The following is a 57,671-nucleotide window of genomic DNA, read 5'->3' on the forward strand; positions in this document are numbered from 1 at the left end:
CAGCCACGCGCGAGACAGGGCGCGACGACCTCAGACCGGTCCGTGCGATCCGGGCGGGACCATATAGAGTGTCATGGCGAATATGACATAGATGAATATCAGCAGAGCACCAATGAACCATGCTGAGCGGCCGCTGTTCGTAACAAAGGTCGCCGTCACGGTAGCGATCATTACCATCGTCACTGCACCCGGCCAAAACTGCAGATCCATTGGTTTGGGCCCGACGACGTAGCTCAGGAGCACAAGCACTGGCGCAACAAACAGCGCGATCTGGGACGCGCTTCCGAGCGCGATGCTGACGCTCATATCCAGGCGGTTCTTGCGGGCTGCGGAAAATGCTACGGCCATTTCAGCCGCCGCACCGACCAGGGCTACGATGATGAACCCGACGAACGCCGGGCTCATCCCCAGCGTCGTCGCCGCGTGCTGCACCGACTCAACGAAGATTTCGCTTACCAGCGCCACCAACACGGTAACAACGAGGAGTGTTCCGACAGCCAAATTGATCGGCCACTTTGCTTCTCCCGCCTCGCCGTGATCCATGCTCGCAAAGAGTTCCTTGTGCGTCTTTAAGGAGAACAGCAGACTCAATCCGTATGCCACGATGAGCAGGATGGCCAAAGCAGCGCTGAAATTCTGGGCCATCACCTCTCCTCGGGCCAGATCAAGTTCGGAGACCGCCGCCGGCGCGAGTAGCGCAATCGTCGCCATCAACAGCAAGGCGGAGTACATCCTGCCTCCGGCGCGGTTGTATTCCTGAATGTGGTACCGGAAGCCACCCAACAGAAAAGACGCTCCGAGCATGAAAAGCGAATTGGTAACGATAGCGCCGGCAATCGATGCCTTCACCAGCATGTACTCTCCGGCGCGGAGCGCCGTCACCGCGATGATCAACTCCGTGAGATTTCCAAGCGTCGCATTCAGCAACCCGCCCACGGCATCGCCCGTTTTTTCGGAGACGGCTTCGGTTGCATGACTAAGTAGGGCAGCAAGCGGAACGATTGCGAGAACTGCGAGGACAAACAGGAGCGTATGGGAGGTAGGCACAACCCTTGCTGCGATCAGCACGGCCGGCACAAATATCAGCATCCAGAGCAACGGGGTATGGCGGATTTCCCTTAGCATAGGGTTCATGATGTTGGCTGCCTCCATGCCTGATCGTCGCCAAGGCGCATTGATGCGTGACGCGGCCAATGTCGGCTTGAGCCAAAATGAAGCGACAGCCAGTCGTCCATGATCCCTGCGGACATAGAGCGTAGAGCAAATCGCCGCCGCACCACTCTTGTTGATCTAGATCAACGGATGCCTGCGTCGGATCTGGACCAGTAAGCCTCGCGCTCGGCGGCGAGGAGTTCGCGGCCGTCGCGCAATCTTTTTGGACTGGCGAGGTTGCTATTGTCCGAGCGCTTCCTGGACATGAGGTTTGCCATGGCTGAAACACCCAAGCTCTCGGTCGAAAAGGCGCTGAAAAAACTGCGCGCTGCCGATGCGCCAAAATCCAAGAACGCAGGACTGAGCGAGAAAACTGAAGCGCTCGAAGACGAGATAATGCGCCTGAGAGCGCAAAGACTTCGCCTAGACCGGCACCAACGACGATCGGCCAAGAGTGATTGATATTATCGTTGATTTGCGCTGATGGGATGGTCTGGTCGTGCTCCAGCCCCGAAGCAAGCGATGCGGCAGCCCGTCTTCTGGATGGATCTGCGCTGCACGCAGCCGGACCTTTTATTGCTCGCCTCCGCGTTCCCCGGGAAAGCCAGATCCGTCCCGGCGGTTAGACCGGGACGGTGAGCGAGTTATAACAAAAGTGGTTGCGGGGACACGCAACCATCTCAAATTGCTTTTTGAGGCAGTAGCCTAAAGCGCAACGTCAGACGAACAATTTGGGAAGCGGGCGCTCCCCTAGGGAAGTCCGCGAATCCAACGCTTTCGACGTGTTACTGAGAAGTTTGAGGGAAAATGTGCCTCATTGATCTTCATGATGCTTCAGCATCATTCCCCAAACTACCTTGCCGAAGACAACGCGGTCAGCGGACCAGGCGGGAGAAGAGTCGGGGATCACTCTCGTTAGCATTTTTCGCGTGCTGTTCAGGGCGTCAAGGAGGCCCAACCGACCCATTGCGCGGTGCGCGCGTAGATCGGGCGGAGAATGCGCCGCCGCCATGACGAGGTGCTGATGCGAGACCACGATCTCGCGCACGCCGACCGGTTTGCCGTTCTCGTACTGGACGGTGACCTGGCTCTTGGAGTCCGGACCCAGCACCTTCTCGCGGCCCGAATGGCGGGCTTCCGAGATCAGCCGCAAAATCTTGTGAGCAGAAGATCGGCGCCGGCATCAGATCCGGCGTCTCGTTGGTGGCGTAACCGAACATGATGCCCTGGTCGCCGGCACTCTCTTCCTTCTTCTCGCCCGGCTGCAGCGCATCGACGCCCTGCGCAATGTCGGCCGACTGCGGATGCAACAGGATTTCGATGTCGGCTTTCTCCCAGTGGAAGCCTTCCTGCTCGTAGCCAATGTCCTTGATCGCCCCGCGTACCACGCTTTCGATCTGGTCGTTGGTGACCGACGCCGGGCCGCGGGTTTCGCCGGCGACACCACCTTGTTGGTGGTGGCGAGCGTTTCGCACGCTGCGCGGATCTGCCAGGGCCGGACCTCGGTCCTCGTGATGTGCCTTAGATGTCCCCAGCGCTTTATCCCAGGATGCCGGGCATGGCCTTGCCGGCTCGATTCCCCTCGCCTGCGGATTGAAACGACAATGTCGAGTCTGTGTCAGTAATCTTGATCATGCCGGAACGCCGAGCTTTAGCTGTCGTTCCCAGCTCAGTGCGTGCTGCACGATCTGCTCGAGATGATCGTGACACGATCTCCACCGCAGGATGGACTTCGCCTTTGCGTTGGATGCCACAAGGATAGCCGGATCGCCGGGCCTGCGTTCGCGCATCCTCACGTCGAAATCGACGCGGCAAACGCGCTTGACGACATCAATCACATCCAGGACCGAGTAGCCGCGGCCATATCCCACATTGCAGGTCACGGATTCTCCCCCGCCTCGCAGATACGTCAGCGCATCGACGTGCGCCTGCGCGAGATCGGCGACGTGCACATAGTCGCGAATGCAGGATCCATCCGCGGTAGGATAATCGCTGCCAAATACGTCCATGCCCCGCCGCCGACCCAGCGCTGCCTGCACCGCGACGTGTATGAGATGAAATGCCTCTCGCGTGGACTGCCCCGAACGCCCCGCCGGATCGGCACCTGCGACATTGAAGTAGCGCAGCGCACAATACCTGAGCGGGGTCGATGCTGCTGCATCCCGTAGCATCCATTCGATGGCGAGTTTCGAGCGGCCGTATGGGTTGATTGGGACCGTCTCGTTTTCCTCCTCAATCGGGATCGTTCGCGGCTCTCCGTAAACAGCGGCAGTTGACGAAAATATGAAGTGCGAAACGCCAGCGCGCTCGGCTTGTGAGATCAGCGCATGTGTGTTCACGGTATTGTTCAAATAGTATTTTCCGGGATCACGAACGGACTCGGCGACTGATATGCTGCCGGCAAAGTGCATGATTGTATCAACAGCGTGGTCCTGCAGGATCTTGGCGACCATCGCAGCGTCGCCGCAGCTTGCACGATAGAATGGCACGCCTTCCGGAACGGCGACCCGCAGACCCGTGGATAGATCGTCGACTACGACGGCTCGCTCGCCCGCATCCAGCAGGGCTAGGACCGCGTGGCTTCCAATGTAGCCGGCTCCACCGGTGACTAGCACGCTACCGCCATTCATCAATCGCGTCGTCCGGAAGTCCTGCATCGTCATTCACCTTCTGTCGGTCCTGGCCCAGTCGCGACCGTAAAACAGGCGGTCACACACGCCCGCTCCGCCCTTCCTGAGCAGAACTGGTCTTCAATCTTCCCAACAAGTAGGGCCAATGGCGATTTCGCCTGCATCGTCGACGCCAAGGAGCCTGTAGACTTTCCAGGTCATCAGAACTTTCTTGCAGTGCTGGCACCTGACCTCGTCGCTATCGCCCAGCCTTGGCGGAGGCGCGATAGAGGCAGAGCCGCACGCGTCGCATGCAAAGTCTCTTGCGATCTTCATTACGACCTCTTCGTTTCCCGGTGGAACCGGCAATCGTTCTGCTCCTGCGCCGGCTCCCATTCTGCTCCTCGAGCTGTCGAAGGTGGCTTCCTGCCCATTTTTTAGGCGCGACTTATTGATTTGTTCATGCATCTTGACGCTAATATTCGTCGGATAGAACGCCAGCTTATCGACAGAGATCGGCGCGCGTTCCGATTGGATCGCCGACGCGACCGACCGCAAAGGTAGCTCAGAATGCTCGCGGGCATGTTGTTCATGGCCGCAGGCTTTGCCTGCGGCGTCATTTTTCGACTCGGCGCTTTTACAATCGGCGTCGCGGCTCTCATTGCCGGATACGGACTGTTGCTCGGCTTAGCCAATACCTCCTGGAAGGTGCTGGCCATCGAGTTGCTGTTGGCGCTGCTTTTTCTGCAGGTCGGATACGTGGGAGCCGTCGTCGCGCGAATATTTCTCATAAAGCTGAAGGCTCGTTCGCCCGGATTCGCCCGGCTGCATGCGATTCTGCATGTCGCACGCGCGAGCAAGACTGACCATTCCACAAGCTGAAGCCCGGTTGGTTGCATGCTCCGCTCTACTTCTCACCCGATTGCGAAACGATGGTGGCGTAGTTCCCCGCGTTGAATGCCGTTGTCGCGACACCCTTGCGCGAGACTGACGCTGCGGCACCCGGCGCGCGATTGACCTCGACGCGAACAACGTCGCCAGGTTCCACAAGCGCTCCGTCGTCAGCCGGGAATGTCGCCATCGCGCCATCCTTGCGCCGCTGTATCCAGTAGGAAAGCGACTTCCCGCCGCTCTCATTTTGAGCCGTCCGCGGCGACGTCGTTGTTTCGGCGACAAGCGTTTCAGACGTATTTATCCGATTGATCAGTTGCTCGATGCTGGCCTTGGCCTCCCGCAGTTCGGACGAGGCTTTCGCCTTTCCGTCCTTGACCAGATCGGTCGCATCCCGCTCCGTCTTCCGCACTTCCTGCTGAGCCCGCACTAACGCTGTTTGCACGTCAAGCATTCCGCTTTGAATATCTGCGGTCGTGCGCTCCAGCGCGAACTGCCGAGACGTGACTGCAAGCCCCTTATCGACAAGCGCGCCGACGGTATTCAGCTCGCGCTGGGCCAGGGCGACCTGCTTCTCCTGTGTCGCCAGCTTGCTCCGCAGTGAGGTAATCTCCTTCTCATACAGCGATCGCAGTTCCGACAAGGCCGCGAGCTGCGATTGCAGCGCGTCGCGCCGGGTTATCAGGATCGTTGCCTCCTCTGCCAGGAGACTTCCGATGTCCTTCTTGTTGGCGAGCTCGGGCGGGAGAGTGATTGTGTTCTGCTCGGCAAGTTCAGCTTCGAGCCGAGCGCGGCGGATGTAGGTCCGCCACAGTTCCAGACGTGCAGCCTCGACGTTTCCTGCGGCGTTGATCTGCTCCCGCATCCCGGCTTCGCTTGGCCGATGCAAGCCGCCGGCTACGCCGACTGCCTGCAAGACGCTTAAGCCGGGACGAAAGCTGAATTCACCGGGGCGCTCCACATCGCCGAGCACGTAGAACGGGCGATACTGGACTATCTCGACCGCCGCTTCCTGGGCACCCATAAAGCCGGTGCGCTTGTACAGTTCTGCCGTGATCGCACGAGCGAGTTGATCGCTGGTCCGCCCTTCCGCGGCGATTTCGCCGATCATCGGCAAGGACACGCGACCCGCGGGATTTACGGTGTATTCCGCGCCAAGCGGCGTCCACTCGTAGTATTCGGCCTTGCCGGCACGCCATTCGACGACTTTCAGGCGCAGTTTGTCCTGAGGACCGAGAAGATATTCAGCGCTGAAAGCCGGTGTGGCGAGAAGTTGAAGCACGCAAAGGGCCGCAAGCCATGCGCCTACGCCCGGTGGTGTGACGCGATGGCTCCAAATCGAAGCCGTAATCCATGTCTCCATTGAGTTACGCGGCATGCGGTGATCCTCTGATTTCATGGCGGCAGCATTCCTTCATTCCGCTTCGTTGCGCTGACGAAAGCTGCAAGACGAGCAGCGATCTCCGCGAGGACCGGCGGCAGCGATCGCGTAAGACTAGTCAGGAAAGCGACATCACCGGGCTCGACCGCGTTCACTACGCGCAGCCCAACCACGTAGACCGCCGCCCCTGCGGCAATCGCCAACGGTATGCTTGAAGGATGGCCGATAATCTTGATGCAAACGGATGCCGCCGCAGCGCTGGCGAGTGCAGCAGCGCAGAGCTTCAGAACCGCGACCACCGGAACGGTGAATCCGAGCCGCTGCACGACGAACCAGCAACCCAGACCGATCATCAACATCTGAATTGCCACCCGCGCGGAAGCGGCGCCCATCACGCCGAACTCGGGAATCAGCAGGAAGCCGGCGGCCAGCGCACATGCGGCGCCACAGAGGGAGCTCACAAATACGAAATCACTTCGCTCAAGCGCCTGCACCAGACTGGTGGCGACTGTCGACAACACGCTTAGCGCTGCAACGGAAACAAGGATCATTGCCGCCGGCACGGCGGCGACGAACTTGTCACCATAGAGAGCCGGCAGCAGTTCTGGGATAATGGCAGCGGTGCCAAAACATATCGGAAATACGAGTGCCGCCAGAAGCCGAACCGCGGCAGCGAACTGCCCTCTCATGCCATCGAGATCGTCACGCCCGCGCTTCTCGGCGAGCGATGCCAGCACTGCGCTTGTCAGCAACATGGGGCCCTGAATGGCGAGCTGGGTCAGCGCCAGCGCAACTGCGAACATCGCCACCGAATCCATTCCCCAGTAGCGCTCGAGGAAGAACAGCTCGATCCGCGACCAGACAATGGCGCTGGTGACGTTGGCTCCCCAGCAGAAGAGGGCAAACGAGGTCACGCGCCGGCTCAGCGTTCGATCGATCGACGCCGACCCGAACATCGTTGACAGACACACGGCTGACGGAACCAGCATGCCGGCAGCGTAACCAGCCAATGCGCCCGTGATCCCGAACAACAGTGAACCGCCGATCACGGCGGAGACCTGAAGCAACAGCGAAACGCCTGCGATGCGCGCGGCCAAGGAAAATTCCTGCCGTCCCCTCAAACGAGCATAGGTGTAAGTGGTCAGCGCCTGGCCAACGACAAGCAGGATCATGAGGACCGCTAACGGCATTGATGCGCCCCTCGCCGCACCGCCGCTAAGAAACTCTGCAAGGGATTGGTGACCATACAGCCACACCATCATGCCGGCACAGATGGCCGCGATAAGCGCCGCAATCGCGAGCCGTCGCGAAAGGTTCCTGTCCAGATGGGCTGCCACGCTGTACTGTCCGCTCCCGTGCAAGAACGGCAGGAATCGTCCAACGGCAGACGATAGACCCAGATCGACGAACGGCGCGGCCATCCAGACAAGCCAGATGACATAGGCGACCGATCCCGTCTCGTTCACGCCAAGCGTACGAGCCACGGCAATGCTGCTGAAGAAGCTCGCAAGCGCAATCGCAGCTCCAGCCAGCGCGCCAAGCGTCGAGTTCTTCACGAACCTGGACATGCCGTGCGCCCTTTTCGATTTCCAGCTTGCATGTCGACGGCCCACTGCATCATAGGTCCCGACCTGTCGGGCCTCGGATTTTTGCCATGCATGACATCGCCATCATGCATCGCTATGGTTCTTTCGGGTCGGAGGCCTTCTCCTTCAGGGTATGAGGCGTTGACATGGTTACGCGAGTTCTTTTGCTGCTTCTTGTACTGGCTGGACTTCCAACGCTCGGGCGCGCCGATACCGGCGACGAACTCGATCTTTCGGATCTCATACAAACCTTCAGCGAGGATTTTGACGCGTTGGACGTGTCCGCGTGGGGACCGGGAACGCGCTGGATCGCCCACACGCCGTGGAACGGCGACTTTGGGAGCGCGGCCTTCGCCGATCCGAAGCCGGGCTTTCCATTCACTACGCAGGACGGCCAGCTCCGCATCGAAGCCGCCAAGGGCGTGGATGGTAAGTGGCGCGGCGGGCTTCTGGCGTCTGTCGATCGGGAGGGAAAAGGCTTTGCGCAGCAGTTCGGATACTTCGAAATGCGGGCCAGGTTTCCAGCGGGCAAGGGCCTTTGGCCCGCCTTCTGGCTGATCGGCCTCGATCGCTCTACTCATACGTCCGAGGTCGACGTGGTCGAGCACTACGGCCATATGCCCGCGCGTTACACCGCTTCGGTTCATGTGTGGGATCGCAAGGTGCCGAAAAACTCCCGCACGACGCACAAGTTCGTCGCGGTGCCGCCGAATTCCCTTTACGCAGACTTCCACACCTATGGTGTAAAGATCGACGGCGAGTGGACGCGTTTCTATTTCGATCGTCGTGAGGTGGGGAGCGTGCCGACGCCTGCCGAACATCATCAGCCGATGTACATGCTGATCGATCTTGGGCTTGGCGCCGGATGGCCCATCGACGAGGCACCAAGCCCGTCCTACATGTACGTCGACTATGTCCGAGCGTGGCAGAAGCGTTGAGGCAGTCATGCCGCAATCCTCGTGGCAACTGCCAGAAAGGCATCAATCTGCTGCTTGAAGTCGAGTTCCGGGCGGCGCGAATGCGCCAGCGCTGCCTGCTGTAGCTGCTGGTAGTACAGATCGTCGCACCACATCCGTCTCAACTCGGTGGCCCAGGTGCAGGCAGGCGCGTCATACTTGATGATGGCCCCGCCTGCACCGACCGTCTCCGGCAATGCGCCGCGATCGCTCGCCAGCACGGGAATTCCGCTGAACTGTGCCTCTGAAACGACGCGGCCCCAGGTCTCCGCCTCCCATTGGCTCGGCACAAGCAACACACGTGTCGAGGCGTAGATCGGCGACATGTCGTCGTTGCGCTCGACAAGTTCGACGTTGGCCAGCCTGCGGATACGCCCCTTGAGCAGCGCGGCCTGCCGCATTCTCAGGGGCCACCCCTTGACGAAGCGGAATCGAATGTCCGGACACTGCTCGGCAATCGCGAGGGCGACATCGACGCCCTTCTCGGCCACCGGATTGATGAAAGTGACGTAGCGACGATCACCAGCCAAGCGATAGCGCTCGGCCCGAAACACGGGCGGAATCACGCAGGCATGAATCCCGAACCGTTCGCGGAACCGTCCCGCAGTAAATTCCGAGTTGGCAATATAGGCGCAGAAAGGAAGACCTCCGCTGGTGCCGGTCCAACGCCGGCGGCCCATTTCAAATTCGAGCCCGTGCAGATAGGCGATCGCCGGCACGCCGCGGCGGACGAACGCCTCGGCGATCTCAACCATCTTCCCGTTCTGAACCACGACCAGACGAGGGAGAGGCAGCCCATCAAGACTGTCCCAAGGCTTGCGCGATCGGTAGACATCGTAGCCAAGCTGCCGGTCCACGCACACGTCGGTCCCACGAAGAAAGTTGGCGGCGGCTCGCAATGCGCCATCTACGCGCCGTAACGGCAACCGCGACAAGACGGACGTCTTGACTCCGCGACGGTTCAGTTCGAGCGCGAGCTCATGCGTATTGACTTCCAGACCACCGACGACGTGGGGAAGGTATGATGTGCCGCTGGCCAGCAGAATGCTCACGAGCCGCCTCTGTCCGAATTCGATCTCTCTACAACTCCAACAGCCTCGACTTCCGGCTGCCGTTTAGCGGTGAGATAGAGCCACATCTGCGTTCCAGTGCGCCGCTCGTTCATGAGTTCGACAGCGGTGCGCGGCATGAACTTCGAAAGCTCGGGGATGATCGCAGCGGGCAGGTCTGCAAGGGAACGTGGCCGCGCGACAATCTGCTCAACATTGTGCGTTTCCGAAAATCGCGCCTTCAACTTTTCGGTGCAGTTGGGCACGAACGCATCATGCGTCTCCACCAGGATGTCGGCATAGGACAAGCGTGGGACCTTGATGAGGTCCAGCATGTCAAGCTCTCCGCCTTCGATATCGGCAAGCACTAGGGTCGGACCGGAGAGTTCGGCGAGTTCGGCCCCGAGGTCATCCGGACGGCAGAAGCCCCTGAGCGTCAACCGGGAGCAAACGTCGTTCAGAACAGCCGCCCGCAGCAGGCCGGCATGATGCTCCAGGGCACCTTCGAAGGCTGTAACGCTCGTCCTTGGCATCTGCCGCAAGAATCCGATGGCGTAGTATCCATCAGCCGCACCGACGTTGATGATGCGCGGATAGCCGCGCGCAATCACCTGGCGCACAACGTCATGCAGCTCCAGCTCCTGCGTGCCGAGAAGATAACCGAGCAGATTCCGGCTTGAGACCGGGGTCAAGCTCAGGTGCATTCCCGTAAACGGGCCGGACAGCACCGTGTTAGCCGCGCGATGACGGACCAGGGCTGCGGCCGCATTCCAGCGGGGCATGGCAAGCCAGCGCAGCAGAGCCCGGGCTGACGACGGAAGCAGCCTCCGATAGGAGCGGTAAACGCTCATCGCGACAGAAGAGGATTCGATGGCATTCCACGTTGCGTGCTGCATGACTAGCGTCTCCTTCTGTGGACCATGTCGGCGTGGAAGGGCGTGCCGGATGACAACTCTGGACGCGACGGCTTCAATGGTAATGCAGCTCCATTCCAGGCTGCAGTCACCTCACTAGGCCTCCCGCCCATCGAAACGGCTTTCGATCGAACAAATCGACGCTTATTGAACAATGCACTGACGCGTCGCAATCGCCTGCCGATCGGCTGCTCGACGAAATAATGGATCGCGATAGCTGCCAGGATAGCCGCGACGGCAGACACGGGGACGAACATCCATGATTCGCTTTTCCCGAAGAACCACCACCAAAGCTTCTCCGCGGCAATGATCGCAAAGAAATGGAACAGATAGAGGCTGTACGATGCATCTCCCACCTGCACGAGTCTTTGGGTGAGCCATCGCGTGTCGTCTATCCGCACCGTGACACAAAGGACGACACAACTCGCACTGATAACCCAGAAAGCAGCGATCCACTCAATGTCAGCGGGATAAGTGCCAACAAAGACTGCAAACAACGTGACATCAACAGCGAGAAACGCGGCCAGCGCGATCAAGAGGGCCGCGTGACTGCGAGCGGTATCCGCGATCTTGAGCCAGCGAGCGGCCACTCCGATCAAGACGCCGACACCGAACAGCAGGATGATAGGATCGGAATAGAACGTGATCAGGCTCGTGGGGGAGCGCGTATCGGCAATCGGCTTGAAGAGCGTTCCGGTCAAAACAACTCCTGCCATCAGAGCAATCAACGCCGCCAATCCCTTCCTGCGCGACAGCAACAGCACCGAGGCGAAAGCCGCGTAGAACATCATCTCGTAATTCAATGTCCAGCCTACGCCGAGCGTCGGACGCATCGCCGCCATCGGACCTGGCTCGACCGCAACCGGAATGAAAAACAGCGAGCAGATCAGCTTGTGGGCGTCGAGCCCGGCGCCGTGATGAAGGCGCAGCGCAACTTCAAGCGCGGTGGCCAGCCAATAGATCGGAACGATCCGGATGATGCGGCTGGCGATGAACTGCCTCGCGGCGCCGGGACGAGCAAAGTTGTCGTAGTACGTGTACGACATGATGAAGCCGCTGATGATGAAGAAGATCCAGACGCCAAGGATGCCGATGTGAATCGCGATCTGACTGGTCAACGGATCGGTCGGGGCCCATTGGGCTTGCCGCAAGATTGCATGAGAAACAAGGACCAGGAGCGCCGCAACGGCACGCAGGATCTGGATCGCAGCAAGCTTGTTCATCGCGCTGCGGCCTCCTGCAGGGCGTCGCTATAGTGCGAAACAAGTCGTTGCGCCCACTCGCTCGGGCTTAGCGAGAAGCGCGCGGCGTTGGCGTACGCCAGACCGCTCATCGAAGCAGTCAGCTCGTCGTTGGATGCCAGGATCGACAGTACCTTGCTGAAAGCACCCCGATCGTAAGGATCGCAGGATATGCCTGCTCCGACCTCCGATAGCTCGTCGGCGATCATCGCAAAACTGGAGACGACGACCGGAAGACCACTCGCGAGCGCCTCGAATGCCACCAGGCCGAACGGCTCACGGTAGCGGCTCGGCATGACCAGGGCCCTGGCATCGCGGGCGAGTGCGTGCATGTCATTTGCGCTCTTCCACCCGGTGAACTCCACGTCCGGATAGATCCCGGCAAGCTTGCCCTCGAGCGGACCGCTACCTATCACACGAACGGGCACGTTCGCGTCGCGGGCTGCCGCGAGAAGAAGGTCGACACCCTTGTCCTCCTCGAGCCTGCCAACGAACAGGAACACCTTGTTTCGCTCGGCTTCGATGCGTCGCGGGTGCCACGGCGTAACCGGGTTGCGCAGCGTCGCAAGCTTCGCCCGCGGAATTCCACCGCGTTCGAGATGCGGCAGCATGCCTTCATGAACCGCTAGAACTTTGGCACCCGACGCTAAGTCGAAGACTGCGCGACGAATTTCCTGTCGGACAGATCGCCAGAGCTTGTGGGTATAGTTGCGTCGATCGCACGAGCTGAGCAGGCACGACGCGCTCATCGGCCGCAGCGCGCAGGGACTTTCGTTGCGGAAGTTGAAATAGCCGCCGTTCGGACAAACCAAGAAGAAGTCATGAGCATTGACGATCAGGCGCTTTGCAACTGGACGCAGCGCATGGAAAACCGAAGGTGATAGTACCTTCGACCAGCCATGCAGATGATAGATCGTGCCCAGCGTATCGTTGGTGGCAATCCAGGCGGCCATTTTTTGTTCGGCCGAGACGTTGTACAGCCCGTCCAGTGCCGCGCGCGGCAATGCCTTTCGGAGGATATGCTCACCGCCAACAGCCACGACATCTGCATTGCGCAGCCGGGGCTCGGAGTGCAAGCCATCGTCGCCAGTGAAGTAAGTAACCGGAATGCCACTGCCATCCAGCAATTCCGCGGAATGCAACGCCACATTCGTGGCGCCTCCACGCACTTGGGATACATCGTTGATGATGACGACACGATCCGGCACTGGCCGCGCTTTTAGCGACCCGGATGCCGGACGAAAGTGGTCAACCACCTGCAACATACATGTATCTCACAAACTCAAAACGCGTTTCGGTGACAGGCGGCCGGCCAGCAGGTCGAGCAGCGCACGAATGTTCCCTTTCAGTCGACCCGCGCGATCGATGTAGGGCTCCGGGCGAAACGTCTTGGCGACGTTGGCCACGATGTTGCGGCTCATGAGCTTCAGCGCCTTGCTGCTCGAGCAGGTGCCCTTGCGAACCAGATAGAGCGGGTTGGAGACCTGCGAGTAGCCAAGCCGGCGACCCGATTGACGGCTGGACTTCACGCCGAGGTGTACGCCGCGCGCAGCACTGATCTTCACAATCCGGCCATATGCCGCCATGCGACGGCTGAAGTCGACATCCTCCAGCCAGCCGTAGAGTGGCAGGATCTCGTCAAACTCTAGCCCCCTCGCGCGCACCACGTCGATGCGTATCGCCATGTTGCAGCCGTAGGCGTTATAGACGTCCTCAATCTCCAGCGTTGGCTCCGCCTCACCGTCTCGCTGCAGCGTCTTGAGCGCATCCTCGAAGGCGAGCCCGGGACCACGAATGCCGTCGGCGACAACATGTCCGGTGCCAACGACAACATCGGGCCTGCTCTTAAAGATCCGTTCGACAGTCTGAAGATAACCGGGACAAGGCACGAAATCGTCGTCGAGGAAGACCACGACGTCAAAGGCCGCGCACGCCCTGAGGATCGCATTACGCTGTATCGTCAGGCCCCGATCACTGGTGATGCAGCGAAGTCCCGGATGCCCTGATTCGATCCCTGATATGTCGGCTGGAGACGGGCCGCAAACAATGACAGCATCGGCACTACGCGTCTGCACGCGCAAGCGCTCCAGCAGCCGCGCAAGAATGAGCGGGCGACCCGACGTTGCAATACCCACGACAATCCTGAGCGGCGGATGCTGCGCGCGTTCTTCCGACCAATTGGCGCTTGTGCCATTCATCCAGCCGCCTCCGCAGGTCCGAGCGGCTTCCTGGCGTATGCCCACACCATGATGGGAACATCCGGCTCGTTGCGCAGTGAGCCGAAGAAACCGCGCTTGCGCCATGCGGACAGGTTCGCCTTGAGGCACGAACGATTGCCCCAGGCGAAGGTCTGGATCCCAGCTTCGGGAAACCCTGCCTCCTGCAAGAGGCAGGAAAGCCCCTCGGACGTCCACCGGTTACAATCGATCGGCGATGGGTGATAGCGAACCAGAAACGGCGTGGCGATGAGGAAGTGGCCGCCTGGCCGCACCATCGCATGTACATTGCGAGCAGCACGGGCCGGCCACTTCAAATGCTCAAAGACCTGATCGGCGATCACCAGATCAAACTGATCCGGCAGGGCGTCCTTGCAGATATCAAACGCCGGATAGCTCGTGCCCGTAAACGACTCGAAGGCAAACCTGCTTTTCCATTGCGAGCCGGCCGACACCTCCAAAACACGAAGTCGCTCCGGTCCCAGCCGTGCGATAAACTCGAACGCATGTCGATACATTGCCACACGCACCCAGTCAGTCGTGTCATAGCCAATCGCTTCGAGGTACCTTTTCATCACCGCCTTGAGCCGGGGACGACTTCGAATGGGCGACAACACAGGAGTTGCTGAAGGTTCGACAAATGCGCTAGCGGTCATCACTACCTCTCTCTCTGCCCGGCGATCGTCATGACCAGGTCTTCCGAGCAATTGCGGGCACGCGGTTGAGAACGGCACCGAGCACCTTGCCGCCTGCAAGATTGAGTTCGATCAGGCCGTCTCTTGTCTGGTCGACCGTCGTTTTCCCGAAGTCGACTACGATGATCACCTGGTCGACGTAGGGAATGAGCAGCTTCCAATGATCCGACGACAGCAGCGCTGGCAGATCGACGATGATCCGTTCGAACTCCAGCCGGGATTCCGTGAGTACTTCCGCCGTCCGTTCTGTCAGGAGCCGATTGGTTTCGCTCGGCTGGAGGTAACTTTCGGCAGACGGCAACAATGCCAATGCAAGAGCGCCAGGCTCGACCGCTTGCTCGGACTCCTGTCGTCCATCCGGCTGCGTTTTTGTCGCCGTTCTGGCGACCAGTTCCTGACTCAATGTCCGGCTGTCAGCGCAGCTATCGACCAGAATGGTCCGTGCGCCGCTTCGGGTGTATTCATTGGCCAGGCATGTCGCAACCGTCGTCGACCCCTCCCCTTCGCAACACGCAATCACGCCGATGCATAAGACATCCGGATTCGCCGTTAACGACGCGATAGTTGTTCTTATCCTTCGAAGATCGATCTTCACCGAAGTGCTGAGGCGGCCGGCCGCAATCCTGCTCAAGGTACCCGCAACGTCTTGGGTCGTCGCGTTCCTGCTGAACCACCGCAGCTTCCCCTCCCGCCAAATGCTCGCTTCTGAAAGATCATTGATCGCGCCAAGGGGGGTTACTCCGACAGTCGTGCTGAGCTGCGTTAGGGAGCGAACGGTACGATCGCCAGTGAGGCGTACCGCCGCAAACGCCGTACCGCTCAATCCTCCCAGAATAACCGCGAATGCAAGAACGAGCGTGGTGCGCGGGCTGCTCTTGCCCAGCGGGGCCGACGCCCGAGAAATGATTCTCACGTCAGCGTCCGGATAGCTGATGCGCTGCAGCGTCTCGTTGTATTGGCGCTGGAAATCATCGTACATCCTGCGATAGCTGGTCGCGATGCTCTCGAGTTCTTCGAGCTTTGCTCGGGCGTCCTGGCTGGAAAGGGAGTCGCCGACAGAGCGGAAGCGGTTAACCCTGCGCGCCGCCTCGAACGCCTGCTGCTGCAGGGTCTCCAATCGCCCCGAGAGCCACTTGCCCTGCTCCTCCGCGAGCTTTGACTTGGCCTCGACTATCGTTCTGATGAAAGACTCAGCGATTTCATTGGCGATCTCTGCAGACGAGTTTGGATCGGCGGACGAGAAGGAAATCTCTATGACTAAAGACTGCCCGATTCGTTTCGTTGACAGTTTGCCAGCAAAGCGCGACGCAACTTCACGAAACTGCGTCGTATCTGGGGGACCCGCCTCCCCTGCTGCGGACGCCGTCGAAGTCGGAGTAATCCGCGCTAAGAGGGTTTGAACGAGCGAAGGTCCGGTCGCGAACTCCTGCCGCTGCTCAAGTTTCAGCCGTGAGATAACCGAATTGGCGACCCGGTCGGACTTGATTACCTCCATCTGGCTCTCAACGCGCGACTGATCCGACGTCATCGTCGCAGGCATCGGCGCTGCATTGAATAGTTCCGCCCCCCGGTTGGGGTCGATGAGGACGCTGGTCGTTGCCACGAATATCGGCGTCGCCAGCAGAAGATAGACCACGGCGGCAGAGACGGTCCCTGCGATGAAAACAGCAATCGTTTTGCGGTTCTCCAGGAGAAAGGCGGCAATGTCCCAGACACCGAACACTTTGTCATTCGATTCCGGATAGTGCGGCTGTATCATGAACTACGTCCCTGCAGCGTGAAATGACGCGCGCCAACCAACGGATTGCTTTTTCACCAACGCCGGAGCCGCACGCTCACGCAATTGTCGCCCGCTGGCGGCAAGCGCAAAAAAGATGAAAAAGAGAAACCCAAGATCGACGCTACCGGCCGATATGCAGGCGGAGCCAAAGAGAGCAAGGCATGCGTTCAGGCCTGCACGCCCGACAACGTCCACAAAAGAAATCGGCTTTCCCATCGCGAACACCGACGCCAGGGTCACGACGAACAGGAGCAGGCCGAGAACGCCAGTATTGGCGAGCAAGGCGACCACAAAGCTCGACGCCCGGACACTCCCGAGCCCGGCGCCGAAACCCGAAGTGTCCCAAAAATTCTGTAGCGCGAAGTAATTCCAGCGCATGCGCTCAATCCCGGACTGACTTGCCAGCTTGTTGGAAATGGCGGACTCGTACAGGCCCGTAACAGCCGACCAGACCGAAGGCACGAACAAGATGACCACTAACAGCAAGAACGGGATCATCGAGACGATAAAAAGATAGCTGCAGTCCCTGCCGGTGGCCTGTCCATTGGCGAGCTTCACAAGCGCACCGATCACCATGAGCGACGAGAACATCGCCAAGGATCCATAGGCCGTCGTCGAAGTCGATAACAACAGCGATAGCGCGAGAAGCAGCGCGAGCGATCCGGTGATGCGAGTGCGGAACCCGTACAGCCAGAGGCTCAGGGTAAATGCGTGCAAGCCGAGCGCCGCGTAGCCGAAGGCGCCGGCTTCGGTGAATGTGCCGACGATGCGTTTGAATCCGCCGATTTCACCGGACTCGAGCATCCGGTAGTTGGCATTGCGGAGCCAGGAGAGCAGGAATCCCGTGTCGGTATAATGTGTGGCGACGTCGGCGACGGCCGACGCGAGCAAAACCACCGCACACACGATCAACGCGTTTGTGATGCCCTTGGCCTGATCCCGGACCATAAGGGCCCAGGTGCTCATGAAGCAGCCGAGATCCGCGATGAGATAGAAGGCCTGCGTCGCATTGGCGGCTCGAGGTTTCAAGGGCAGACTGACGATCCCAACGTCGGCGTCGTTTCGCGCGAGCGAGTAGGCGTAGGTCAGGCCCTGAAACAGCCGGGGCATAAAGAATGCGGTTGCAACGGCGTAGATCGTGAACAACAGGATCCAGAAACCGGGACCCGGCGGCGCGAGACTCTCGAGCGCTGCAGTACGCAGGTGTGGTCGCAGTCCGACCGTTATCGCAAGAAAGATGGCGACTACCAGAACCGGTGGGACGCTTGCGTCGCCCAGCGCTGGAACCTTGAAGGCGGCCGCCGCCCCCAGCAGGGTAGCCAGGGCCATCACCCAGAATGCGGCGATCGGGCCCTGCCACAACGCCCAGAGGCCCACCAAAACAGTCCCAATGCCGATCAGTTCGACTGTCATGCGCGAACCTTGCTGAGAGGTATTGCATTCAAGGCCCGTTCGGAATGCTCGATCAGCTTTGGCCGAGTCTCCCCCTTGAGCAGCCGCACCAAACTATCGATCGATGCCCCCGTTAATGCGAGTACACGCTTATGTTGGACATCACAGATCGTCTCGGCCCGCGCAGCGGCCAAGAGCTCCGGCATTGTCTGCACAGCGTCAGCGCTGAACTCCACCAGGTACCGGCTCCGCCCGACATTTGCGAAGAACGCCGCTAGCTTTGAGTCCCAACTCAAGCCGACGTGCGCCACGCGGTAGGAGTAAGCAAGGATGCACGCGTGCAGCCGGTGCGCGATAACTGCATCGAAGCTTCCGACTAGTTCCGCGAGTTCCCGGGGGGTCCTACAGTCCGGCGCACGCGTCAGCCCACCGTCATCACGGAATGAATCAACGACACGGTCTAGGCAAGCCCGGTCTTCCCGAGCTCCGTTCGAGAAACAGGTTACGTCGTATCCTGAAGCCAGCAGTCGCCTTATCAGGCTTCGATAGAGCCCCATGATGATCGCATCATCGGACTTTCCCTCCCCGTGATGTTGCAAAATAACCGGATGGGTTATCCCGACGCCAATGACAGGGCGCTTGCGCTGTCGCCGCACAATTGATGGCCACACCTGAGATGCCATCAGGCCGGGATCCGGCGTCACGACGACGCCCTTCACGCGACGCTGGCGTAGCCGTTTCGCAGAGTCCCCGTCGCGCACACCTGCAAACACCAGTTGGTCAGCATGTAACAGTGACGAGATCAGTCCTGCACCTCGTCTGGACCGGCTTTCGGCGACACCTAGGCCAAACAAGGCGATCGGAACATTGTTGCGCTTGCACTCAGCCGCTACAATCGACAGCTTGACCGGGAAATTGAGGTCGCCGTCCTGGATTAGCTGGCCACCACCGACAATCGCGAAATCGGCATCGCAGAGCGCTTCGCGCCAGACCGGTCGGCATTTCCTCCTCATCTGAAGGCGAAGGATTGCCTCGACCAACACGTCGCGCAGGATCGCGGGCGTCATCTGCAATGCTTTCAAGGCAAGGACACGACGGCCGGACCTCGCCGGACTGTCGCGATCGGTGCGTCCGGCAAGATCTAGAGCTTCAATGCTGACATCGGGTAGCCGCCGCCCAAGCTCGGCTTCGAGGCATTCGGCAATCACCCCATCACCGAGGTTCGGGCTGTACTTAACGTTGAAGGTGACAACCTTCATGATACTACCACTCGACATCGTGAGAGACTGAGAGTTCATCCGCCCTAGAACTTGCTCGCATGGACGACTCGCGCTCTGGCGCTAGACGGCTTCTGATTCTGGTGGCCAGCAGCAACTGTCGCGTTTTCGCGCAATGCCCGTTCGACCGAACGTCTCATCTGGTGCTTGAAACGCTCCTTGCTGAAGCCGGCTGCATGCCGAACGATGTCGGTGACAGAGAAGCTGATCGTCTCAAAGCGCGCGATCGCATTCAGAAGCGCCTCCGTGGTCTGCTCCGAGAACAGCACACCAGTAACGCCGTCAACGACTGTTTCAATGGCGCCGCCGCGGCCGAACGCGATGACGGGCCGGCCGCTCGCCATCGCTTCGACCGGAACGATGCCAAAGTCTTCTTCACCGGGGAAAATCAGAGCCAGACAACGCGCATAGTGATGCCGAAGGACTGCAAATGCCTGCGGCCCCATAATCGTGACGTTGGGCCGCGCGCGCCGTTTCAGAGTATCCAGCATCTCACCGCCGCCTATGACGATGAGCCTCTTGCCAGACGCGTTGAAGGCGTCAACGACCAGGTCGGGCCGCTTATAGGCAACAAGTTCCCCCACCATCAGATAGTAGTCGCCGACATCAGAAGCCGTCACCTGTTCGAAGGCGTCGACATCGACTGGTGGAAAGACAACATCGGATTCGCGGCGAAAGTATTTGCGGATACGTGATGACACATTGTTGGAGTTGGCGACGAACAAGTCGACCCGAGCGGATGACCCCTGATCCCAGTTGCGCAGGTAGTGGGAGAACAGCGTCATCGCGACGCGCGTCAGCACGCCGGACGCCAACCTATAGTCGTGGTACATGTTCCAGATGTACCGCATCGGAGAGTGGCAATAGCAGACATGGACCGCATGCGCGGGAGGAATGATCCCCTTTGCGGGACCGGATTCGCTGCTGATGATCAGGTCGTAGCCGCGAAGGTCGAACTGCTCGAGCGCAAGCGGCATTAGCGGCAGATACTTCTTGTACCAGACCTTTGCGCGCGGCAGCCTGGCGATAAACGACGTGATGATTCGATGGTTAGCAATCGCCGGGGAGATGGACTCCGGCGCCACCACATGCGTGAAGATGTCGGCCGATGGGTAGAGTTCGCAGATGGCTTCGAGAACCTTCTCGCCGCCGCGCATGCCGACAAGCCAATAGTGGACTATTGCGACCCGCATCAGTATGTGCCCTTGGCCATAATCAGCACCGGCACTGTCTTCGCGATGATCTTAATGTCATTCCAGAACGACCAGTTCTCGACATAGTCTCGATCGAGGGAAACGCGGCGCTCGTAGGAAACATCGTTGCGGCCGCTGACCTGCCACGCGCCGGTCAGACCGGGACGCGTCAGCAGATAGTGCCCCGCGCTCGGTCCGTACATTGTGATCTCTTCGGCGACTACCGGCCGCGGACCGACGATGCTCATGTCGCCACGAAGAATATTCCAGAGCTGCGGCAATTCATCCAGGCTGGTTTGACGCAACACCTGGCCGACCGCAGTCACGCGTGGATCTCGCTTTAGCTTGCGTGTTTCGGCCCACTCCCTCGCAGCCTCGGGATTATCGCGAAGGTAGCGCGCCAGGACCGCGTCGCCATCCATCACCATTGTCCTGAACTTCAGACACCCGAAGCTGGAAGAGCGAAAGCCGACGCGTGGTTGCCGATAAAGAATGGCACCTCGATCCGTGACCTTTAGAAGCAATGCAACGAGGAGAAAGAGCGGTGCAAAGGCCAGTAGCGCTGACGAAGAAACGAGAATATCGAGCAGCCGTTTCGGTACGCCCCCGATCGGATACCTCGCCGATCTCTGCTTGATACGCCTGTCGATAAGCAGTCCAACTTCCGTGGTCGCACTCTTCGGCAACTGAAACAACTGCATTGGCTTAAGCTCCAATAAGGGACCGTTATGCAAGCCGTCCCCATTCCGCAGCTCGCGCCGCGGTCACGACTGGATCTCACTATGTGTCGCTTAGTCGGCAGTGCTCGGGAACAACTCTCCCTCGGTCAGGCCGTGTCGTTAATTAATGCGTAACTATCCTCGTTAATTAGTGCGTAACTATTGGTGCACCGCAACCTGATTATTCTAACCCACGAACGCGTGATGCGTGATCCCTGATGCGCTATAGTTGTGCATGCTGATCGCTCGGTGTGCACGCGCCGCTTGCGAACTCACGCTCGGGAACTGGTCAAGAGCGTAGGGTGACCACGCGCATGTCCTATCGAAGTTCTCATTTCCAGAGAAACCGATCCAAGTCAGCTAGGTACTGACCTGAGCCTTGTCAGCAATCCTTTGCAATCCGCGCTTATGTTCCATTCAAGAACTGGTACGGTTCTCGCATGGGATAAGCACACGTAAAGATTTCAGAGAATGAAATCGAAGGGGAGTGAAACATCTCGGCGACGTTTTGGAAGCAAACGAGGCCCCGTATGTGTACCGATCTCTCTCTCTGCTTCAAAGATGAATGTGCGGCGCTCGAACTCATCGAGGCCTGCCTCTGGCCGAACGGGGTCGTGTGTCCCCATTGCGGCGAAAATCGCCGGACTAGTCTCCTGAGAGGATTGAGTACCAAGACCGGCACTCACAAGTGTTATGGGTGCCGCAAGCTGTTCTCGGTGCGAACGGGCACAATGTTCGAGTGCAGTCACGTCCCATTTCATAAATGGCTGAAGGCTCTCTTCCTGACCGGGTGCGGCACGGAACCTATCAAGCCATTTCAGCTCAGCCGGGCTATCAATGTTTCCTTTAAGACCGCCGTTCTCATGCTCGCGCAGATCGAATTGTCTGCCGTAGAGTGCGGAATACGAACCTCTGACGATAAAGCCGAGACTACGCTGCCTGCGCACGAGCTCTCCACGCTGGCTCCGTCGGAGTTTCCAGTGGTTGGAGAACCGCAAATCTCGACCGTGAACTCACACGCATCGGCCTCCCACGCAGGAGCCAGCCTCGATGCAAAAGCTACCTGAGGTCCGGGATCCCGAGTCAGAGAAGCAAGACAGCGACACAAGCTCGGAACAATACAACGACGATCTCATTGCGCAGTTCAAAAGACGCCTGGGGCACCTCCTGCGGGTTGGCCGGACACGAAAGCGCCCGACCCGCAAGCAGAACAACAAGTCACACGAGGTGGGCAGCAATGACTGACCTCCAGTGCGACGTAATCGTCGGCGGGAGGCGTCGAACTATAATAAAGCTCCTCGGTAACGAAGCGCTTTGTGCCAATAGATAGGGCCAGTCGGCGGCTCGGGTGTCGGCATAGATGCAGCCGCGCTTGTACACAATCGAGCAAAACGCTAATGCAAATCAGCCCATGAAGTTCCTGCATAGCACCGGCTATCGCATTTTCGCCCAAAATTTATTGGCTTCTGCGTCGGGGCAGGCTTCGCCAGATCGGAGTCCTGCATGCGTATGGTACTTCTTGCGTCATTTTTTGTTGTTCTCTCATCGAGCGCATCAGATGCTCGTCCTTCCCGACCTTCCGTCGCCGCATCCGAATGCAACGTCACAATGCCCTGCGACTTGTCTGTCTTCCAGTCTCGTCGCGGGGGACTTGCGTCATATCCGCGAGAACAGCGCGGCTTTCAGCAGCGCGAGATTTCACATCGCAACGCAGTGGCGGAAGTGAGTGGCGGTCGTGGTCAGGTCGTCGGCGGTCGCCCGGCCGGTTGCCCGCGTTCTTTCTGTGGTTGCGGCGCATCCATACGCGTGTTCGGCCATATCGTACCGGGATTGAATCTGGCGGCCAACTGGCTGCGCTTCCCACGAACTTCGCCGGCACCGGGAATGGTTGCCGCGCGCCGCGGGCACGTCTTCGTTCTAGAACAGCACGTCGAAGGCGACATTTGGATGGCATATGATGCGAACTCAGGCGGGCGCTCAACGAGAATTCATGCGCGCTCACTGCGTGGATACACCGTGGTCAATCCGCGCGCAGCGTGACCTAGAGAAATCGCTCGCTGAAAATGTGTGGAAATGGCGACAGGCGCTACGACGGCCTGTCGCTGTTTCATTTAGGCGCGCGTTGATAGGGAAACCCCCAGCTTCGTAGCCATAACAGTGGTGGCACCGGGAGTCCGCTTCAACGCTTTTGCGATCTTAGTGACGCCTAACTTTGCTTTGGCCATTGTCTTCATTGTTCGAACATCGTCTCTTGACCACGCGCGGCGAACTACTTTCTTAGCTTTTGCCATTCTTTTTCCGAATCGTATTGGGACATCCGAGCTTCTATCATGGCCGCCTCAACAGCGATCAAAGAACAAGCTTCCATTGCGAAAATGTGAACGTAAGCTTCGCTACGTGAAGGTCGGACGTGTGATCTAGATTACTATCATCGGTCGAAGAAAACGGGCATGTACCCCTATTGAGAGGGACGTACATGGACGAACGATTTTATAGGGATAGAGCGCGCGTCCTTCGGGAGCTTGCGAACGAAGCTGACCCGCTTATCAAAAGAAGGCTTTTGCGTCTTGCGAGCAACTACGACGGTTTGACCACGTTGCGTGATCAAACGGAAAAGAAGCCAAAGCTAAGTTCCATAGACGATAGTCGCGGCAGCAGTTAGCCGACAGACTCGCTCGCTTTAGCTGGCTTGGCGTTCTGAACAATTTCACCATTCAGCCAGTCTTGCTCAACGGCCAAAGCCCGCCATGCGGCTTCCATACGCTTGTATCGGTTGTAAGTTGGCTCGTCAGCAGCGCGCTCGGCAAGTTGCGCGCAGTTCTCCGCATTTTCTAAGAAATGCTGCGATTGCTTCATGATGTCCTCCGTTAGGATGGACATGGGATTGCCTGGCTGGCGATCAATGCGGTCCGGCGTGACAATTTGTCCACATGACGGGCCATAAAATCGTCCGAGCTAAAAGCAACCCGAAACTAGGTACGGAAGGACACGAACCAGACAAAGCCCATAGCGATCACCGCGACACTTACGACGATGATAAGTAGCAATAGAATCGAGGGGCCGGGCTCGGCTTGACGCGCTTCCATGGGTGTTTCGATAATGACGCCGTGCCTTTTTCTTCACCATGATTGCACCTAAATTTTCGGTGCGAGGTCGGCGCGGTCGAGTACCGGGACAGTATCAAATGCTGAGCGATGCGGAGTGGCCTGCCCGCACATCTACTTACCCAGCAGGAAATCGGCTGGCCACGTGACGATGCCGGGGACGAGTGTGATCAATATCCCGAAGCCGCACATGATGAGGAAGAACGGCAGCACTTTCCACGCCACATAGGTCTGTGAATCGCCGGTCAGATTCTGGATCACAAACAGATTGAAGGCGACTGGCGGACTCACTTGCGCCATCTCGATCGTCAGGATCAGGAAGACGCCGAACCAGACTTTGTCGAATCCGGCCGCCAGAACCACCGGCAGTACGATCGGCAGAGTGAGCACGATCATGGAGAAGCCTTCAAGCACGGTACCAAGCACGATGTAGAAGACCATCAGCAACATGATCAGAACGAACGGTGCCAGATTCCAGGACGAGATCGCCCCGGAAATAAATTGCGGCAGTCGCAGGTTCGCCAGCACGGTGCCGACGATGAAGGCTCCGAGGACGATCAAGCCAATCATGCAGGTGGTCTGCACGGTGCCGAGGCAGGATTCCTTCAGCGACTCCCACGTGAGCGCCCGCTGCAGGAGCGCTACCAGCAGCGCCCCCACGACGCCAATCGCCGCCGCTTCTGATGGGCTTGCGATACCGAGATACATCGTGCCGAGCACGGTGAATATCAGGAACGCGACCGGTCCTAACTCGACGAAGCTCTTCAGCTTGTCCGACCAACTCCATTCCGAAATCCGCCGGTCGTGCTCCGGCACGATGTCAGGCCGCATCAGGGCACGTATGGCGATATAGGTCATGAAGCTGCCGGCGACGATGAAGCCCGGCAGGAAGCTGGCGGTCAGCAGCCGCAACAGCGATTCCTCCGCCAGAACCGCATAGATGATCATCGGGATCGAGGGCGGGATCAGGAAGCCGAGCATGCCTCCGCCGGCAAGACTGCCCACAGCGATGTCCTTGTTGTAGCCGCGCCGCAGCAGCTCCGTCAGCGTGATGCGGCCCACCACCTGCGTGGTAGCGGCCGACGATCCGGAGATCGCCGAGAACAGCGAGCAGCCCAAAATAGTGGTGTGCAGGAGCCGGCCTGGGAGAAAGCCGACCCAGGGAGCGATCCCGGTGAACAGCGACTGCGACAGGCGTGTGCGGAACAGCAATTCACCCATCAGGATGAATAGCGGAAGCGAAACGACCTCGGACGAGGTAAGCACGTTGAACGACCACAGCCCGATCTGCCGCATGGTCGGGCGCGAAGTGAACAGGTCGAGCATCACGATGCCGATACCGATCAACGCCGGTCCGATCCAGATGCTGACAAGCAGCATGGCCGAGAGCAGTCCCAGCAGGGTCAAGAGAACGATGGTCACGACGCCTCCGCCTTCGCATCCTGACCGACGCGCAACGTCTCATCCTCGCCGGGCTCACCGCGCAGCACGCGCACGAAGCGCGTCAGCGATTGCAGCGTGAACAGCAACGCGCCCAAGGCCAACGGAAACTGGGCGATCCAGAGCGGAAGTTCACTCGCCTTGTCGGAGCGCGATTCGCGCATCCAGGAGAGCCAGGTCAAATGCCCGAGCGCAAAGGTCAGGTAAGCGGCGACGATCACGCACAGCGCCGTCGCGAACAGATCGAGAGCGCGCTGGCCGGGCGGCGACAGGTTGTCGAGCAGCACCTTCACCCGTACCTGCGAGCCCGTCCGCAGTGAATAGGCGGCGCCCAGCATGAACGCCGCGCCCATGAGGTAGGCACTGAACTCCCAGGCGAAGTCGATGCTCTTGTTGAAAATGTTGCGGGCGACGACTTCTGCGACAATCAGCATCAGGATGCCGAGGATGCACAGGGCGGACGCCCACGCCCCCCATTCCGACAGGCGGTCGACGCCGTCCAGGACGCGCGCTACTGCATCCAAGGCTGGCCTAAGGCCCGCCTGCTTGTCCGTCTTGCCGTCTGACGTATTAGCCGCGGCCGCGCCGGCAGCGACATCATGCACGGCCGATATCCTTCCTGTATTTGCTGATGATATCGCCGGCGATGGCCCCCGCACGAGCGATAAAGGCCTGCTCAAGACTTGCCGTCTTCTCGCGCATCTCCTTCAGCAGGGTCGCAGGCACTTCGACCAGTTCCATGCCGCCCTCGATCAGGCGCTTGCTGCTGGCCTTATCGGCCTCGATCGACACGCTCCAGAACTCAGGCTCGAGCTTGGCGACGAGGTCCATGATAGCCTTCTGGTGCGCTGGCGAGATCTTCTTCCAACTGTCATTGTTGATGGTGACGATCTGCGAACTCCACACATGGTTGGTCCGGTAGAAGTACTTCAGGAACTCCCAGAACTTGCCGTCCACACCCGAGACGGAAGAGGTGGTCACCCCGACAACCGCGCCCGATGCAAGCGCCGGCACTGTCTCGCCCCAGGGGATCTGCACGCCCACCATGCCGAGCGCATTCACCATGTCGCCGGCCTGGCGGTCCGGCACCCGAATTTTCAGGCCCTTGAGACCCTCCAGGTTGTCGGTCTTCACCTTGCTGTGGAGGTACTGCGTTGGCCATGGCACGGTGTAGAGGATCGTCTGATTGTACTTGGTCGCTATCTTGTCGAACTCGGGTCGCGAATACTTTTGCAGTACCCGCAGTTCATCCGGAGACGAGACCAGAAAAGGTACACCCTCGATGCCGAGCAACGGCGCTTCGCCGACCTGCTGGATGTTCAGGATGTCGGCCATCGGCACCAGTCCGTCGCGCACGGCATTGAGATGCTCGGGGCCCTTGTAGCCGAGCGAGCCGCCTGCGTGGACAACGATCTCGATCGCGCCGCCGGTCGCCTTGCCGACCTCGGCTGCGAAGAGTTTTGCATTCTTGGTATGGAAATTACCCTCCGGCCAAACCGTCGACAGGTCCAGCTTGATCGTGCTTTGCGCCCGCGCGATGTGCGGAGCGGCCAGGAAACCTGCCGCTGCTGCTCCGGTTGCCATGAATGTGCGCCTGGTTGTCTTCATGAACCCCTCTCCTTTTGCTGAAGCATGTGGGACGTGTCATTTCCGAACTTGATCGGGCCGCGAGCGCGTCGCCGGACGCGTCAGTCCGCGAAACCGTAAACCGCAACCGCATTCGCGCTCGACACCAGGCCGCTTTCGACGTCGTCGCGAACGCTTGACGGCGCGCGCTGCCTCGGGTCGCCGATCCCGGCGCCCCCGGGCGTCATCACCACCAGCCGATCGTCTGGCGGCACGGTCTGAAACCCCTTGCCGCGCAGCTTCCGTCCCGACTTCAGTCCGACGTAGCCGGCTTCGCCGTCACGGCCGCCATCACGGCCGCGGGGCGGATGATCGATGCGGTCGAAGGCGGCCAGAATGTCGAACGGCGCATCGACGCCGCTGCCGACTTCGATGATCTGCCCGAGGCCACCGCGGGTGCGGCCGGCGCCGCCCGAATCCGGACGCAGCTCCTTGCGCCAGAAGATCAACGGCGTCTGCGTCTCCGCGATTTCGACCGGCGTGCCGCGTACGCCGCTGGGATAGGCCGTGGCCGACAATCCATCCTTGGCAAAACGCGCGCCGGTGCCGCCGTTGCTCGTCACCGCCATCGAGAACCCGTAATTGCCGCCGGCGCCGCTGCGCGTCTGTCCGCGCACATTGAGATTCCACAGGCAGGACGTGCCTTCGGCCGGCACCCGCTCGGGAATGATCTGACGCAGGCAGCCGAACACCACGTCGGGCAGCATCTGGCCGATGACATGGCGCGACGCCACCGGCGCCGGCTTCGGCGCATTGAGGATCGAGCCCGCGGGCGCCGCGACGGTCAGCAGCGAGAGTGACCCCGCATTGTTCGGGATCTGCGAGGCGACCACGCAGCCGAGGCCGAACACAGTGTAGGCGGTGGTGTAGGAGAGCGGCACATTGATACCGAACTTCGAGGCGCCCGAGGTACCGTCGAAGTCGACGTGAATGCCTTCTTCCGAAATCGTCAGCGTCGCCGCGAGCGTGACCGGCGCATCATAGCCGTCGACGACCATGCTGTTGCGCCAGACGCCCTTCGGCAGCCTGGCGATCTCGGCAAGCACCGCCTCCCGCGAGCGGTCACAGATGAAATCACCGAGCGCATCGAGTGACTCGATCTCGAATTCACGCATCATCTCGACAAGGCGCTGGCAGCCGACATCGTTGCAGCCGGCCAGCGAATAGGTGTCACCCTCGGTGTCGATCGGCAGACGCGTGTTGCTGCGGATCATCGCCATCAGCGTTTCATTGACGACGCCCTGATCGATCAGCTTCAGCATCGGGATGTAGAGCCCCTCCATGAAGACGTCGGTGGCATCAGGCCCGAAACCGATACCGCCGATATCCATCAAATGGCTGGTGCAGGAAAACAGCGCGACCGCTTTGCCGTCCTTGAAGCAGGGCGTGGTGACGACGAAGTCGTTGAGATGGCCGGTCCCCATCCAGGGATCGTTGGTGATGTAGGCGTCGCCCGGCTTCATCGTCTGAAGCGGGAAATGCGCGATGAAATGTTTGACCGACTCGGCCATGGAATTGACGTGGCCCGGCGTACCCGTCACCGCCTGCGCCAACATGCGCCCCTTGAGGTCGAACACACCGGCCGAGAGGTCGCCACATTCGCGCACGATCGGGCTGAAGGCCGTGCGCAGCAGCACCTGCGCCTGCTCTTCGACCACCGCGATCAGCCGGTGCCACATGATCTGCAGATCGATCAGGCTCGCGCCGCTTGACTCATTCATGGTCATGCCGCCTTCCGTTCCATGACGATGCTGCCGGCACCGTCGATATGGGCGTCGAAGCTCGTCGAGACGAATGTCGATGTCTCATCTTCCGCGATCACAGCCGGTCCCGCGATGGTCGCCCCCGGCGCCATCTGGTCACGGTGGTACAGCGGAATCTCGACGATCTTCCCCGCGCGGCCATCGAAAAACTTGCGGCTGCCCGCGGCTTTTCCGGCCGGCTTGCGCGTAACCTCGGCAACGCGCGACGGATTGCGCGGCTCGGTGGACGCGAGCACCGACCAGCTCAGCACCTCGATCGCAGCGCCCGGGATCGGCCGCTCGAACAAGGCCGCATAATCGGTCTCAAAGGCCTGGCGCAGACCTGCGAGATCCGCGGCCGTCAACCGCCGGTTCGGCAGCTCGACCGTGATCTCATGTCCCTGTCCGACATACCGCATGAAGGCGGCGCGTCGTTCGCGCACCGGCGCACCGGCAGCGCCGGGTTCGACCAAAGCGCGCGCCTCGGTCGCCATCTCATCCAGCAGGTCGGACACAGCTGCGACATCGAACGCATCGAGCCTGGCATGACGGCTGCGCACCAACTCGTAGGCAATGGGCGCGGCAAGAAATCCGACGGCCGAGCCAACGCCGGCATTGGACGGTACGATCACGCGCGAGACGCCGATCTTCTCGGCGACACGGGCCGCATGCAGCGGCGCGGCGCCGCCGAAAGCGATCAGGGTGTGCTGGCCGACGACGGCGCCGCGCTCGACTGCATGCACGCGGGCAGCACTCGCCATATTCTCGCACACGACCTCATGCACGGCGTAGGCCGAGGTTTCCGCCGACAGTCCCAGTGGTTCACCAATATCGCGCAACAAGGCCTGTTTAGACAGTTCGGGGCTAAGCTTGATCGTCCCGCCCGCAAATGCGTCAGGGTCGATCTTGCCGAGCGCGACATCCGCATCCGTCACAGCGGGTCGTTGACCGCCGCGGCCGTAGCAGGCCGGCCCCGGCTCGGATGACGCGCTCTCGGGCCCGACCGTGACGCGCTTCAGGGCGTCGACCCGCGCGATCGAGCCGCCGCCGGCGCCGATCTCGACCATCTCGATCACGGGAATGCGCACCGGCAGGCCCGACCCTTTCAGAAAGCGGGCGGCGCGATCGACCTCAAACACGCGCGAGGTTTCGGGCTGATACTTTTCGATCAGGCAGATCTTCGCGGTGGTGCCACCCATGTCGAAGGACAGAACCCTGCTCTCGCCGAGACGCGCCGCGATTTGCGCCGCAAAAATCGCGCCGCCTGCCGGCCCCGATTCAACCAGGCGCACCGGAAAGCGCCGCGCCGTCTCGATCGAGGTGACGCCGCCGCCCGAGGTCACGAGGTAGATGGCGCCGCGAAACTGCTCGGCCTGCAGCCCCTCGGCCATGCGCGCGAGATAGCCGTCGATCAACGGCTGCACATAGGCATTGGCCACCGCAGTCGAGGTCCGCTCGTATTCGCGGATTTCAGGGCACACCGCCGACGACAGCGTTACCCAGACACCCTGCATTTCCTGCTTCAGGATCGCGGCGGCGCGCCGTTCATGCTCGGGATTGGCATAGGAGTGGAGGAAGGCGAAGGCGACACTTTCTACATTCTGCGCGCGCAGCTCGGGCACGAGTGCACGCACGGCGGCTTCGTCGAGCGGCAACCGCACGGCGCCCTGCGCGTCGATGCGCTCGGGGACCGTGAAACGCAGGGCGCGCGGCGCCAGCGGTTTCGGCTTGTCGATCGCGAGGTCGTACTGATCGTAGCGGCTCTCGGTACCGATATCGAGCACGTCACGGAAACCTTGCGTTGCGACAAGCGCCGTCTTCGCGCCGCGGCGTTCGATGATGGCGTTGGTCGCAAGCGTCGTGCCGTGAATGAAGACGTCGATATCGCATATGTGAGCGCGCGCGTCGGCCAGAATGAGACGCATCCCGTCCAGCACCGCTTGCTCCGGTCGCGCGGGCGTCGTCAACACCTTGCGCGTCCTGCGATCCTGACCCACATCCAGGACGATATCCGTGAACGTGCCTCCGATATCGACGGCAAGCCGCAGTTCGGCTCCCCCAAGCATTCCAAATCTCCACGCGCTGACCGACGAACTGTAGCCAAATGTTCAGCAATTTCCATGCCATTGACTGCGCCGGCGGAGACGTATCCAGCTATTTTGCTGGGCACCTATGCAGCACGGCGCAACTTCGACGAACTCGCCCTTCCCTGGCCAAGCGACTACGGCGCTCGCAAGCATCTCCATTGGCACCGGCGCTGTACTTCCCCTTCCAAGCACGAGAATTGCATGGTGCCACCCTGCATGAACCTGACCAATCCGGACATCCGCATGCTGCACTCGCTGACGCCGGTCGCCGAAACCGGCGGGCGGCTTGGTCGTACTAAACTCGTGATCGTCCCCTAGGGGACTTGAACAACAACGAACGCTTTGGCTTCCGTGGGAGTGACGCGTGATTGACATATCGGCGATGAAAGACAAAATTCCCGATCCCCGGTCGAGCTGGGCAGCGCTTTCCCAGGCGGAGCGTGACGCCGCCTATGACAACAATGCAGCGGTAAAGAACAGCGCAGCGCTGATCGCCGAAAGAAACCAGATGTCCGAAACGCTGCGCGCCAGCCGCAGCTCGTTTCTTGATGTTCCCTATGGCGAACGCGAAAGGACAAAGATCGACCTCTATCCGGCCGCCGAGAAGACGGCACCCTGCCTGGTCTTCCTGCATGGCGGCTATTGGCAGCGCAATTCGCGCGAAGTGTTTGCCATGCTGGTCGAAGGCGTCGCGGCGCATGGCTGGTCGGTTGCCATTCCCGGATATTCGCTGGCGCCCGACGCTTCGTTGACAGAGATCGTGGCGGAGATATCCCGGTCGCTCGATTGGTTGACCCAAAACGGAGAGTCATACGGCATCTCCGGGCCCGTCGTGCTCTCGGGCTGGTCGGCCGGCGCGCACCTCGTCGCAATGGCACTCGAGCACCCGCGCGTCACCGCGGGACTGGCGATTTCCGGCGTGTACGATCTTGCGCCGATCCGCGACACCGGGCTCAACAACGCGCTGAAGCTGACCGACCAGGAAATCGCAAGTCTTTCGCCACTTAGCCTGCCCGCTGTCCACAAGCGGCTCGATATTGCCTATGGCACGGCCGAACTGCCGGCGCTGGTTTTCGATTCGATCAAGCTTTATGAATCGCGGATGGCCGCGCACGCGCCAGGTAATCTGTTCCCGATCGAAGGCGCAGACCATTTCAGCATCCTTAGTGAACTGCGGCGTCCTGACGGCGCGCTTGTCGATATCGCCCGAAAGCTGGTCGGATAGCGCCATTGGCTAGGCCATGGGCTTCTTGATCGCGCCTGCGTCCGTCCAGATCTGATCGTCCCTGATCCGGACCGGGTATAGCCGCAACGGCCGGCTCGGCCAGCCGTAGGAAATCCGGCCATTACGGAGATCGAACGAGGCCGCGTGACGGGGACAGAACAAGCGCCCTCCCGACAGATGTCCAAAACTGAGGTCAGCCTGTTCGTGCGGGCATATTCGTTCGCAGGCTACCGCGCGTCCTTCGCTCCAGACCAGGATCAAGTCGACGCCGGTCACGCGGACACAGACGATCGTCTGCGAAATCAGCCGGCTGAGCCCGCAGACCGGCATCCATCGCTCATCGCCCGACAACGCCGCCGTTTCAGGCCGCTCATCCGCCAAGATAGGCCTTTCGCACGTGCTCGTTCTCGATCATCTCCGCGCCAGGCCCGGACAGAACGATGCGGCCGCCTTCCAAAAGATAGGCGTGGTCGCACATCTCGAGCGCCGCAAAGGCGTTCTGCTCCACCAGCAGCACCGTCGTTCCGGCATCGCGGATGCCGCGGATGATTGCAAAAGTTCGCTCGACGATGTTGGGCGCAAGCCCGAGGGAAGGCTCGTCGAACATGATCAGGCGTGGACGTGACATTAACGCCCGGCCGATCGCCAGCATCTGCTGCTCACCACCCGACAAGGTGCCGGCAGCCTGCCGCTTGCGGTCGGCAAGGCGTGGAAATTCGGCATAGATCCGATCGCGGTCGGCCGCGATCTCGGCGGTACTACTGCGCAGATAGGCCCCCATGTCGAGATTTTCCTCGACCGTCATATGAGGAAATACCCGCCGTCCTTCCGGACAATGCGCGATCCCGCAGGCCACCACGCGCGGCGGTTTGGCACCTGCGATGTCCTTGCCTTCGAACAGCATCGATCCGGAACGCGGCGCAACCAGCCCGGAGATCGCACGCAGCGTGGTGCTCTTGCCGGCGCCATTGGCGCCGATCAAGGCGACGAGCTGCCCGGCCTTGACCTCCAGCGAAATGCCGCGGAGAGCAGTGACACCGCCATAGCCACACACCATGTCGCGAATCTCAAGCACGTGTCGCTCCCTGCCCGAGATAGGCCTCGATGACCGCCGGATCGTTCCGGATCATGTCTGGCGGTCCTTCGGCAATGATGCGGCCATAGTTCAGCACCACGATCCTATCCGAGACACTCATCACCATCGGCATATCGTGCTCGACAAGTAGGATGGTGACGCCGCGATCCCTGATGTTGCGAACCAACTGCACGAAGGTGTGGGTTTCCGAGGCGTTCATGCCGGAGACCGGCTCGTCGAGCAGCAGCATCGACGGCTCGGCGGCCAGCGCCAGCGCCACGCCGACAAGCCGCTGCTCGCCGTAGGATAGCGAGCCTGCAAGATCGTGCGCGCGGCGTTCGAGCCCGACCCATTCGACCAATTCGCTGGCGCGTTCCCGCAAACGGCGCTCCGAAGACCGCGCGCGCGGCAGGCCGAGAATGGCTTCGAGAAGGCTGACCCTGCCCTGGCGATGCAGCCCGACCAGCAGATTGTCGTAGACGGTGTCGTTCGGAAAAACGCTGGTGCGCTGGAAGGTGCGGGCCAAACCGAGATCCGCGATCTGATGTGGCTTCAATCCATTGAGCGCGGTTCCACGATAGCTCACCGCCCCGCGGGTTGGGTCAAGAAAGCCCGTGACGACGTTGAAAGCCGTCGTCTTGCCGGCGCCGTTAGGCCCGATCAGGCTGACGATTTCGCCCTCGCCGACCGTAAAGTTCATGTCCGAGAGCGCGACCAGCCCCCCGAAGTGCACGGCGACCTGCTCGACCTTCAAGGCAGTCGCTATCATCACGCGTGCTCCTTGGCGTCCCGTTCGGAGAAGGCAACCGGAGCAACCGTCTCGGCCCGGCTCCGCGGTTTCACAAATCGCAGCGCCAACGACGGCACGATCCCGCGCGGCAATATGAACAGGATAACGATCAGCACGCCGCCATACGCGATCCACTGCGCCTCCGGCGCCATGATCGGACGCAGAAACACAGGCAACAGTCCAAAGATCATGCCGCCGACGACGGGCCCGGCCAGCGACCCCTTGCCGCCGGTGATGACCATGATCACCATCGTCACCGTGTTGATGAAGGCGAACACCTCGGGATCGATGATCCGGATGTAGTGTGCGTAGAGACTGCCGGCCGCACCCGCGATCCCGGCCGAGATCACCGCCGCCAAAGTGAGGGTCCTTGTCACGTCGATGCCGACGGACACCGCCAGCGTTTCGTTTTCCATCAGCCCACGCATGGCGCGGCCGAAATGCGAATGGACCAGGCGCGAGATCAGCAGATAGGTGACAACCGCGACGGCAAGCACGAGGTAGTAGTTCTGCAGCTTGGTGCGGAGGGTCAGATCTCCGAAACCCGGCAATCCAATCGTCATCGAGGGAATGTTGGTCAGTGCCAGCGGCCCCTGCGTCAGCTCGACCCAGTTCAGCGCCACCAACCGCACCACTTCGGCAAAGGAAATCGTAACGATCACGAAATAGGCGCCGCGGACGCGAAACGACAGCAGCCCCACGAGATATCCACACAATCCAGCAACGACGATGGCCAACACGAAGCCCGCGATCGGCGGCCAGGGAGCGTGAACAATGCGAAGGCCAAAGGGCAAGCCGACATCGAAACCAAGCGACGTCAATGCGCTGACATAAGCGCCAATGCCGAAGAACGCGATGTGACCGAGGCTGAGCTGGCCGGTGAACCCGAGCAGCAGATTGAGGCTCATCGCGCCGATGATGAAGATACCGGTCGTGATCAGCGCGTTCATGAGATACGGATCGCGCAGCCACAACGGCACCGATGCGAACGCGACGACCGTGAGAATGGCGAGTGCTGACTTCATCCGACGCGCTCCGAACGCGCAAAAAGCCCGGTCGGCTTGAAGATCAGAACCGCGATAATGATCAGAAAGCCCATGGCATCGCGGTATCCCGAGGAGACGTAGCCGGCGCCCAGTTCCTCCGCCAATGCCAGAATGAAACCGCCAATTACCGCACCGGTGATGTTGCCGAGCCCGCCGAGGATCACGATCGCGAATGCCTTGACGGCGGCGAGATCGCCCATTTGCGGGAAGATGACGTAGACCGGGCCGAGCAGCGCGCCCGCCGCGGCGGCAAGGCTCGAACCGATCGCGAAGGTCGAGGTGTAGATCAGGTCGACATTGACGCCCATCAGCGAGGCGGTGTCCTGATCCTGAAACGTCGCCCGCATCGCACAGCCGAGCTTTGTCCTGTTGATCAGGAGATAGGTGACCACAATCAGTATCGCCGCCGCTGCGAGCACGAACAGCCGCAACCAGGACACCGAGACTGGTCCCAGGACCAGTGGCGCCTCGGGGAAAGGCGTGGTCACCGATTTCGCGACGCCGCCCCATATCCACAACGTGCCGGACTGCATCGCGATCCAGGCGCCGATCATGACAAGCATGGTCGTGTCGATGTCGGAGCCGCGCAGCGGCCGCAGCAGGGTCAGTTCGATCACCGCGCCAAGCAGCCAGCCCGCGAGGACGGCGAGCGGCAGCGCGAGGAAGAAGTTAATTCCGAGCTGGTGCACCACGATGAACATGATGTAGGCGCCGAACGTGTACAGCACCCCGTGCGTGAAGTTCACGACGTTCATGATGCCGAAGATCAAGGTCAGCCCGATGCCCAGCAGCGCATAGGTGCCGCCGAGCACCAGCATGTTGATCAGATGTTGCAGAAACTCGCTCAAGGGTGCCCCCGGATTTCTTGACGCCGGCGAGGGCCGCGGTCTGCCGCAACCCTCGACGGTCAGTCACGTGACGTCAAAGTGTCTTCATGCCGATCTTCCCGTCGGTGATTTCGATCAGGTAGACGTTGGGCTGGCTCTGGCCGCTTTCCTTGCCTTCGGGACCGGACTTGCGGAACACGATGTCGCCGTTCAGGCCCTTCACCTTGATATCCCAGAGCGCCGCCTTTATCGCCGCAGGCTCAGCCTTGCCCGCCTTCTCGATTGCCGCCGCCACCGTGCGGATGCCGTCATAGCCACGAAAACTTTCGGTGCAGCCGGCGAAGTCGTAGCCACGCTTCTTCCATTCAGCGATGAAGTAGCTGGTCGCTTCCGGGTTCGGCGTCTTCTCGGGGAACCAGGGCAGGAAGGTCGTCAGATGCATGGTGCCGTTCGCCGCAGCACCCGCTTGTGCGATGATCTGATCGGGATTCTGCGAACCTCCGGTCGTGATGATGCGCTTCTTGAGGCCGAGGGCGGCGGCCTGCTTGAAGATCAGCGTTAGCTGGTCGACCGCCGTCGTCACGATGATGGTCTCGGAATCCGTGCCCTTGAGCTTGGAGAGCTGTGCGCTCATGTCCTGGGCGCCCTGGTCCATCGTCTCGACGGTCCCGACCGCGATCCCCTTTTCCTTCATCATCTTGCTGAAATCTTCAGCGGTGCCGCGACCCCAATCGTTGTTGATGATGAGGAAATCGACCTTCTTCAATTCGAGCTTGTCGACGATCCCCTTGAATGCCGCGGCTTCGATCGCCGATGGCGGCGAGATACGGAAGATGTAGGGGTTGCCGGTTGTGGTGATCTTGCCCGACGAGGAGGTCTCGACCACCATCGGCGTCTCGTATTCCATCAGCTTAGGCATCACGGCAAGCGTCAGGCTAGAACCCCACGCCCCCATCAGAACCGGCACCTTGTCGCTCGTGATCAGCTTTTCAGCGACGGCGGCTGCTTCGGTGGGATTGCTCTTGTTGTCCTCGATGACAAGTTCAAGCTTCTTGCCGAGAATGCCGCCCTTCGCATTGATCTCATCGGCCGCGATCTTGGCGCCGTTGACGACGTAGGTACCGGACGCGGCGAACGCGCCTGTCAGGGGCTCATTCACGCCGATCTTGATGGTTTGAGCGTTCGCGGTACCACCCAGCAAGGCGAACGCGAGCGCCATCGTCGGAACAAGTCTGAAAGTCCATGTCATGTGGTTCTCCAATCTTACGCTGTTCATCCATCCGCAGTTCAAACCTCGTCGTTTCCGCGCCAGGCGGACGATCGATCCATCACGTCGCTCCGTCCTTGTTGGACGAGAAACGGCCAATCCAACCGGCGACCCGCGCGCGCAAGAGACCGAAAACCAGCGCCACTCCATTCAGCTCGGCCGCTGTGGCGTCGTCCGGTGACGAACCCGACAGGCGGCGGTCGAGATTGCCGGCAAACTCCGCGATCAGACGCGCCGCGAGATCGCGCACCAGCCCCGGCCTCCCGACCTGCGCCAGCACGCCCGTGAGCGTGTATCCGATGGAAAGATCGACGCGCGTCCCGTGCTCGAGCGGCACCAGCCGGTAGCGAATTTCGCCCTGCGTCGAAGACCGGCTACGCCGGTCATTGCCGATGCCGACGATGCGGCCGGACATGTCAGCGGGGTTTTGCTCGACGCGTGCGACGCCCTGGAACGTCGCGGCGATCGGACCGATCCTGACCCGGATCGCTCCTTCGATGCGCTCCGGCTTCGGCGACGCCGTCAATGACGCACCAGGAAGACAGGCCGCGACGGCTGCGATGTCGTCGAACATCGCAAATACTTGCTCGGGCGGATGCGCGACGCTGAATTGCTGCTCCAGGACGGTGGCCGGGATGAAATCCGGAATCGAAGGAACCGAACCGGCCGCTTCGGGCGATGTTGGCTCGCTTTCGACCGATCGCATGCTTTCGGTCCGGTCCGCGTCGCTGCGACCTGAGCCAACGGGACCCAAGATCTTTCGTCCTCCGTCCGGCATCGGTGCGATACTGCGAGCGCGCCGCGCTTCGATCACGGATTGCACCGCCCGCACGATTCCGACATAGCCGGTGCACCGGCACAGATTGCCGCTCAATCCGACGCGGATCAGGCGCTCGTCGGCTTGCGGCAGGCGCAGCACCAGATCGCGCGCCGAGACCAGCATTCCCGGTGTACAATAGCCGCATTGCAGCGCATGCTCGCGGGTGAAGGCCGCGCGAAGCTCTGTCGTAACGCTATCCTCATCGAGGCCTTCGATCGTGGTAACCTCAGCCCCTTCACAGGCCACCGCATACGTGATGCACGAGCGCGCCGGCATGCCATCGAGCAGCACCGTGCAAGCGCCGCAAACGCCGTGTTCGCAGCCAAGATGCGTGCCGGTCAGATCGAGCTTCTCGCGGACGAAATCCGCAAGATTGGTGCGCGGTTCGGCTGATACCTGCACGGCGCGCCGGTTCACGGTGAGTGCGATCACGCTCATGCGGCGGCCTCACTGACCGCACGCTTGAGCACGTTCACATGAATATGACGATGCACCGCGTTCGAGATGCCCGCCTTTGCCAGCAGGACATCAGCGACACGCGCGTCGAAGCGATCCTTGTAGTCGCCGGCAACGCGCCCACCGAACAGCTCTGCAGCATCCGTGATGACGATCGGCGCGGCATCGATCGCACCGATCACGACGCGGGCGGTCGCAGCGCTCGGATCGACCAGGATTGCGCCGATCGCATGCGCGAACTCGCCTGTCTTGCGGCAACTCTTGGCATAGCCCCAGTGCGCCGATGCCGGTATCGCCGGGACATGAACGGTTTCGACGATCTCGCCATCGCTCAGCGCAGATTCGAGTGCGGCGACGATGAAGTCCTCCATCGTGACCATCCGCGCACCCACGCGGCTTCGCAGCGTCAATCGCGCACCGAGCGCCGAGAGCGCGGATACCCAGTCTGCCGCGGGGTCGGCATGGCTGAGAGATCCGCCGATCGTACCGCGATTGCGCACGGCGCGGTAGGCGATGTTGGCGGCGACGCTCTGCATGGCGCCACGCGTGACGTCCGGAATACGCCCGTCCTCGATGTCGGCGTGGGTGATACAGGCCCCGAGCACGAGTTCGTCGCCACGACGCTCGACTTGCTTGAGTTCGGCAAGACCGCTGATGTCGACGATCAACTGCGGCTCGACCAGCCGCAGATTGAGCATGGGACCGAGCGATTGGCCACCGGCAATGATCTTGGCGGAAGTTTTGGCCTCGCCGAGCACGGCGAGTGCCGCCTGCAAGTCGGACGGACGTTCGTAGCCGAAAGGCGCCGGTTTCATGCCGCCGGCCCTTCTGCTTTGCGCGCGGCCAGAACCGCCTCGACGACGCGATATGGCGTGATCGGTGATTGCATCAGCTCAACGCCAAGCGGCCGCAGCGCGTCGTTGACGGCGTTGGCGATCGCGGCCGGCGGGGCGATGGCGCCGCCCTCGCCGATTCCCTTCACGCCGAACTGCGTATAGGGCGACGGCATCTCCATGTGATCGAGACGCGGCGCCGGCACTTCGGTGGGCCCGGGCAGCAGATAGTCCGCGAGCGTCGTCGCCAGCGGTTGACCAGCCGCATCGAACGGCATCTCCTCGTACAGCGCGGTGCCGATGCCTTGGGCCAGGCCACCATAGATCTGGCCGTCCACCACCATCGGATTGACGAGAACGCCGCCGTCCTCGACGATGACGTAATCGAGGATCTCGACCTCGCCGATGTCAGGATCGACTGCAACGACCGCGGCATGCGCGGCATAGCTGAAGGTCCCGGTGTCGCGCTGCGGCTTGTAGCCTGCCGTGACCTCCAGTCCGCCGGGATCGACATCAGCAGGCAGATCCTGCGGCCGGCGATACCAGGTATGGGCGATTTCCTTCAAGGTGACGCTGCCGTTGACGCCACGAACTTCACCGTTCTGCAGCACCACCGCAGCCGGATCGTGCTGCAACAGCTTGGCACCGATGCGTCTGGCGCGCTCGCCCAACTCACGGCAAGCGGTTGCGACCGCACCGCCCGCCATCACCATCGAGCGCGAGCCCCAGGTGCCGGTGGAGTACGGCGTCATCGCCGTGTCGCCGAGGATCAGGCGCACCTTGGCGACATCGACGCCCAGCATCTCATGCGCGACCTGGGCGAGCGTCGTCTCCATGCCCTGCCCATGCGAATGTACGCCGACCCGCAGTTCGAGACCGCCGTCCGGCGTCAAGCGCGCAGACGCCTGTTCATGACCGGGCACCATCGGGATGCCCCAGCCGGAATAGACCGAGGTCCCGTGCGCGGCCTGCTCGCAATAGATGGAGACGCCGACGCCGATCTGGCGCCCATCTGGCTCGCCCTTGCGCTGACGCGCGCGCACGCCTTCGACGTCGATGGACGCAAGCGCCCGTCGCATCGCCTCGGGATAGTCGCCGCTGTCGAAGTGTTTGTTGGTGATGTTGTCGAACGGCATCTGGTCGGGCTGCACCAGATTGCGCAGGCGCACCTCGCCCGGCTCCAGTCCGGCTTCCGCCGCGACCAGATCGAGCATCAGTTCCAGCGCGAAGCAGACGCCGGTGCGGGCCACGCCGCGATAAGGCAGGATCGGACACTTGTTGGTGGCGGCCGAAAACGTCCGGCAGCGATAGGCCGGCATCAAATAAGGTCCAGGCAGGATGCTGGCGACCTGCGCCGCCTCAAGGCACGCCGAGAACGGATATGACGAGTAAGCACCGGAATCGACGGTCGCTTCGCAATCGATGCCGCGCAGCCGGCCGTCACGGTCGGCATAGACGGTGATTTTGTAGTGGTGCTCGCGGCAGTTGGAGCTGGCGGTGAGATGCTCGCGGCGGTCCTCGGTCCAGCGCACGGGATGACCGCGACGCATCGTCAGCCATGAGAGGCAGACTTCTTCTGGCAGAAGGATTCCCTTGTGCCCGAAGCCGCCGCCGACGTCGGGCGAAACGATGCGGATTCGGCCCTGCTCCATGCCGAGGCATTCGGCAAGGCCGCTGCGCGTGATGTGCGGCATCTGGGCCGAGGAATAGAGCGTGAGCTGGTCGAGACGGTGATCGAAGGTCGCGACCACGCCGCGCCCCTCGAGCGGCGACATGCACTGCCGCGCCGTCGATATCTCGCGCGACACCTTGATCGGCGCATCGAACGCCCTGGAGATGTCGACCTCGAAATTGGTTTCGAGAAAGACGTTATCGCCCCAATGCTCGTGCACGAGAGCCGAACCCGGCTCGCGCGCCTTCCGCATGTCATAGACGGCAGGAAGCTCTTCGAGATCGAGCATCACCGCTGCCGCAACATCCTCGGCCTCGGCACGCGTCGGCGCGACGCACATGGCGACGAGTTCGCCGACCTGACGCACCTTGCCGGTGGCCAGCACCGGCTGTTCGGAAATCTTGAATCCCGGCAACCCAGACACTGCGCGGATCGGATTGACGCCTGCTAGATCCACCGCGGTGAAGACGCTGCCGCGATAACGCTCCGGCACGTGGATGCCACGGACCAGCGCATGCGCCAAAGGGCTGCGTACAAAAGCAACGTCTTGCAGCCCGGCGAGGCGGATGTCGGCCACGAACTGGCCGCGGCCCCGCATCAGCCGATCGTCTTCCTTTCGCGGCAGCCGAGCGCCGACGCCTTGTCCGGCGCCCGCCCCGCCTGCGGAAGGAAACTCGCGCTCATTGCGCACGGTGACGCTCTCCTCGATCGGGCTGATGCTGCTCCTACGCCGCAACCGCCTGCGGCAAAATTGGCGCCACTGCGTCGTATCGCGCACCCGCGCGCAAGCAGAACTCAGGCTGCAGCAGACGATCAGCGACGACTTCATTGTTCTCGTTGTCACGAAGGGCAAATCGTCCGGTTCGCTCTCCGATCACCGAGACGTCGGCGTCCCTGCCGATCTTGAGGGCGCCGATTTCGTCAACCCGATCGAGCATCCTGGCCGGGTTGGATGTGACCATCGGCACGACCTGCTCGAGCGTGAGCCCGAGCGCCATCATCGAACTCATCGCCTGGACCAGGCTGAACTTGGCCTGGCCGGCGAAGGGATGATTTTCGTCGTCCTCATGCTGGTCGGGTGTGCCGGCGGGCGCAGGCACATGGGTATTGTAACCGTGAATATCAGCGCCGAGCGTGGTCGGAATGATTCCAGCGGCGATCGCTTTCCTGGCGAGACGATAGGAGAAATGACTGCCGTGACCAACGTCGACCTTCAAGCCGCGATCGAGCGCCGCCTGGATCACCGGATGCACTTCACCGTCACGGTTGACGAAGCCTCCGGGATGACGCGTGAACGGATGCGCCAGCACGTCGCCTTCTCGCAGCAAGGGAATCACGCGCGCCAAAATCGTATCGACGTCTTCGCCATTGGTGCCGCTTTCAGGCAGGCCCCAGAGCTGGCCGAAGTGCACATAGACCGGCAGATCTGCGCGGCGTCCAATCTCCGCCGCCATTTCGATGACGCGAATGCCCCAGCGCGCAAAACCGCCGATCTCGGCATGGGCCTTGATGCCGCGAACAATGTCGAGATTGGCCGTCGCCGCCTTCACCGTGGCGTCGATATCGACACCTTCAGGACTATAGAGTTGCGGATAGTAATGGCCCTCGAGCCCACCGACCAGGTAAGCCGACAGGAAGGCATAAACGCGCGATTTCGCAGGCTCGGCGACGAAGTGTCGGAAACCGGGCAGCGTCATGCAGGACGGGCCACCTTGATCGACCAAGGTCGTCACGCCGGACTGGACGCCCACCATGTCGGCATTCATGCCGAAGCGGCCGGTGACATACTGATAGACATGCGCGTGGGTATCGATGAGGCCCGGCAATACCAGCTTGCCGGTTACGTCGATCACCTCTCTAGCGCTGGTCGGCAAAATGTCGCTCTGCACCGCCGCGATCTTGCCATTGCGGATGGCGACATCCCTGATCCCGTCGATGCCGGAGGCCGGGCAGATCACGCGGCCGCCGCGCAGAAGCTGGTCGAAGGTGGCGCTGATCGACATGAACAATCTCTCCTGTCTTCGCCGGCGGCGTCACCCCGCCGTCGCCAGAATACGAAGCATACTTCGTATTTTACAAGAGCAAACTTCATGCCATGATCTTCCCGTGGCGAAGCCGATCGAATCGAGCTATTCGCGCTGACGTTCCGAGGCTGGGAGAGTGCGTTGCGGAAAGCAAAAAAGCGTCATGGCGAGACCAGACATCGCCCGTGGCCGCTGTCAGAACGACCGGGCTTTCTGATCCGGCGGCTGCATCAGATTCACGTCGCGCTGTTCCAGGAAGCGTGCGGAGAATTCGAGGTGACGCCGCTGCAATACAGCCTGCTTTCGGCGCTCGCGGTGCGGAAAACCGCCGATCAGACCACGTTGGCGGCCGATATCGCGTTGGATAGGACGACGACGACCGGCGCGCTCAAGCGGCTGGCCGCTCACAATTATGTCGAGAGAGCCGTAAATGATGAGGACCGCCGCGCGCGGCTCTGTAAATTGACGCCGGCGGGAGCGGCGCTTCTGGCAAAAATCGAGGCATCAGCGCGGGCCGCGCACCGCGCCACGCTCGATAATTTAAGTGAACGGGAGCAGGCCGTATTCGTCGAAATGATGCAGCGCATCGTCGCAGCGCACTCCAATCGCGACAGCGCTACTGCCCTATTCGATTGAGCACCACGGCGCCATCTGCCGCCTTTTTAATTCGTACTGCATAATTTGTAGTCATTCGACCGCGGGGCATTCCAATGGACGCAGGAGGAACGCCGCCGCAACTGATCGAGCGGAAGCGGCTCCTTGCAGTGGGTCGTGGCCGTCAATGGTGTCAGGTCGCGAACGCAGCTAGCCCGGGCTCGATATGCGGCACGGCATCGACCAGTTCGCGTGTGTAAGCGGTTTTCGGATTGTCAAACATGGCCCGGCTTTCGCCCTGTTCGACGATGCGGCCGTTTTGCAGAACGATGGTTCGATCGCACATCATGCGAACGACGTTGAGGTCGTGGCTGACAAAAAGGAAGGCCAAATCATCCTCGCGCCGCAACCGGTCAAGCAGTTGAAGCACCACCGCCTGCACCGAGACATCCAGCGCCGCCGTCGGCTCGTCCAGCACCAAGAGGCGCGGCCGGCAGGCGATGGCGCGGGCAATGCCGACACGGGCCTTTTGACCGCCTGAGAGTTGATGCGGAAAGCGCGTCAGCAATTCGATCCCCAATCCCACGCGCTGCGCACACTCTTCCACTCGCTGCCGTAGCGCGTCGCCCGGGCGCATGCCGCCAAGCCGCAGCAGCGGATGGGCGATGCAGTCAAAGGCGGTGAAACGCGGATTGAGGCTGTCGTTCGGATCCTGAAAGACGATCTGGATATCCTTGCGAAACGGCGACCGGTGAAAATCGCGGGCCGGGATATGGCCGATCGACTGTCCCTCGAACGCGATCTCCCCCTCGCTCGGATCGATCAGCCGGCAGATGATGCGCGACGTCGTGCTCTTGCCGGAACCGGATTCGCCAACCAGACCGACGCTCTCGCCGGCGGTGATCGTCATTGAAAAATCTGCTACCGCCGCGGCGCCCTGATCGAACCGCTTAACGAGTTTCTGCACCTCCAGCAGCGGCGGCGTACCCGGCGCCGGCTCCGGCCGGGATGCGACGTGCGTCGCAATTTGCCGCCCCCGCTCCTCTTCCGGCACCAAATCCGCGATCCGCGAACTCGCCGTGGGCGAAGCCGCCACCAGACGTTTGGTGTAAGGGTGTTGTGGCGCGTGGAAGAGAGTCTTCGGCTCGGCCTCCTCGACCAGCCGGCCCTGCTCCATCACCACGACGCGGCGACAGTAGCGGGCGGCGAGACCGAGGTCATGGGTGATCAGGATGGTCGCCATGCCGCGCTCGGCCGCAATGCCGATCAGAAGGTCCATCACGACCTTCTGCGTCGTGACGTCGAGGCCGGTGGTCGGCTCGTCGGCGATCAGGAGCGCCGGGTTGCAGGAAATCGCCATGGCGATCATCACACGCTGGCACATGCCGCCGGAGAGCTCGTGCGGGTAAGCAGCCATCCGCTTTTCGGGATCGCGAATTTGCACGGCGCGCAGCAGCTCCAGCGCCTGCGCGCGCGCCTGATCGCGGGGCATTCGCTTGTGGGCCGTGATCGCATCGGCGATCTGGTCGCCGACGGCACGGATCGGATTGAGTGCTGCACGCGGGTTCTGGAAGATCATCGCCATCGCCGCGCCGTGCAGATGGCGGAAATCACCCGCCGATATTCGCGTGATGTCCTGCCCACGAAACCGGATATGGCCTGCCGTGACCCGCCCGGCCGCATCGAGCAGCCGCGTGATCGCAAAGCCGGTGACGGACTTGCCCGAGCCGCTCTCGCCGACAAGGCCGAGCATCTCGCCCTCGCCAAGCGACAGCGTGACACCGCGCACCGCCTCGACAAGGCCACGCCGTGTCGAGAAGGTCACGTGCAGGTCGCTCAGTGCGAGCAGCGACTGGGTCATGTTCGCATGCGGGGGTCAAGAATATCGCGCACCCCGTCGCCGAGCAGGTTGAAGCACAGCACCGTCAGCATCAGCGCCAGGCCTGGAAAGGCGACCAGCCACCATTTGCCGGTGGAAATGAAGCGCGCGCCCTCCGCAACCATGATGCCCCATTCCGGCGTTGGCGGTTTGACGCCGAGGCCGATGAAGGAGAGTCCAGCCGCATTGAGGATCGCCCAGCCGAGATTGAGCGATATCTGCACGGCCATGGCCGGCAGCACGTTCGGGAGCAGGAAGCGCAGCACGACCGAGAGGTGGCTGTCGCCGCAGGCGCGCGCCGCTTCAACCCAGCCGACATTGCGGCGGACATTCACCTCCGCCCGCGCAAACCGGATGTAGAACGGCAGATTGATGATGGCCGTCGCGATAACGATGTTCTCGACCCGGTTGCCGAGTGCCGCGACCATCGCCATTGCCAGCACGAAAAGCGGAAAGGCCATCACGACATCGACGAAGCGGCCGACGCCGCGATCGAGCCGGCCGCCGACATAGCCGCAGATCGCGCCGATAACGGCTCCGATGGCAAAGGAGATTCCGACCGCCGAAACGGCAATGGCGAGATCGAGCCGTGCTGCAACGATAAGGCGGCTGAACACGTCGCGGCCGAGCTGATCGGTACCGGCGATGTGCGCCGCGCTCGGTGGCATCAGGGCTTGCGACACGTTCGAGACGATCGGATCGTACGGCACGATCCACGGCCCGAAAATCGCGATGAGTGCAAGCAGGAAAACGCCGGCAGCGGCAACGGCGGTGAGCGGGTTGCCGCGCAGGATCCAGCCGGCATGGCGAAGCGTCGCTGAGGTCATCCGATTGTCACCCGTGGATCGGCGATGCCATAAAGGATATCCACCAGCAGATTGACGATCACAAACACGGTGGCCATCAGCAGCACAAAACCCTGCACCGGCGCATAATCGGAAGACAGCAGCGCATCGAGCGCGTAGGAGGCGACGCCCGGCCAGGAGAACACCTTCTCGACCAGAACATTGGCGCCGAGCATGGTCGAGAACACGATGCCTGCGATGGTAATGACCGGCAGTATGGCGTTTCGGAGTGCATAGGTGACGACGACCCGCCACCAGGGAAGGCCTACGGAACGCGCGGTGCGTACGAAATCGCTGCCCAACGAGACCAGCATCGAGGCCCGCGTGATGCGCGCTAGCGGCGCCACCACGAACAGCGCCATGCTCAGCGCCGGCAAGATCAATTGCCTGAAGGCGGCCCACCATCCATCGAAATCGCCTGCGAGCAGGAAGTCGATCAGCAGGAAGCCGGTCCGCCGGGGCGGCAGCGACGCAAAGATATCAACCCGGCCGGTCGGGTCGGGCGCGAGCCCGAGCAGGTAGTAGAACACATAGATCAGCAGCAGGCCCGAAACGAACGTCGGTACGCAGACGCCAAGCGCGCAGAAAAACCGCACGCCGTGGTCGATGAGGGAGCCCGGTCTCAGCGCCGCTAGCACACCGAGCGGCACCGCCGTCACCAGTGCGATCAACAGCGCCGTGAAGGTAAGCTCCAGCGAAGCCGGCAGCCGCTCGCGGAGGTCCTTCGTGACCAGCTGCCCGGTCATCATTGATCTGCCGAGATTGCCGCTGCCGACATCATAGAGATACAGCATCAGTTGTTCCGGCACCGGCTTGTTGAGGCCCATCTGCTTGCGGATGACCTCGATCTCCTCTTTGCCAGCATTCGGCCCCGAAGCGAAGAACACCGCGGGATCCCCCGGCAGCACCCGCATCAAGAGGAAGGTGAAGACGAGCACGCCAAAGAGCGCCGGCAGCGAGGACAGGAAGCGCCTGCCCGCCCGTACCACCGTTGCTCCAAGGGCCTGCATCTGACTGACCTGTTACTTGCGATTGAGATCGCGATAGTCCACCTGGCGGTGGAACTGGTAGGTGTAACCCTCGACCGAGGACGCCATCACGGCGTCCTGGCTGGGCTGCCAGAGCGGTATCTGCGGTATCTCGCTGAAATGGATGGCGTTGAGCTTGATGCCGTCTTCCTCATACTTGGCCGCATCGGGTTCGAAACGAGCTTTCTGCGCGATCTCCACCAGTTCCGGATTGTTGATCGACGAGTAATTCCAGCGCTGATTGCCGGTGTAGAAGTTGCGGTAGAAATAGTCGGTCGACGGCAGCCAAGCGACGATACCCTCGGTGAAGAAGGGAAGCTTTTTCTCATTGATCTGCGTCGACATCTGGGCATCCGGCAGCTTCTGGATATCGACCTTGATGCCGATCTTGGCCAGCGATTCCTTCACCAGGGCTGCCATCGGTTCGGCGGTCGAGGCCTGGCCGACATTGAAGCTGAACGTGGTCGAGAAGCCGTCAGGCATGCCTGCCGCCTTCAGATATTCCTTGGCCTTGTCGAGGTCGAGCTTCACCGGCTGCGGGATCGGATAGGCGCCGCTCGACGGCTTGCCATCCGCCCATGTCGCGCCGAACAGCGGCGAGCCGCGGCCGAACAGTGCCGCCTTGAACATGTCGTCATAGGGCAATGCAAAGGCGATGGCGCGACGCACATTGACGTTGTCGAACGGCGGAATCTGGTTGTTCATCGAGACAAAGGTGACAGCGTTGTATTGGGGCGTCGAAATCACCTTCAGCTTGGCCTTGGCCTCGAGCGACTGGACGTCACTCGCCTGCAGATCGATGACGAGATCGGCATCGCCGCGCTCGACCAGGTTGGCGCGTGTCGCCGGCTCCGGCACCGACTGCACGATGACGCGCTTGAAGAACGCCGACTTGTCGGCGGTGCCGCGATTCCATTCCGCGTTACGCGCCATGATCACCTGCTCGCCGGGCTTGAAGATCTCGATCTTGTAGGCGCCGCTACCGGCCGTGTTCTCCTTCAACCATGCCAGTGCCCAGGGATCGTCTGCCGTCGCATGCGCCTTCGCAACCTTGGAGTTGAAGATGATCGGATAGACGGTCGCGAGATTGGGAAGCGCCAATTTATCCGGCTTCGGCAGCGTCACCTCGATGGTCAGGGGATCGATCACCTTGAACTGGTCGGCTGATGTCATCGATCCCGTGAGGAGCTGTGCCTTGCCGAGGACCGGCGCCGTGACGACCCGGTCAAGCGACCATTTGACGTCTTCCGCCGTTACCGGCGTGCCGTCCTGAAACTTGGCGTCCTTGCGCAGGCGGAATGTCATCTTCAGCCCGTCCGGGCTGACCTCGTACGTTTCCGCCAGCTCCCCCGTGATCTTGCTGAGGTCAAACACCCATTTGCCGTTGAGCTGCTTGCGGCCGAAGGAAACCAGCCGGTCGTAGGTACTCAGACTCACCGCAAAAGCTTCGCGGGTCGACCCTGGAATATTCGGGTCGAGCGTATTGACGGAAGCGCCGGTCACGTAGCGCAATGTTTCGGCGCGCGTTTGCGCCTGCACCGATCCAGCAGCCAACGAAACCGCAATAAAGGCAGCCACCGGAAGCAGACGCCTGGATCCTGTAACGCTCATAGGACTTATTCCCTGTTTTGCCAAGTTTTCTGAATGAGAACATCAACTTAAAAGCAAGGGATATGCCAACCAGACCCGCCGGAAGCACAAGCATAGTAGGTATGAGCCAAGCTCCCCAGCGTCATCGAAATCGTTTCACCGTTTCTCGCCGGCGGCCGGCACTTGCCGCTCGACGACCGCCTGAGGCACGTCATACGCCTTGAACGAAGCCCAGTGCCGTTCGATGTCCGCGCGAAACAGGCCGCGTGTCAACCCATGCACGAGTTTCGGCACCGCCGTGGTCATCGCATTGATCGACGAGCCCGACGCGCCGAAGCTCATGGTGGAGGCGATCGCGAAGACATGGACATCCGCAATCCAGGGGGTTTCGCCTGCGATGCGCTCCATCAGCGCGTAGTCGTCGGCAAGATAGGGAAAACACCCGAGCCGCGGGCTGCGCTCGTCCGGCGGCGGCTGGTAGCGATCGGCCCAGGTCGCGATGTTGCCGGCGCAGTTTCGCAGTTCGGGCCGGCCAGAAAAATTCATGTCGATCCCGGTGCCGCAAATCACGAAGTCGGTTGCGAACACGCCCTTCGGCGTTTGCAATTCGATACCGCGAGGCGTTTCCCTGGCGGCGTCGATCGGCGCGCCCTCCTGCAGGCGAAAATTGGAATGGCGGGCGCAGCGATCGTAGGTCGCTTGCGGAAAGCCTTCCCGCATTTCCAGAACGGCGCGCATGAAGCGCCAGCGCCAGGCATCATCCAGATCGCAAAAATGCCGAAGGAAGCCGCGGAAGGTAAGCCAACGATAGGGCTGGATCACCTGGATCTCCGCCCTGCGGCAAAACAGATGCACCTCGGCCGCGCCAGCCTCCAGCGCCGTCGCGGCATTGTCGAAAGCCGAGGCCCCGGCGCCGATCACCGCAACCCGTTTGCCACGCAGACGCGCGAAGTCGATCGGCTGCGCCGCATGCACGCAAAGCGACGGCGGCAGATGGCGCAGCGGCTCCGGAACGGTCCAGTCGCCCATGCCTTCCTGCCCCGTCGCCAGCACGATCTTGCGCGCAAAGACAATGTCGACACCATCAGTGGTCTGCACCTTGGCCGCGAGCAATCCACCTGCTGTAGGCGAAATCTCGATGACCTCGCAACCATTGCGCACCGGCAGGTCCAGGACGCGCCTGAACCAGAGCAGGTATTCCGCCCAATGCTCGCGCGAAATCAGGTCGAGATTCCGCCAATCCTGCTCACCGAAGCGCGCCTCGTGCCAGGACTGGTAGGTCAGGCTGGGAATATCAAGATCAGGCCCGGTGAAATGCTTCGGACTGCGCAGCGTATGCATGCGGGCATAGGTGAGCCACGGCCCTTCCCATCCCTCCTCGGATTTGTCGAGCACAAGGATGTTGCTCACTTGCGAACGCATCAGCCCAAACGCTGTCGCGAGACCCGATTGGCCCGCGCCTACCACGAGCACATCCAGTGCCGGTTTGTCGTCCGGCCCCAGCGTGGGCATAAGCCACGCGGCATCCGGATGCGCGGTCTTGGCAAGATCGGCGCGAACCTGGGCTTCGAGAGCGATAAGAGGGCTGTTCATGCCGCGAGCCAACCGCCATCGACCACCATCACGGTGCCGGTCGTAAAGGAAGACGCATCGCTGGCAAGATGCAGCGCGGCCTCGGCGACCTCTTCCGCTTTGCCAAACCGTTTCATGGCGTGACGGTTGCGCGACGCTTCTTGCACCGGCTCGGGGTCGGCGTGACGGGCAAAACTGCGCCGCAGCATCGGCGTGTCGATGGCGCCCGGCGCAATCGCATTGACGCGGATGCCGTCGGCTGCGAAGTCGAGCGCCATCGTCCGGGTCAGGCTGATGATCGCCCCCTTCGCGGCGATATAGGCGCTGTTGCCCTTGCCGCCGGCGATCGCGAGCTGCGATGCCAGCGTGATGATCGAGCCGCCGCCTTGCCGCTGCATCTCGGGCACCACCGCGCGCGACCAAAGCCAGGTGCCGCCGACATTGGTGCGGAACACCGCGTCCCAGTCGGCGGGATCGGTGGTCAGCACCGTACCCCCGCAGGAAAAGCCTGCAGCAGCCATCAGCACATCGAGCCGGCCGCGCCGCGCCATGACATCGCCCACGGTATCTTTCGCGAAATCGACCTCGCTGACATCGCCGACATGGACCGATGCTTCGCCTTTGGCGCCCTCGATCGCCGCCAGCGTCTCCTGCAAGCCCGCGCGGTCGCGATCGACCAGCGCAACAAAGGCACCTTCCTTAGCGAAAAGCGCCGCGCTGGCCCGGCCGATGCCGGAGCCGGCGCCGGTCACGATCGCAGTCCGCCCTGCCAGTCTCATGTCAGGCTCCCCCTCGATGCCCGGTCCACCAACGGCTCAGATCGGTAGCCGAATCCGCGCAGCCGAACCGCGCGCGCCAGCCGAACTCCTTTGCCATGCGCGCGACCGAAAGCGGTGCCCGGTCGGCCGGACTATGCAGGTCGACCGTTGCCACTTCACCGGCATCCGTCAGCCGGCAGATGAAGCCGGGATGCAGGGCGGCCAGTTCCTGGCCCCATTGCAGCGCCGACCATTCCACGCCGGTTGAAATGTTATAGAGCTGATGCTCCGGCTTCGCGGCCTCGATCAGCAATGTCACGGCCTCCGCAACATCCACGGCATAGATCCAGTCCCGGACGCCCGGACGCGACAGAACCGCCTCACGCCCGCCTTGCATCGCGGCCAGAATCTGCGCCTGCGGGCTTGGCGTGTCGCGCACGTCGTTGATCCGCTCCCAGGGCCCGAACACCGCGCTCAACCGCACGCTGATGATCTCGCATTGCCAGAGACCGGCCAGGCGCGCAGCGACCTTCTCGGAAGCGAATTTGGTGATGGCATAGAGCGAGGCCGGATCGCAGGGAGTTTCTTCATCGAGCAGCACGTTCCGGAATGCGCTCGCGCCGTAGGCCGCCGCGGACGACAGATTGATGATGCGCCTAACGCCGCTGCTTCGTGCCGCGACCAGAATCGGTGTCTGAGCCAGCAGGTTGACCTGCAAAATGATCTCGGGATCGCTTACCTCACGCGCCGGTCCGGCGGTGATCGCGGCTCCCAGAATGATGGCGTCATAGCCAGTGGCGATTGCCTTTTCCACGGCTTGACTATCCCTGACATCGCCCTGGATTGCCGTTAGCCGATCGCCGTGAGAGGCGATATCTCTCCTTGCCTCAGGCGGCAAGCCCGCGCGGTCGAACAACGTCACCGCATGATCGCGCGCCAGCAGTGCCGCGGCGATATTGAGCCCGACGAAACCGGCGCCGCCGAAGACAAGGATTCTCATCGCTCAATCGGACATTGCGGCGGACGGATCACAGCAGGGTCGCGCCAAAATTCTGCTCGGGATCCATGTCCGGCATCAGGCGCCCGGTCGGTTTCGCTGCCTCGCCGCCCGTACGCGGAAGGAAGCGCCCGGAGCCTGCTTCGACCGAACGTTTGCCGTCCGCCACGATGACGCGCCCGCGCGACAGCACGGTGACTGGCCAGCCGCGCAGCTTGCGGCCGGCGAAGGGCGTGTAGCCCGCCAGATCATGCATCATCGCATCGCTCAGTGTGACCTCTCGCGCCGGATCCCAGATCGCGATGTCAGCATCGGCGCCGACCGCGATTGAGCCCTTGCGCGGATGCAAATTGTAGATCTTTGCCGGTGCGGTCGCGGTCAGCTCGACGAATTTTTCGAGGCCCAATCGGCCCTTTGAAACCATGGCATCGAACAGCAGTGGCAAGCGGACTTCGAGGCCGGGCAGACCGTTTGCCACCTGCTTGAAATTGGGATTGGGGCCGGCGCGCAGTTTTCCGGTCTCATCGAACCGATACGGCGCGTGATCGGACGAAACGGTCTGGAGATCGCCGAGCGCAAGCGCCTGCCACAATGCTTCCTGGTCGGCGGTGCGGCGCGGCGGCGGGCTGCACATCCATTTGGCGCCTTCGACGCCGGGCTTGTCGAGATCGTCGGCGGTGAGAAAGAGATATTGCGGGCAGGTCTCGGCGAACACCTTCAGCCCCTGCCCGCGCGCATCGCGGATCACCTTGGCGCCTTCGGCCGTCGACACGTGAAAGATCATGATCGGCTGGTCGATCAGCGCGGCCATGCCGATCAGCCGGTTGAAGGCCTCCGCTTCCGAGACGCGGGCGTGGCTGATGGCATGAAATTTTGGATCGGTATAGCCGCGCGCCAGCAGCCGCTTCACCATCCAGGAGATGATACCGTGGTTCTCGGCATGGGCACAGAGCATCGCGCCACCGTCGCGCGCCGCAAGCAGAATGTCGAGCAGCGGTTCGTCGTCGATTTTCAGGCGATCATAGGTCATGAAGATCTTGATCGAACCATGGCCCTGCTTGATCAGCGTGGGCAGATCCGCTTCCAGCGTTTCCCTGGTCGGATCGGCGATGATTATGTGAAAGGCATAATCGATCACGGCGCCCTTTCTCGCGAGCGCGTGATACTCCTCCAGCACCTGCGGCAGTTTCATGCCGACGTGCTGGGCCGCGAACGGGATCACGGTGGTGGTGCCGCCGAAGGCTGCCGAGACGGTTGCGCTCTCGAACGTGTCGGCGTTCACGATGCCTGCAGCCGAGAGTTGCTCGATATGGGCGTGGCTGTCGACACCGCCAGGCAAAACCAGCTTGCCCCGCGCGTCGATCTCCCGCCGCGCGCCCGGTAGCCCGCGGCCGACGGCTGCGATCGTCTCACCGGAAATGGCGACGTCGGCCTCGAACACGTCGCTTACGGTCGCGACGCGTCCGCCGCGAATGAGAAGGTCGTAGGCGGGCTCGGTCATGACAAACTCCCCGAATATTGTGTCCTGAATCCTAGGTCTAGCATTTCCCGAATAAAAGCACAGATCGTGCCGTTACCCTCCCTTGCGCTTTCACAGCAGACAGTGGACCATGTATCACTGGATGGCATGGTCATTGCTTCCATTGTCGTCTTGTTGCGCGTCGATCTCGCAGGATCAACCGACGCATCCCGCAGGAAAACACCATGTCCCGGTCACGCATTCTCGTCATCAATCCCAATTCCAACCAGCTCGTGACACAAGGGCTGGAGCAAGCCTTGAGGCCGCTCGACTTTGCAGGCGGACCGGAGATCGTCTGTGAAACGCTGACCGAGGGTCCTTACGGGATCGAGAGCCAGGCCGACGTCGATGGCGTGGCGATGCCGCTGCGCCGCCTCGTCGAAGGCGACAACCATTCGGCTGCCTTCGTCATTGCCTGCTACAGCGATCCGGGTCTGCATGTCTGCCGCGAAGCAACCGACCGGCCCGTGTTCGGCATCGCCGAATGCGGCGTGCTGACGGCGCTGGCGCGCGCCGAAACCTTCGGCGTCATTGCGATCGCGCAGCGCTCGATCCGCCGCCATGTCCGCTACCTCAGGCAGATGGGCCTGATGGATCGTCTGACCAGGGAGCGGCCGCTCAACATGAGCGTGGCGGAGACCGCGTCGGGCGAAGGAACGCTCGCGAAGATGATCGAGGTCGGGCGCGCGCTCAAGGACGAAGACGGATCCGGCGCCATCGTGATGGGTTGTGCCGGCATGGCGCGGCATCGCCGGCCGCTGGAGCAGGCGCTCGGGATTCCCGTGATCGATCCGACCCAAGCGGCCGTAACCATGGCGCTGGGCACGGTACAGTTCTCGCATCACTGACTTTGGTCGGACGTTTCGGCCGCTCCGTTGCGTGCGAGCCACTGCGCGTGGCTTTCGCGCGCCAGTGCGAAGGTGTCGCGCTGGGCAGCGTAGAGATTGCCGAACAAGCGCCCGATCGGCCGGTAAACGTCGAAATCGACATACATCTTTTCCCGGTCGATCAGGCCCTCGCGCGCGTGCAGGCGCAGCACCTCCCCAACAAGGAGTTCGCGGCCGGGCCCGAAGGCGAGCGCGACATGCTGTCGGCATTCGAGTGCGAAAGGCGCCACGGCTAATCTCGGCACATCGATATCGATCGACGGCAATGTCTTCAGCCCCGTCGCCTCCACTTCGCTGTCACCGGAGGGAAAGTCGATCGCGCAGTCGTTCATGGCGGCCGCCAGCGCCTCGTCCACCAGATGCACGACGAACTGCCCACTGCGGTGGATGTTGCGCGTGGTGTCCTTGGGACTGAGATCGGCCTTGTGCTGCAGGCCGAGCACAAGAAGGGGCGGATCTTCGGAGAAGACGTTGAAGAAGCTGAACGGCGCCGCGTTGACGCTACCATTCTCGTCGAGCGTCGTGACCAGCGCGATCGGCCGCGGCACGACGGCCCCACACAGCAGCTTGTACCGGTCGTGCGGGTCAAGTTCGCGGAAGGAGATACCCGACATCTAGTTTTCCGGAGGCGGCACCGCGCCGGCGCGGCTGGTGATCAGGCCGTAATGTTCAATGCGGCGGTGGCGCGCGAAATTGAAGATCGTGTTCTTGCCGAAGATGGTGGCGTCGAGATCGCAGGGGTGAATCAGCAGCTCGTCCTCCTCGGTCTTGGCCTCGACAACGATCTCACCGTCCGGATCAACAATCAGGCTGCCGCCGATCAAGGGGTGGCCATCCTCGATGCCGGCCTTTGCAACGCCTACGACCCAGGTCGAGTTCTGGTAGGCACCGGCCTGCGCGGAGAGCCGGTTGTGGAACAGCCGCTTTTCGGGCCCCTCCTCGGGCTTCTCGGCATTGAACGAGGGCGTGTTGTAGCCGATCAGCACCATCTCGACACCTTGCAGGCCCATCACGCGATAGGTCTCCGGCCAGCGCCGGTCGTTGCAGACAGCCATGCCGAAGATGCCGCCGAGCGCGCGCCAGACGTTGAAGCCGAGATCGCCGGGCTCGAAGTAGCGCTTCTCCAGATGCTGGAACGCGCGTTTCGTGTCGAACTCCGAATGACCTGGCAGATGAACCTTGCGGTACTTGCCGACAATTTTTCCGGACTTGTCGGTGAGGATACAGGTGTTGAAGTGATGTCCATCCGGCGTCAGTTCGGCATAGCCAAAATTCATTGCGATCTGGTGGTGGGCGGCCCGCTCAAACAGAGGCCTTGTCGCCGCGTTCGGCATCTCCCGCTCGAACCACGTGTCGACCTCGGCCTGATCCTCCATGTACCAGCGCGGAAAGAACGTGGTGAGTGCGAGCTCCGGATAGACGATCAGGTCGGCACCCTTCGCCTTGGCTTCATCCATCAGCGCGATCATGCGCTTGACGACGGCATCACGGCTTTCGGCTTTCTGGATCGGGCCCAGCTGGGCAGCGGCAACATTGATGACGCGCATGGCTAACTTTCTGGATGCTTCGATCTAAGGCGGCGCTTGCATGAAGGTGACGTAGTCTGCGGAGATCGGATCTCTATCCGGCTCAATCGAAGCCAGCAGTTAAAGTTTTGGTTCACTCGAAGTCAATTCCAGAGACAGTCCGCGACACGCACATCAGTTCTGCGCCGGCAGCGCGTCGAGATGACACGCCACCCATTGACCGCCTTCCACCAACCGAAGCTCCGGCTCTTCCGTCCGGCAGCGATCGAACACGTATGGACATCTGGTGTGGAAGCGGCAACCGCTGGGCGGATTGACCGGGCTCGGCACGTCGCCCTTCAAAATGATCGGGTTTCGAACGGCTCCGGGCTCCGGCACCGGCACGGCCGACAGCAGCGCCTTGGTGTAAGGATGCCTCGGCGCGGTGAAGATTTGTTGTCTGGGTGCCATCTCGACGATCTTACCGAGATACATGACGGCAACACGGTGCGTCATGTGTTCGACGATCGCGAGATCATGGCTGATGAAGAGCAGTGCGAGGCCGAACTCGCGCTGCAGATCCTGCAGCAAATTGACGATCTGCGCCTTGACGGAGACGTCGAGCGCCGAGACCGCCTCGTCGCAGACGATCAGTTCGGGTTCCGCGGCAAGCGCGCGGGCGATGCCGATGCGCTGGCGCTGGCCCCCCGAGAATTCGTGCGGCCGGCGGCCCAGCGCGTCGCGCGGCAGGCGCACAATGTCCATCAGCGCCGCAACCTTCGCCTCGAGTTCGGCGGAAGATTTGGCGAGGCCGAAATTGCGGATCGGCTCGGCCAGGATATCGCGGACGCGCATGCGCGGGTTGAGGCTGGAGAACGGATCCTGGAACACCACCTGGACGCGGCGGCGCATGCTGCGCAGCCCGCCGGGCGAAAGACCGTCAATGCGCTGGCCATCCAACACCACCTGGCCGGCGGTGATGTCGAACAGCCGCAAGATAGCCCGGCCAACCGTCGACTTGCCGCAGCCGGACTCGCCGACAAGGGCCAGCGTCTCGCCACGCTCGACCTCAAAGGACACGCCGTCCACCGCATAGACCCAGTTGGACTTGCGGCTGAACAAGCCGCCGCGGACCGGAAAATGCTTCTTTAGATCGTTGACCTGGAGCAGCGGGACGCTCATGCCGCGACCGCCTCCTTGCGCGCGTAGTGGCAGGCGGCGATGTGGCGAGGTCCCTTCTCTTCGAGACCCGGGGCAACCTGCCGGCAGAGATCAGTCGCCAGCGCACAGCGCCCGGCAAAGACACAGCCCTCGATCCGTCCCTTGAGGCTGGGCACCTGGCCGGGAATCTCGGCGAGCCGCCGCGCTGCGCCTGATAGCGAGGAGCCAAGCTTCGGCACCGCGCCGAGCAG

51 protein-coding genes and 1 pseudogene (1 of these 52 cut by a window edge) are annotated in these 57,671 nt (G+C 61.6%); 8 read left to right on the forward strand and 44 right to left on the reverse strand.

What is annotated here, in order from left to right:
- Positions 1 to 30: 30 nt before the first annotated feature.
- Positions 31 to 1,134, reverse strand: a complete 1,104-nt coding sequence (cax, locus tag AC0QUY_RS19805; RefSeq protein WP_475388078.1) for a calcium/proton exchanger — start codon at positions 1,132 to 1,134, stop codon at positions 31 to 33.
- Positions 1,135 to 1,428: 294 nt separating this feature from the next.
- Here cax and AC0QUY_RS19810 point away from each other — a divergent pair, with 294 nt between their 5' ends.
- Positions 1,429 to 1,614 carry a hypothetical protein gene (locus AC0QUY_RS19810; RefSeq protein WP_475388032.1) on the forward strand — a complete coding sequence of 62 codons (186 nt, stop codon included), beginning with the start codon at positions 1,429 to 1,431 and terminating at the stop codon, positions 1,612 to 1,614.
- 352 nt (positions 1,615 to 1,966) lie between these two features.
- On the opposite strand, the pseudogene AC0QUY_RS19815 reads toward AC0QUY_RS19810, so the two are convergent.
- Positions 1,967 to 2,372, reverse strand: a pseudogene (locus tag AC0QUY_RS19815) (hypothetical protein).
- Positions 2,373 to 2,783: 411 nt separating this feature from the next.
- A complete protein-coding gene (gene galE / locus AC0QUY_RS19820; protein WP_161856736.1) occupies positions 2,784 to 3,782 on the reverse strand; it encodes a UDP-glucose 4-epimerase GalE in 999 nt (332 codons plus the stop codon).
- Between the two features lie 549 nt (positions 3,783 to 4,331).
- On the opposite strand from galE, the gene AC0QUY_RS19825 reads away from it, so the two are divergent.
- Positions 4,332 to 4,643: a hypothetical protein gene (locus AC0QUY_RS19825; protein WP_161855156.1), complete on the forward strand. Its 312-nt coding sequence runs from the start codon at positions 4,332 to 4,334 to the stop codon at positions 4,641 to 4,643.
- Positions 4,644 to 4,668: 25 nt separating this feature from the next.
- Here AC0QUY_RS19825 and AC0QUY_RS19830 read toward each other — a convergent pair whose 3' ends face one another.
- On the reverse strand, positions 4,669 to 6,051 hold the full coding sequence (locus tag AC0QUY_RS19830) for a polysaccharide biosynthesis/export family protein (RefSeq protein ID WP_475388033.1): 1,383 nt from the start codon (positions 6,049 to 6,051) through the stop codon (positions 4,669 to 4,671).
- Entirely contained in the window at positions 6,048 to 7,601 is a 1,554-nt protein-coding gene (locus AC0QUY_RS19835; protein ID WP_475388034.1) for a lipopolysaccharide biosynthesis protein, read from the reverse strand. Before AC0QUY_RS19835 ends, AC0QUY_RS19830 begins: the two co-directional genes overlap by 4 nt.
- Positions 7,602 to 7,765: 164 nt before the next feature.
- Here AC0QUY_RS19835 and AC0QUY_RS19840 point away from each other — a divergent pair, with 164 nt between their 5' ends.
- Positions 7,766 to 8,557, forward strand: coding sequence for a glycoside hydrolase family 16 protein (locus AC0QUY_RS19840; RefSeq protein WP_475388035.1), 792 nt, complete (start codon positions 7,766 to 7,768; stop codon positions 8,555 to 8,557).
- A 5-nt stretch (positions 8,558 to 8,562) separates the two neighbouring features.
- Here the strand turns inward: AC0QUY_RS19840 and AC0QUY_RS19845 are convergent, their stop codons facing one another.
- Genes AC0QUY_RS19845 through AC0QUY_RS19895 form a run of 11 tightly spaced genes read right to left on the reverse strand, consistent with a single transcriptional unit; the run spans position 8,563 to position 21,033 of the window.
- Complete coding sequence (locus tag AC0QUY_RS19845; RefSeq protein WP_475388036.1) at positions 8,563 to 9,627, reverse strand: glycosyltransferase; 1,065 nt, start codon at positions 9,625 to 9,627, stop codon at positions 8,563 to 8,565.
- Positions 9,624 to 10,520 carry a class I SAM-dependent methyltransferase gene (locus tag AC0QUY_RS19850; RefSeq protein WP_475388037.1) on the reverse strand — a complete coding sequence of 299 codons (897 nt, stop codon included), beginning with the start codon at positions 10,518 to 10,520 and terminating at the stop codon, positions 9,624 to 9,626. The genes AC0QUY_RS19845 and AC0QUY_RS19850 overlap by 4 nt, the downstream gene beginning before the upstream one ends.
- A gap of 2 nt (positions 10,521 to 10,522) precedes the next feature.
- Entirely contained in the window at positions 10,523 to 11,761 is a 1,239-nt protein-coding gene (locus tag AC0QUY_RS19855; protein WP_475388038.1) for an acyltransferase family protein, read from the reverse strand.
- Positions 11,758 to 13,044, reverse strand: coding sequence for a glycosyltransferase family 4 protein (locus AC0QUY_RS19860; protein ID WP_475388039.1), 1,287 nt, complete (start codon positions 13,042 to 13,044; stop codon positions 11,758 to 11,760). Before AC0QUY_RS19860 ends, AC0QUY_RS19855 begins: the two co-directional genes overlap by 4 nt.
- 9 nt (positions 13,045 to 13,053) lie before the next feature.
- Positions 13,054 to 13,977, reverse strand: coding sequence for a glycosyltransferase family 2 protein (locus AC0QUY_RS19865; protein ID WP_475388040.1), 924 nt, complete (start codon positions 13,975 to 13,977; stop codon positions 13,054 to 13,056).
- The gene (locus tag AC0QUY_RS19870) at positions 13,974 to 14,651 is read right to left on the reverse strand and encodes a methyltransferase domain-containing protein (RefSeq protein ID WP_475388041.1); all 678 of its coding nucleotides are present in this window, start codon (positions 14,649 to 14,651) and stop codon (positions 13,974 to 13,976) included. The genes AC0QUY_RS19865 and AC0QUY_RS19870 overlap by 4 nt, the downstream gene beginning before the upstream one ends.
- A 28-nt stretch (positions 14,652 to 14,679) precedes the next feature.
- Positions 14,680 to 16,449: a GumC family protein gene (locus AC0QUY_RS19875; protein ID WP_475388042.1), complete on the reverse strand. Its 1,770-nt coding sequence runs from the start codon at positions 16,447 to 16,449 to the stop codon at positions 14,680 to 14,682.
- A 3-nt stretch (positions 16,450 to 16,452) separates the two neighbouring features.
- Positions 16,453 to 17,883: a hypothetical protein gene (locus AC0QUY_RS19880; RefSeq protein ID WP_161855166.1), complete on the reverse strand. Its 1,431-nt coding sequence runs from the start codon at positions 17,881 to 17,883 to the stop codon at positions 16,453 to 16,455.
- Positions 17,880 to 19,121, reverse strand: a complete 1,242-nt coding sequence (locus AC0QUY_RS19885; RefSeq protein ID WP_475388043.1) for a polysaccharide pyruvyl transferase family protein — start codon at positions 19,119 to 19,121, stop codon at positions 17,880 to 17,882. The genes AC0QUY_RS19880 and AC0QUY_RS19885 overlap by 4 nt, the downstream gene beginning before the upstream one ends.
- Before the next feature lie 44 nt (positions 19,122 to 19,165).
- Positions 19,166 to 20,332, reverse strand: a complete 1,167-nt coding sequence (locus AC0QUY_RS19890) for a glycosyltransferase (RefSeq protein WP_475388044.1) — start codon at positions 20,330 to 20,332, stop codon at positions 19,166 to 19,168.
- Complete coding sequence (locus tag AC0QUY_RS19895; RefSeq protein WP_475388045.1) at positions 20,332 to 21,033, reverse strand: sugar transferase; 702 nt, start codon at positions 21,031 to 21,033, stop codon at positions 20,332 to 20,334. The genes AC0QUY_RS19890 and AC0QUY_RS19895 overlap by 1 nt, the downstream gene beginning before the upstream one ends.
- 548 nt (positions 21,034 to 21,581) lie before the next feature.
- Here AC0QUY_RS19895 and AC0QUY_RS19900 point away from each other — a divergent pair.
- On the forward strand, positions 21,582 to 22,118 hold the full coding sequence (locus AC0QUY_RS19900) for a transposase (RefSeq protein ID WP_161855170.1): 537 nt from the start codon (positions 21,582 to 21,584) through the stop codon (positions 22,116 to 22,118).
- 436 nt (positions 22,119 to 22,554) lie between these two features.
- Entirely contained in the window at positions 22,555 to 23,091 is a 537-nt protein-coding gene (locus AC0QUY_RS19905) for a hypothetical protein (RefSeq protein WP_202639105.1), read from the forward strand.
- Between the two features lie 618 nt (positions 23,092 to 23,709).
- Here the strand turns inward: AC0QUY_RS19905 and AC0QUY_RS19910 are convergent.
- The 6 genes from AC0QUY_RS19910 to AC0QUY_RS19935 all read right to left on the reverse strand — a co-directional run bounded on the left by AC0QUY_RS19910 (position 23,710) and on the right by AC0QUY_RS19935 (position 31,029).
- Positions 23,710 to 23,907: a hypothetical protein gene (locus tag AC0QUY_RS19910; protein ID WP_161855171.1), complete on the reverse strand. Its 198-nt coding sequence runs from the start codon at positions 23,905 to 23,907 to the stop codon at positions 23,710 to 23,712.
- A 362-nt stretch (positions 23,908 to 24,269) separates the two neighbouring features.
- Entirely contained in the window at positions 24,270 to 25,577 is a 1,308-nt protein-coding gene (locus tag AC0QUY_RS19915; protein ID WP_475388046.1) for a TRAP transporter large permease, read from the reverse strand.
- On the reverse strand, positions 25,574 to 26,200 hold the full coding sequence (locus AC0QUY_RS19920; RefSeq protein WP_161855173.1) for a TRAP transporter small permease subunit: 627 nt from the start codon (positions 26,198 to 26,200) through the stop codon (positions 25,574 to 25,576). Before AC0QUY_RS19920 ends, AC0QUY_RS19915 begins: the two co-directional genes overlap by 4 nt.
- Positions 26,193 to 27,203, reverse strand: coding sequence for a TRAP transporter substrate-binding protein (locus tag AC0QUY_RS19925; protein WP_475388047.1), 1,011 nt, complete (start codon positions 27,201 to 27,203; stop codon positions 26,193 to 26,195). The genes AC0QUY_RS19920 and AC0QUY_RS19925 overlap by 8 nt, the downstream gene beginning before the upstream one ends.
- An 80-nt stretch (positions 27,204 to 27,283) precedes the next feature.
- Positions 27,284 to 28,942, reverse strand: a complete 1,659-nt coding sequence (locus AC0QUY_RS19930; protein ID WP_475388079.1) for a hydantoinase B/oxoprolinase family protein — start codon at positions 28,940 to 28,942, stop codon at positions 27,284 to 27,286.
- A gap of 2 nt (positions 28,943 to 28,944) precedes the next feature.
- A complete protein-coding gene (locus AC0QUY_RS19935; RefSeq protein WP_475388048.1) occupies positions 28,945 to 31,029 on the reverse strand; it encodes a hydantoinase/oxoprolinase family protein in 2,085 nt (694 codons plus the stop codon).
- A gap of 403 nt (positions 31,030 to 31,432) precedes the next feature.
- Here AC0QUY_RS19935 and AC0QUY_RS19940 point away from each other — a divergent pair, with 403 nt between their 5' ends.
- A complete protein-coding gene (locus tag AC0QUY_RS19940; protein ID WP_475388080.1) occupies positions 31,433 to 32,275 on the forward strand; it encodes an alpha/beta hydrolase in 843 nt (280 codons plus the stop codon).
- Positions 32,276 to 32,284: 9 nt separating this feature from the next.
- On the opposite strand, the gene AC0QUY_RS19945 is transcribed toward AC0QUY_RS19940, so the two are convergent.
- The 10 genes from AC0QUY_RS19945 to AC0QUY_RS19990 form a co-directional block, all read right to left on the reverse strand.
- Positions 32,285 to 32,656: a Rieske (2Fe-2S) protein gene (locus AC0QUY_RS19945; protein WP_475388049.1), complete on the reverse strand. Its 372-nt coding sequence runs from the start codon at positions 32,654 to 32,656 to the stop codon at positions 32,285 to 32,287.
- Positions 32,646 to 33,350 (reverse strand): ABC transporter ATP-binding protein, encoded by a 705-nt coding sequence (locus AC0QUY_RS19950; protein ID WP_161855175.1) that lies wholly within the window; start codon positions 33,348 to 33,350, stop codon positions 32,646 to 32,648. Before AC0QUY_RS19950 ends, AC0QUY_RS19945 begins: the two co-directional genes overlap by 11 nt.
- Positions 33,343 to 34,119, reverse strand: a complete 777-nt coding sequence (locus AC0QUY_RS19955; protein ID WP_475388050.1) for an ABC transporter ATP-binding protein — start codon at positions 34,117 to 34,119, stop codon at positions 33,343 to 33,345. The genes AC0QUY_RS19950 and AC0QUY_RS19955 overlap by 8 nt, the downstream gene beginning before the upstream one ends.
- Positions 34,119 to 35,165, reverse strand: a complete 1,047-nt coding sequence (locus tag AC0QUY_RS19960) for a branched-chain amino acid ABC transporter permease (RefSeq protein WP_475388051.1) — start codon at positions 35,163 to 35,165, stop codon at positions 34,119 to 34,121. The genes AC0QUY_RS19955 and AC0QUY_RS19960 overlap by 1 nt, the downstream gene beginning before the upstream one ends.
- A complete protein-coding gene (locus AC0QUY_RS19965) occupies positions 35,162 to 36,034 on the reverse strand; it encodes a branched-chain amino acid ABC transporter permease (protein ID WP_161855178.1) in 873 nt (290 codons plus the stop codon). Before AC0QUY_RS19965 ends, AC0QUY_RS19960 begins: the two co-directional genes overlap by 4 nt.
- A gap of 73 nt (positions 36,035 to 36,107) precedes the next feature.
- On the reverse strand, positions 36,108 to 37,262 hold the full coding sequence (locus AC0QUY_RS19970; protein WP_474414905.1) for an ABC transporter substrate-binding protein: 1,155 nt from the start codon (positions 37,260 to 37,262) through the stop codon (positions 36,108 to 36,110).
- A gap of 79 nt (positions 37,263 to 37,341) precedes the next feature.
- Positions 37,342 to 38,538, reverse strand: coding sequence for a xanthine dehydrogenase family Fe-S subunit (locus tag AC0QUY_RS19975; RefSeq protein ID WP_475388052.1), 1,197 nt, complete (start codon positions 38,536 to 38,538; stop codon positions 37,342 to 37,344).
- Positions 38,535 to 39,371, reverse strand: a complete 837-nt coding sequence (locus AC0QUY_RS19980; protein ID WP_475388053.1) for an FAD binding domain-containing protein — start codon at positions 39,369 to 39,371, stop codon at positions 38,535 to 38,537. Before AC0QUY_RS19980 ends, AC0QUY_RS19975 begins: the two co-directional genes overlap by 4 nt.
- Positions 39,368 to 41,659, reverse strand: coding sequence for a xanthine dehydrogenase family protein molybdopterin-binding subunit (locus AC0QUY_RS19985; RefSeq protein ID WP_475388081.1), 2,292 nt, complete (start codon positions 41,657 to 41,659; stop codon positions 39,368 to 39,370). Before AC0QUY_RS19985 ends, AC0QUY_RS19980 begins: the two co-directional genes overlap by 4 nt.
- 127 nt (positions 41,660 to 41,786) lie before the next feature.
- Positions 41,787 to 43,064 (reverse strand): amidohydrolase/deacetylase family metallohydrolase, encoded by a 1,278-nt coding sequence (locus AC0QUY_RS19990; RefSeq protein ID WP_475388054.1) that lies wholly within the window; start codon positions 43,062 to 43,064, stop codon positions 41,787 to 41,789.
- A gap of 162 nt (positions 43,065 to 43,226) precedes the next feature.
- Here AC0QUY_RS19990 and AC0QUY_RS19995 point away from each other — a divergent pair, with 162 nt between their 5' ends.
- Entirely contained in the window at positions 43,227 to 43,721 is a 495-nt protein-coding gene (locus AC0QUY_RS19995; protein WP_475388055.1) for a MarR family winged helix-turn-helix transcriptional regulator, read from the forward strand.
- Positions 43,722 to 43,872: 151 nt separating this feature from the next.
- Here the strand turns inward: AC0QUY_RS19995 and nikE are convergent, their stop codons facing one another.
- From nikE to hydA, 8 genes are all read right to left on the reverse strand, one after another.
- Positions 43,873 to 45,540, reverse strand: a complete 1,668-nt coding sequence (nikE, locus tag AC0QUY_RS20000) for a nickel ABC transporter ATP-binding protein NikE (RefSeq protein WP_161855182.1) — start codon at positions 45,538 to 45,540, stop codon at positions 43,873 to 43,875.
- Entirely contained in the window at positions 45,537 to 46,385 is an 849-nt protein-coding gene (locus AC0QUY_RS20005; RefSeq protein ID WP_161855183.1) for an ABC transporter permease, read from the reverse strand. Before AC0QUY_RS20005 ends, nikE begins: the two co-directional genes overlap by 4 nt.
- Positions 46,382 to 47,413 (reverse strand): ABC transporter permease, encoded by a 1,032-nt coding sequence (locus AC0QUY_RS20010; RefSeq protein WP_161855184.1) that lies wholly within the window; start codon positions 47,411 to 47,413, stop codon positions 46,382 to 46,384. The genes AC0QUY_RS20005 and AC0QUY_RS20010 overlap by 4 nt, the downstream gene beginning before the upstream one ends.
- A gap of 12 nt (positions 47,414 to 47,425) precedes the next feature.
- Entirely contained in the window at positions 47,426 to 49,042 is a 1,617-nt protein-coding gene (locus AC0QUY_RS20015) for an ABC transporter substrate-binding protein (protein ID WP_475388056.1), read from the reverse strand.
- Between the two features lie 135 nt (positions 49,043 to 49,177).
- Complete coding sequence (locus AC0QUY_RS20020; protein ID WP_475388057.1) at positions 49,178 to 50,614, reverse strand: NAD(P)-binding domain-containing protein; 1,437 nt, start codon at positions 50,612 to 50,614, stop codon at positions 49,178 to 49,180.
- Positions 50,611 to 51,372: an SDR family oxidoreductase gene (locus AC0QUY_RS20025; RefSeq protein ID WP_475388058.1), complete on the reverse strand. Its 762-nt coding sequence runs from the start codon at positions 51,370 to 51,372 to the stop codon at positions 50,611 to 50,613. The genes AC0QUY_RS20020 and AC0QUY_RS20025 overlap by 4 nt, the downstream gene beginning before the upstream one ends.
- A gap of 1 nt (position 51,373) precedes the next feature.
- On the reverse strand, positions 51,374 to 52,351 hold the full coding sequence (locus tag AC0QUY_RS20030; protein ID WP_475388059.1) for an NAD-dependent epimerase/dehydratase family protein: 978 nt from the start codon (positions 52,349 to 52,351) through the stop codon (positions 51,374 to 51,376).
- A gap of 28 nt (positions 52,352 to 52,379) precedes the next feature.
- A complete protein-coding gene (hydA, locus tag AC0QUY_RS20035) occupies positions 52,380 to 53,849 on the reverse strand; it encodes a dihydropyrimidinase (RefSeq protein ID WP_475388060.1) in 1,470 nt (489 codons plus the stop codon).
- A gap of 203 nt (positions 53,850 to 54,052) precedes the next feature.
- Between hydA and AC0QUY_RS20040 the strand changes: the two genes are divergently transcribed.
- Positions 54,053 to 54,715, forward strand: a complete 663-nt coding sequence (locus AC0QUY_RS20040; protein WP_475388061.1) for an aspartate/glutamate racemase family protein — start codon at positions 54,053 to 54,055, stop codon at positions 54,713 to 54,715.
- Here the strand turns inward: AC0QUY_RS20040 and AC0QUY_RS20045 are convergent.
- From AC0QUY_RS20045 to AC0QUY_RS20060, 4 genes are all read right to left on the reverse strand, one after another.
- The gene (locus tag AC0QUY_RS20045; RefSeq protein WP_475388062.1) at positions 54,709 to 55,368 is read right to left on the reverse strand and encodes a flavin reductase family protein; all 660 of its coding nucleotides are present in this window, start codon (positions 55,366 to 55,368) and stop codon (positions 54,709 to 54,711) included. The two genes, AC0QUY_RS20040 and AC0QUY_RS20045, sit on opposite strands and share 7 nt — an antisense overlap.
- The gene (locus tag AC0QUY_RS20050; RefSeq protein WP_475388063.1) at positions 55,369 to 56,301 is read right to left on the reverse strand and encodes an N-carbamoyl-D-amino-acid hydrolase; all 933 of its coding nucleotides are present in this window, start codon (positions 56,299 to 56,301) and stop codon (positions 55,369 to 55,371) included.
- Between the two features lie 153 nt (positions 56,302 to 56,454).
- The gene (locus AC0QUY_RS20055; RefSeq protein ID WP_475388064.1) at positions 56,455 to 57,441 is read right to left on the reverse strand and encodes an ABC transporter ATP-binding protein; all 987 of its coding nucleotides are present in this window, start codon (positions 57,439 to 57,441) and stop codon (positions 56,455 to 56,457) included.
- Positions 57,438 to 57,671, reverse strand: partial view of an ABC transporter ATP-binding protein gene (locus AC0QUY_RS20060; protein WP_475388065.1) — the 3' portion only. Its footprint extends 756 nt past the window's final position; the window shows 234 of its 990 coding nt (coding positions 757–990); the start codon falls outside the window, past its right edge; it ends in the stop codon at positions 57,438 to 57,440. Before AC0QUY_RS20060 ends, AC0QUY_RS20055 begins: the two co-directional genes overlap by 4 nt.

It is taken from the genome of Bradyrhizobium sp. WYCCWR15520, assembly GCF_056174665.1.

Bases quoted from the DNA above. Each gene is read 5' to 3' on its own strand.
- cax (WP_475388078.1), bottom strand. From the start codon at position 1,134: ATGAACCCTATGCTAAGGGAAATCCGCCATACCCCGTTGCTCTGGATG.
- AC0QUY_RS19810 (WP_475388032.1), top strand. From the start codon at position 1,429: ATGGCTGAAACACCCAAGCTCTCGGTCGAAAAGGCGCTGAAAAAACTG.
- galE (WP_161856736.1), bottom strand. From the start codon at position 3,782: ATGAATGGCGGTAGCGTGCTAGTCACCGGTGGAGCCGGCTACATTGGA.
- AC0QUY_RS19825 (WP_161855156.1), top strand. From the start codon at position 4,332: ATGCTCGCGGGCATGTTGTTCATGGCCGCAGGCTTTGCCTGCGGCGTC.
- AC0QUY_RS19830 (WP_475388033.1), bottom strand. From the start codon at position 6,051: ATGAAATCAGAGGATCACCGCATGCCGCGTAACTCAATGGAGACATGG.
- AC0QUY_RS19835 (WP_475388034.1), bottom strand. From the start codon at position 7,601: ATGTCCAGGTTCGTGAAGAACTCGACGCTTGGCGCGCTGGCTGGAGCT.
- AC0QUY_RS19840 (WP_475388035.1), top strand. From the start codon at position 7,766: ATGGTTACGCGAGTTCTTTTGCTGCTTCTTGTACTGGCTGGACTTCCA.
- AC0QUY_RS19850 (WP_475388037.1), bottom strand. From the start codon at position 10,520: ATGCAGCACGCAACGTGGAATGCCATCGAATCCTCTTCTGTCGCGATG.
- AC0QUY_RS19855 (WP_475388038.1), bottom strand. From the start codon at position 11,761: ATGAACAAGCTTGCTGCGATCCAGATCCTGCGTGCCGTTGCGGCGCTC.
- AC0QUY_RS19860 (WP_475388039.1), bottom strand. From the start codon at position 13,044: ATGTTGCAGGTGGTTGACCACTTTCGTCCGGCATCCGGGTCGCTAAAA.
- AC0QUY_RS19865 (WP_475388040.1), bottom strand. From the start codon at position 13,977: ATGAATGGCACAAGCGCCAATTGGTCGGAAGAACGCGCGCAGCATCCG.
- AC0QUY_RS19870 (WP_475388041.1), bottom strand. From the start codon at position 14,651: ATGACCGCTAGCGCATTTGTCGAACCTTCAGCAACTCCTGTGTTGTCG.
- AC0QUY_RS19875 (WP_475388042.1), bottom strand. From the start codon at position 16,449: ATGATACAGCCGCACTATCCGGAATCGAATGACAAAGTGTTCGGTGTC.
- AC0QUY_RS19880 (WP_161855166.1), bottom strand. From the start codon at position 17,883: ATGACAGTCGAACTGATCGGCATTGGGACTGTTTTGGTGGGCCTCTGG.
- AC0QUY_RS19885 (WP_475388043.1), bottom strand. From the start codon at position 19,121: ATGAAGGTTGTCACCTTCAACGTTAAGTACAGCCCGAACCTCGGTGAT.
- AC0QUY_RS19890 (WP_475388044.1), bottom strand. From the start codon at position 20,332: ATGCGGGTCGCAATAGTCCACTATTGGCTTGTCGGCATGCGCGGCGGC.
- AC0QUY_RS19895 (WP_475388045.1), bottom strand. From the start codon at position 21,033: ATGCAGTTGTTTCAGTTGCCGAAGAGTGCGACCACGGAAGTTGGACTG.
- AC0QUY_RS19900 (WP_161855170.1), top strand. From the start codon at position 21,582: ATGTGTACCGATCTCTCTCTCTGCTTCAAAGATGAATGTGCGGCGCTC.
- AC0QUY_RS19905 (WP_202639105.1), top strand. From the start codon at position 22,555: ATGCGTATGGTACTTCTTGCGTCATTTTTTGTTGTTCTCTCATCGAGC.
- AC0QUY_RS19910 (WP_161855171.1), bottom strand. From the start codon at position 23,907: ATGAAGCAATCGCAGCATTTCTTAGAAAATGCGGAGAACTGCGCGCAA.
- AC0QUY_RS19925 (WP_475388047.1), bottom strand. From the start codon at position 27,203: ATGAAGACAACCAGGCGCACATTCATGGCAACCGGAGCAGCAGCGGCA.
- AC0QUY_RS19930 (WP_475388079.1), bottom strand. From the start codon at position 28,942: ATGAATGAGTCAAGCGGCGCGAGCCTGATCGATCTGCAGATCATGTGG.
- AC0QUY_RS19935 (WP_475388048.1), bottom strand. From the start codon at position 31,029: ATGCTTGGGGGAGCCGAACTGCGGCTTGCCGTCGATATCGGAGGCACG.
- AC0QUY_RS19940 (WP_475388080.1), top strand. From the start codon at position 31,433: ATGAAAGACAAAATTCCCGATCCCCGGTCGAGCTGGGCAGCGCTTTCC.
- AC0QUY_RS19955 (WP_475388050.1), bottom strand. From the start codon at position 34,119: ATGATAGCGACTGCCTTGAAGGTCGAGCAGGTCGCCGTGCACTTCGGG.
- AC0QUY_RS19960 (WP_475388051.1), bottom strand. From the start codon at position 35,165: ATGAAGTCAGCACTCGCCATTCTCACGGTCGTCGCGTTCGCATCGGTG.
- AC0QUY_RS19970 (WP_474414905.1), bottom strand. From the start codon at position 37,262: ATGACATGGACTTTCAGACTTGTTCCGACGATGGCGCTCGCGTTCGCC.
- AC0QUY_RS19975 (WP_475388052.1), bottom strand. From the start codon at position 38,538: ATGAGCGTGATCGCACTCACCGTGAACCGGCGCGCCGTGCAGGTATCA.
- AC0QUY_RS19980 (WP_475388053.1), bottom strand. From the start codon at position 39,371: ATGAAACCGGCGCCTTTCGGCTACGAACGTCCGTCCGACTTGCAGGCG.
- AC0QUY_RS19985 (WP_475388081.1), bottom strand. From the start codon at position 41,659: ATGCGGGGCCGCGGCCAGTTCGTGGCCGACATCCGCCTCGCCGGGCTG.
- AC0QUY_RS19990 (WP_475388054.1), bottom strand. From the start codon at position 43,064: ATGTCGATCAGCGCCACCTTCGACCAGCTTCTGCGCGGCGGCCGCGTG.
- nikE (WP_161855182.1), bottom strand. From the start codon at position 45,540: ATGACCCAGTCGCTGCTCGCACTGAGCGACCTGCACGTGACCTTCTCG.
- AC0QUY_RS20005 (WP_161855183.1), bottom strand. From the start codon at position 46,385: ATGACCTCAGCGACGCTTCGCCATGCCGGCTGGATCCTGCGCGGCAAC.
- AC0QUY_RS20010 (WP_161855184.1), bottom strand. From the start codon at position 47,413: ATGCAGGCCCTTGGAGCAACGGTGGTACGGGCGGGCAGGCGCTTCCTG.
- AC0QUY_RS20015 (WP_475388056.1), bottom strand. From the start codon at position 49,042: ATGAGCGTTACAGGATCCAGGCGTCTGCTTCCGGTGGCTGCCTTTATT.
- AC0QUY_RS20020 (WP_475388057.1), bottom strand. From the start codon at position 50,614: ATGAACAGCCCTCTTATCGCTCTCGAAGCCCAGGTTCGCGCCGATCTT.
- AC0QUY_RS20025 (WP_475388058.1), bottom strand. From the start codon at position 51,372: ATGAGACTGGCAGGGCGGACTGCGATCGTGACCGGCGCCGGCTCCGGC.
- AC0QUY_RS20030 (WP_475388059.1), bottom strand. From the start codon at position 52,351: ATGAGAATCCTTGTCTTCGGCGGCGCCGGTTTCGTCGGGCTCAATATC.
- hydA (WP_475388060.1), bottom strand. From the start codon at position 53,849: ATGACCGAGCCCGCCTACGACCTTCTCATTCGCGGCGGACGCGTCGCG.
- AC0QUY_RS20040 (WP_475388061.1), top strand. From the start codon at position 54,053: ATGTCCCGGTCACGCATTCTCGTCATCAATCCCAATTCCAACCAGCTC.
- AC0QUY_RS20045 (WP_475388062.1), bottom strand. From the start codon at position 55,368: ATGTCGGGTATCTCCTTCCGCGAACTTGACCCGCACGACCGGTACAAG.
- AC0QUY_RS20050 (WP_475388063.1), bottom strand. From the start codon at position 56,301: ATGCGCGTCATCAATGTTGCCGCTGCCCAGCTGGGCCCGATCCAGAAA.
- AC0QUY_RS20055 (WP_475388064.1), bottom strand. From the start codon at position 57,441: ATGAGCGTCCCGCTGCTCCAGGTCAACGATCTAAAGAAGCATTTTCCG.